This window comes from Acidilobus sp., from assembly GCF_049973875.1.
Taxonomy (GTDB): domain Archaea; phylum Thermoproteota; class Thermoprotei_A; order Sulfolobales; family Acidilobaceae; genus Acidilobus.
The window spans coordinates 1-56,149 of record NZ_JBMFJI010000009.1 but is presented as its reverse complement, the minus strand read 5'-3'; the positions used below and the strand labels follow the sequence as shown (position 1 = coordinate 56,149).

Annotated in this window: 59 protein-coding genes, 1 tRNA gene and 2 pseudogenes (1 of these 62 cut by a window edge); 27 read left to right on the top strand and 35 right to left on the bottom strand. The window is 60.8% G+C overall.

Annotated features, from left to right (window positions below):
* The 4 genes from ACP5H1_RS04905 to ACP5H1_RS04890 all read right to left on the bottom strand — a co-directional run.
* A protein-coding gene (locus ACP5H1_RS04905; protein ID WP_427972419.1) for an amidohydrolase crosses the window boundary here: on the bottom strand, positions 1–244 show its 5' portion. It extends 1,250 nt beyond the left edge of the window; 244 of the gene's 1,494 nt are visible here — the first part of the coding sequence; it begins with the start codon at positions 242–244; its stop codon lies beyond the left edge, outside the window.
* 4 nt (positions 245–248) lie between these two features.
* Entirely contained in the window at positions 249–1,373 is a 1,125-nt protein-coding gene (gcvT, locus tag ACP5H1_RS04900; protein WP_427972417.1) for a glycine cleavage system aminomethyltransferase GcvT, read from the bottom strand.
* A 51-nt stretch (positions 1,374–1,424) separates the two neighbouring features.
* Positions 1,425–2,378: an aldo/keto reductase gene (locus ACP5H1_RS04895; RefSeq protein WP_427972414.1), complete on the bottom strand. Its 954-nt coding sequence runs from the start codon at positions 2,376–2,378 to the stop codon at positions 1,425–1,427.
* Positions 2,379–2,442: 64 nt separating this feature from the next.
* On the bottom strand, positions 2,443–3,285 hold the full coding sequence (locus ACP5H1_RS04890) for a fumarylacetoacetate hydrolase family protein (protein ID WP_427972412.1): 843 nt from the start codon (positions 3,283–3,285) through the stop codon (positions 2,443–2,445).
* 138 nt (positions 3,286–3,423) lie between these two features.
* On the opposite strand from ACP5H1_RS04890, the gene ACP5H1_RS04885 reads away from it, so the two are divergent.
* From ACP5H1_RS04885 to pgsA, 8 genes are all read left to right on the top strand, one after another.
* On the top strand, positions 3,424–3,702 hold the full coding sequence (locus ACP5H1_RS04885) for a U6 snRNA-associated Sm-like protein LSm6 (protein ID WP_013266485.1): 279 nt from the start codon (positions 3,424–3,426) through the stop codon (positions 3,700–3,702).
* Between the two features lie 44 nt (positions 3,703–3,746).
* The gene (locus ACP5H1_RS04880) at positions 3,747–4,916 is read left to right on the top strand and encodes an inositol-3-phosphate synthase (protein ID WP_427972408.1); all 1,170 of its coding nucleotides are present in this window, start codon (positions 3,747–3,749) and stop codon (positions 4,914–4,916) included.
* Between the two features lie 103 nt (positions 4,917–5,019).
* A complete protein-coding gene (locus ACP5H1_RS04875) occupies positions 5,020–5,856 on the top strand; it encodes a sulfite exporter TauE/SafE family protein (RefSeq protein ID WP_427972406.1) in 837 nt (278 codons plus the stop codon).
* 38 nt (positions 5,857–5,894) lie between these two features.
* Positions 5,895–6,656: an SDR family NAD(P)-dependent oxidoreductase gene (locus tag ACP5H1_RS04870; protein WP_427972403.1), complete on the top strand. Its 762-nt coding sequence runs from the start codon at positions 5,895–5,897 to the stop codon at positions 6,654–6,656.
* An 82-nt stretch (positions 6,657–6,738) separates the two neighbouring features.
* Entirely contained in the window at positions 6,739–7,581 is an 843-nt protein-coding gene (locus ACP5H1_RS04865) for a lysylphosphatidylglycerol synthase domain-containing protein (RefSeq protein ID WP_427972401.1), read from the top strand.
* Entirely contained in the window at positions 7,569–8,864 is a 1,296-nt protein-coding gene (locus ACP5H1_RS04860; RefSeq protein ID WP_427972398.1) for a glycosyltransferase family 4 protein, read from the top strand. The genes ACP5H1_RS04865 and ACP5H1_RS04860 overlap by 13 nt, the downstream gene beginning before the upstream one ends.
* A complete protein-coding gene (locus tag ACP5H1_RS04855; RefSeq protein ID WP_427972395.1) occupies positions 8,806–9,549 on the top strand; it encodes a polysaccharide deacetylase family protein in 744 nt (247 codons plus the stop codon). The genes ACP5H1_RS04860 and ACP5H1_RS04855 overlap by 59 nt, the downstream gene beginning before the upstream one ends.
* A 6-nt stretch (positions 9,550–9,555) precedes the next feature.
* Positions 9,556–10,152 (top strand): archaetidylinositol phosphate synthase, encoded by a 597-nt coding sequence (gene pgsA / locus ACP5H1_RS04850; RefSeq protein WP_427972392.1) that lies wholly within the window; start codon positions 9,556–9,558, stop codon positions 10,150–10,152.
* On the opposite strand, the gene ACP5H1_RS04845 is transcribed toward pgsA, so the two are convergent.
* On the bottom strand, positions 10,124–10,873 hold the full coding sequence (locus ACP5H1_RS04845; protein ID WP_427972389.1) for a DUF72 domain-containing protein: 750 nt from the start codon (positions 10,871–10,873) through the stop codon (positions 10,124–10,126). The two genes, pgsA and ACP5H1_RS04845, sit on opposite strands and share 29 nt — an antisense overlap.
* Positions 10,874–11,037: 164 nt before the next feature.
* Here ACP5H1_RS04845 and ACP5H1_RS04840 point away from each other — a divergent pair, with 164 nt between their 5' ends.
* Positions 11,038–12,717 (top strand): MFS transporter, encoded by a 1,680-nt coding sequence (locus ACP5H1_RS04840; RefSeq protein ID WP_427972386.1) that lies wholly within the window; start codon positions 11,038–11,040, stop codon positions 12,715–12,717.
* Here ACP5H1_RS04840 and ACP5H1_RS04835 read toward each other — a convergent pair.
* Together ACP5H1_RS04835 and ACP5H1_RS04830 are read right to left on the bottom strand one after the other, a co-directional pair.
* Positions 12,696–13,376, bottom strand: a complete 681-nt coding sequence (locus ACP5H1_RS04835) for a dolichol kinase (protein ID WP_427972383.1) — start codon at positions 13,374–13,376, stop codon at positions 12,696–12,698. The genes ACP5H1_RS04840 and ACP5H1_RS04835 overlap by 22 nt on opposite strands.
* A gap of 46 nt (positions 13,377–13,422) precedes the next feature.
* Positions 13,423–14,592, bottom strand: coding sequence for a hypothetical protein (locus ACP5H1_RS04830; RefSeq protein ID WP_427972380.1), 1,170 nt, complete (start codon positions 14,590–14,592; stop codon positions 13,423–13,425).
* Between the two features lie 136 nt (positions 14,593–14,728).
* On the opposite strand from ACP5H1_RS04830, the gene ACP5H1_RS04825 reads away from it, so the two are divergent.
* The 5 genes from ACP5H1_RS04825 to ACP5H1_RS04805 all read left to right on the top strand — a co-directional run bounded on the left by ACP5H1_RS04825 (position 14,729) and on the right by ACP5H1_RS04805 (position 21,495).
* Complete coding sequence (locus ACP5H1_RS04825; RefSeq protein ID WP_427972377.1) at positions 14,729–15,409, top strand: MBL fold metallo-hydrolase; 681 nt, start codon at positions 14,729–14,731, stop codon at positions 15,407–15,409.
* A 171-nt stretch (positions 15,410–15,580) separates the two neighbouring features.
* Positions 15,581–15,865, top strand: coding sequence for an H/ACA ribonucleoprotein complex subunit GAR1 (locus tag ACP5H1_RS04820; RefSeq protein ID WP_427972374.1), 285 nt, complete (start codon positions 15,581–15,583; stop codon positions 15,863–15,865).
* 6 nt (positions 15,866–15,871) lie between these two features.
* Entirely contained in the window at positions 15,872–16,798 is a 927-nt protein-coding gene (locus tag ACP5H1_RS04815; protein ID WP_427972371.1) for a TFIIB-type zinc ribbon-containing protein, read from the top strand.
* A 68-nt stretch (positions 16,799–16,866) separates the two neighbouring features.
* Positions 16,867–20,901: a DEAD/DEAH box helicase gene (locus ACP5H1_RS04810; RefSeq protein WP_427972368.1), complete on the top strand. Its 4,035-nt coding sequence runs from the start codon at positions 16,867–16,869 to the stop codon at positions 20,899–20,901.
* A 39-nt stretch (positions 20,902–20,940) separates the two neighbouring features.
* A complete protein-coding gene (locus ACP5H1_RS04805; protein ID WP_427972365.1) occupies positions 20,941–21,495 on the top strand; it encodes a DUF998 domain-containing protein in 555 nt (184 codons plus the stop codon).
* Between the two features lie 2 nt (positions 21,496–21,497).
* Here ACP5H1_RS04805 and ACP5H1_RS04800 read toward each other — a convergent pair whose 3' ends face one another.
* The 4 genes from ACP5H1_RS04800 to ACP5H1_RS04785 are packed head-to-tail and all read right to left on the bottom strand — an operon-like array spanning position 21,498 to position 24,785.
* Positions 21,498–21,923 (bottom strand): CBS domain-containing protein, encoded by a 426-nt coding sequence (locus ACP5H1_RS04800; protein WP_427972363.1) that lies wholly within the window; start codon positions 21,921–21,923, stop codon positions 21,498–21,500.
* A 57-nt stretch (positions 21,924–21,980) separates the two neighbouring features.
* The gene (locus tag ACP5H1_RS04795; protein ID WP_427972360.1) at positions 21,981–22,799 is read right to left on the bottom strand and encodes a lipoate--protein ligase family protein; all 819 of its coding nucleotides are present in this window, start codon (positions 22,797–22,799) and stop codon (positions 21,981–21,983) included.
* A complete protein-coding gene (locus ACP5H1_RS04790; RefSeq protein ID WP_427972357.1) occupies positions 22,789–23,067 on the bottom strand; it encodes a lipoate protein ligase C-terminal domain-containing protein in 279 nt (92 codons plus the stop codon). The genes ACP5H1_RS04795 and ACP5H1_RS04790 overlap by 11 nt, the downstream gene beginning before the upstream one ends.
* Before the next feature lie 47 nt (positions 23,068–23,114).
* Positions 23,115–24,785: an acyl CoA:acetate/3-ketoacid CoA transferase gene (locus ACP5H1_RS04785; RefSeq protein WP_427972354.1), complete on the bottom strand. Its 1,671-nt coding sequence runs from the start codon at positions 24,783–24,785 to the stop codon at positions 23,115–23,117.
* A 90-nt stretch (positions 24,786–24,875) separates the two neighbouring features.
* Here ACP5H1_RS04785 and ACP5H1_RS04780 point away from each other — a divergent pair, with 90 nt between their 5' ends.
* Positions 24,876–25,586 (top strand): phosphoglycolate phosphatase, encoded by a 711-nt coding sequence (locus ACP5H1_RS04780; RefSeq protein ID WP_427972351.1) that lies wholly within the window; start codon positions 24,876–24,878, stop codon positions 25,584–25,586.
* Between the two features lie 101 nt (positions 25,587–25,687).
* On the opposite strand, the gene ACP5H1_RS04775 is transcribed toward ACP5H1_RS04780, so the two are convergent.
* Positions 25,688–26,977 (bottom strand): MBL fold metallo-hydrolase, encoded by a 1,290-nt coding sequence (locus ACP5H1_RS04775; RefSeq protein WP_427972348.1) that lies wholly within the window; start codon positions 26,975–26,977, stop codon positions 25,688–25,690.
* 75 nt (positions 26,978–27,052) lie between these two features.
* Here ACP5H1_RS04775 and ACP5H1_RS04770 point away from each other — a divergent pair, with 75 nt between their 5' ends.
* Positions 27,053–27,421: a nascent polypeptide-associated complex protein gene (locus tag ACP5H1_RS04770; RefSeq protein ID WP_427972345.1), complete on the top strand. Its 369-nt coding sequence runs from the start codon at positions 27,053–27,055 to the stop codon at positions 27,419–27,421.
* On the opposite strand, the gene ACP5H1_RS04765 is transcribed toward ACP5H1_RS04770, so the two are convergent.
* Positions 27,408–28,145, bottom strand: a complete 738-nt coding sequence (locus ACP5H1_RS04765; protein ID WP_427972342.1) for a helix-turn-helix domain-containing protein — start codon at positions 28,143–28,145, stop codon at positions 27,408–27,410. The two genes, ACP5H1_RS04770 and ACP5H1_RS04765, sit on opposite strands and share 14 nt — an antisense overlap.
* 193 nt (positions 28,146–28,338) lie before the next feature.
* Here ACP5H1_RS04765 and ACP5H1_RS04760 point away from each other — a divergent pair, with 193 nt between their 5' ends.
* Together ACP5H1_RS04760 and ACP5H1_RS04755 are read left to right on the top strand one after the other, a co-directional pair.
* Positions 28,339–29,205: a sulfite exporter TauE/SafE family protein gene (locus ACP5H1_RS04760; RefSeq protein WP_427972339.1), complete on the top strand. Its 867-nt coding sequence runs from the start codon at positions 28,339–28,341 to the stop codon at positions 29,203–29,205.
* 13 nt (positions 29,206–29,218) lie between these two features.
* Positions 29,219–29,617 (top strand): DUF1634 domain-containing protein, encoded by a 399-nt coding sequence (locus ACP5H1_RS04755; protein ID WP_427972336.1) that lies wholly within the window; start codon positions 29,219–29,221, stop codon positions 29,615–29,617.
* A gap of 4 nt (positions 29,618–29,621) precedes the next feature.
* On the opposite strand, the gene ACP5H1_RS04750 is transcribed toward ACP5H1_RS04755, so the two are convergent.
* From ACP5H1_RS04750 to ACP5H1_RS04735, 4 genes are all read right to left on the bottom strand, one after another.
* Positions 29,622–31,541 carry an AMP-binding protein gene (locus ACP5H1_RS04750; protein WP_427972333.1) on the bottom strand — a complete coding sequence of 640 codons (1,920 nt, stop codon included), beginning with the start codon at positions 31,539–31,541 and terminating at the stop codon, positions 29,622–29,624.
* 112 nt (positions 31,542–31,653) lie between these two features.
* Complete coding sequence (locus ACP5H1_RS04745) at positions 31,654–32,448, bottom strand: aldo/keto reductase (protein ID WP_427972330.1); 795 nt, start codon at positions 32,446–32,448, stop codon at positions 31,654–31,656.
* Positions 32,449–32,772: 324 nt separating this feature from the next.
* Positions 32,773–34,011, bottom strand: coding sequence for a lyase family protein (locus ACP5H1_RS04740; protein WP_427972327.1), 1,239 nt, complete (start codon positions 34,009–34,011; stop codon positions 32,773–32,775).
* Entirely contained in the window at positions 34,008–34,154 is a 147-nt protein-coding gene (locus ACP5H1_RS04735; protein ID WP_427972324.1) for a hypothetical protein, read from the bottom strand. The genes ACP5H1_RS04740 and ACP5H1_RS04735 overlap by 4 nt, the downstream gene beginning before the upstream one ends.
* A 74-nt stretch (positions 34,155–34,228) precedes the next feature.
* On the opposite strand from ACP5H1_RS04735, the gene ACP5H1_RS04730 reads away from it, so the two are divergent.
* The 3 genes from ACP5H1_RS04730 to ACP5H1_RS04720 are packed head-to-tail and all read left to right on the top strand — an operon-like array spanning position 34,229 to position 35,965.
* Positions 34,229–35,086 carry an ABC transporter ATP-binding protein gene (locus ACP5H1_RS04730; RefSeq protein WP_427972448.1) on the top strand — a complete coding sequence of 286 codons (858 nt, stop codon included), beginning with the start codon at positions 34,229–34,231 and terminating at the stop codon, positions 35,084–35,086.
* Positions 35,064–35,810 (top strand): ABC transporter permease, encoded by a 747-nt coding sequence (locus tag ACP5H1_RS04725; RefSeq protein ID WP_427972321.1) that lies wholly within the window; start codon positions 35,064–35,066, stop codon positions 35,808–35,810. The genes ACP5H1_RS04730 and ACP5H1_RS04725 overlap by 23 nt, the downstream gene beginning before the upstream one ends.
* Complete coding sequence (locus ACP5H1_RS04720) at positions 35,807–35,965, top strand: hypothetical protein (protein ID WP_427972318.1); 159 nt, start codon at positions 35,807–35,809, stop codon at positions 35,963–35,965. The genes ACP5H1_RS04725 and ACP5H1_RS04720 overlap by 4 nt, the downstream gene beginning before the upstream one ends.
* Here the strand turns inward: ACP5H1_RS04720 and ACP5H1_RS04715 are convergent, their stop codons facing one another.
* Both ACP5H1_RS04715 and ACP5H1_RS04710 read right to left on the bottom strand, forming a co-directional pair.
* Entirely contained in the window at positions 35,966–37,384 is a 1,419-nt protein-coding gene (locus ACP5H1_RS04715) for a threonyl-tRNA synthetase editing domain-containing protein (protein ID WP_427972315.1), read from the bottom strand.
* 40 nt (positions 37,385–37,424) lie between these two features.
* On the bottom strand, positions 37,425–38,216 hold the full coding sequence (locus tag ACP5H1_RS04710) for a sugar phosphate isomerase/epimerase family protein (RefSeq protein ID WP_427972312.1): 792 nt from the start codon (positions 38,214–38,216) through the stop codon (positions 37,425–37,427).
* 191 nt (positions 38,217–38,407) lie between these two features.
* Between ACP5H1_RS04710 and ACP5H1_RS04705 the strand changes: the two genes are divergently transcribed.
* Positions 38,408–39,652 carry an FprA family A-type flavoprotein gene (locus ACP5H1_RS04705; protein ID WP_427972309.1) on the top strand — a complete coding sequence of 415 codons (1,245 nt, stop codon included), beginning with the start codon at positions 38,408–38,410 and terminating at the stop codon, positions 39,650–39,652.
* Here ACP5H1_RS04705 and ACP5H1_RS04700 read toward each other — a convergent pair.
* Positions 39,627–40,157: an inosine/xanthosine triphosphatase gene (locus ACP5H1_RS04700; protein ID WP_427972307.1), complete on the bottom strand. Its 531-nt coding sequence runs from the start codon at positions 40,155–40,157 to the stop codon at positions 39,627–39,629. The genes ACP5H1_RS04705 and ACP5H1_RS04700 overlap by 26 nt on opposite strands.
* 128 nt (positions 40,158–40,285) lie before the next feature.
* Here ACP5H1_RS04700 and ACP5H1_RS04695 point away from each other — a divergent pair.
* Positions 40,286–40,372 (top strand) — tRNA-Ser (locus tag ACP5H1_RS04695).
* Positions 40,373–40,448: 76 nt separating this feature from the next.
* Here ACP5H1_RS04695 and ACP5H1_RS04690 read toward each other — a convergent pair.
* The 7 genes and pseudogenes from ACP5H1_RS04690 to ACP5H1_RS04660 form a co-directional block, all read right to left on the bottom strand.
* A pseudogene (locus tag ACP5H1_RS04690) lies at positions 40,449–41,528 on the bottom strand (DUF1464 family protein); the annotation flags it as partial.
* A gap of 67 nt (positions 41,529–41,595) precedes the next feature.
* The gene (locus tag ACP5H1_RS04685; protein ID WP_427972445.1) at positions 41,596–42,543 is read right to left on the bottom strand and encodes a beta-ribofuranosylaminobenzene 5'-phosphate synthase family protein; all 948 of its coding nucleotides are present in this window, start codon (positions 42,541–42,543) and stop codon (positions 41,596–41,598) included.
* Between the two features lie 262 nt (positions 42,544–42,805).
* On the bottom strand, positions 42,806–43,126 hold the full coding sequence (locus tag ACP5H1_RS04680; protein ID WP_427972304.1) for a DUF4382 domain-containing protein: 321 nt from the start codon (positions 43,124–43,126) through the stop codon (positions 42,806–42,808).
* 13 nt (positions 43,127–43,139) lie between these two features.
* On the bottom strand, positions 43,140–43,376 hold the full coding sequence (locus ACP5H1_RS04675; RefSeq protein WP_427972301.1) for a hypothetical protein: 237 nt from the start codon (positions 43,374–43,376) through the stop codon (positions 43,140–43,142).
* Positions 43,377–43,466: 90 nt separating this feature from the next.
* On the bottom strand, positions 43,467–45,014 hold the full coding sequence (locus ACP5H1_RS04670; RefSeq protein WP_427972298.1) for a radical SAM protein: 1,548 nt from the start codon (positions 45,012–45,014) through the stop codon (positions 43,467–43,469).
* Entirely contained in the window at positions 45,001–46,440 is a 1,440-nt protein-coding gene (locus ACP5H1_RS04665) for a B12-binding domain-containing radical SAM protein (protein WP_427972295.1), read from the bottom strand. The genes ACP5H1_RS04670 and ACP5H1_RS04665 overlap by 14 nt, the downstream gene beginning before the upstream one ends.
* A gap of 107 nt (positions 46,441–46,547) precedes the next feature.
* The gene (locus tag ACP5H1_RS04660; protein WP_427972292.1) at positions 46,548–47,249 is read right to left on the bottom strand and encodes a cyclase family protein; all 702 of its coding nucleotides are present in this window, start codon (positions 47,247–47,249) and stop codon (positions 46,548–46,550) included.
* 103 nt (positions 47,250–47,352) lie between these two features.
* On the opposite strand from ACP5H1_RS04660, the gene ACP5H1_RS04655 reads away from it, so the two are divergent.
* Complete coding sequence (locus ACP5H1_RS04655) at positions 47,353–48,876, top strand: DUF2139 domain-containing protein (RefSeq protein WP_427972289.1); 1,524 nt, start codon at positions 47,353–47,355, stop codon at positions 48,874–48,876.
* Here the strand turns inward: ACP5H1_RS04655 and ACP5H1_RS04650 are convergent.
* Together ACP5H1_RS04650 and ACP5H1_RS04645 are read right to left on the bottom strand one after the other, a co-directional pair.
* Positions 48,870–49,550 carry a PHP domain-containing protein gene (locus ACP5H1_RS04650; protein WP_427972286.1) on the bottom strand — a complete coding sequence of 227 codons (681 nt, stop codon included), beginning with the start codon at positions 49,548–49,550 and terminating at the stop codon, positions 48,870–48,872. The two genes, ACP5H1_RS04655 and ACP5H1_RS04650, sit on opposite strands and share 7 nt — an antisense overlap.
* 121 nt (positions 49,551–49,671) lie before the next feature.
* Positions 49,672–50,160: an HIT domain-containing protein gene (locus ACP5H1_RS04645; protein ID WP_427972283.1), complete on the bottom strand. Its 489-nt coding sequence runs from the start codon at positions 50,158–50,160 to the stop codon at positions 49,672–49,674.
* A gap of 59 nt (positions 50,161–50,219) precedes the next feature.
* Here ACP5H1_RS04645 and ACP5H1_RS04640 point away from each other — a divergent pair, with 59 nt between their 5' ends.
* Together ACP5H1_RS04640 and ACP5H1_RS04635 are read left to right on the top strand one after the other, a co-directional pair.
* Positions 50,220–50,480 carry a DUF504 domain-containing protein gene (locus ACP5H1_RS04640; RefSeq protein ID WP_427972281.1) on the top strand — a complete coding sequence of 87 codons (261 nt, stop codon included), beginning with the start codon at positions 50,220–50,222 and terminating at the stop codon, positions 50,478–50,480.
* Positions 50,477–51,823 (top strand): hypothetical protein, encoded by a 1,347-nt coding sequence (locus tag ACP5H1_RS04635; protein ID WP_427972278.1) that lies wholly within the window; start codon positions 50,477–50,479, stop codon positions 51,821–51,823. The genes ACP5H1_RS04640 and ACP5H1_RS04635 overlap by 4 nt, the downstream gene beginning before the upstream one ends.
* Here the strand turns inward: ACP5H1_RS04635 and ACP5H1_RS04630 are convergent.
* On the bottom strand, positions 51,813–52,757 hold the full coding sequence (locus ACP5H1_RS04630; protein ID WP_427972275.1) for a winged helix-turn-helix transcriptional regulator: 945 nt from the start codon (positions 52,755–52,757) through the stop codon (positions 51,813–51,815). The two genes, ACP5H1_RS04635 and ACP5H1_RS04630, sit on opposite strands and share 11 nt — an antisense overlap.
* 114 nt (positions 52,758–52,871) lie before the next feature.
* Here ACP5H1_RS04630 and ACP5H1_RS04625 point away from each other — a divergent pair, with 114 nt between their 5' ends.
* Positions 52,872–53,993, top strand: a complete 1,122-nt coding sequence (locus tag ACP5H1_RS04625) for a tryptophan--tRNA ligase (RefSeq protein WP_427972273.1) — start codon at positions 52,872–52,874, stop codon at positions 53,991–53,993.
* Here the strand turns inward: ACP5H1_RS04625 and ACP5H1_RS04620 are convergent, their stop codons facing one another.
* The 5 genes and pseudogenes from ACP5H1_RS04620 to ACP5H1_RS04600 form a co-directional block, all read right to left on the bottom strand.
* The gene (locus ACP5H1_RS04620) at positions 53,994–54,431 is read right to left on the bottom strand and encodes a CopG family ribbon-helix-helix protein (RefSeq protein ID WP_427972270.1); all 438 of its coding nucleotides are present in this window, start codon (positions 54,429–54,431) and stop codon (positions 53,994–53,996) included.
* The gene (locus ACP5H1_RS04615) at positions 54,421–54,831 is read right to left on the bottom strand and encodes a metal-dependent transcriptional regulator (protein WP_427972267.1); all 411 of its coding nucleotides are present in this window, start codon (positions 54,829–54,831) and stop codon (positions 54,421–54,423) included. Before ACP5H1_RS04615 ends, ACP5H1_RS04620 begins: the two co-directional genes overlap by 11 nt.
* An 89-nt stretch (positions 54,832–54,920) precedes the next feature.
* On the bottom strand, positions 54,921–55,409 hold the full coding sequence (locus tag ACP5H1_RS04610) for an N-acetyltransferase family protein (protein ID WP_427972265.1): 489 nt from the start codon (positions 55,407–55,409) through the stop codon (positions 54,921–54,923).
* A gap of 2 nt (positions 55,410–55,411) precedes the next feature.
* Entirely contained in the window at positions 55,412–55,900 is a 489-nt protein-coding gene (locus ACP5H1_RS04605) for a GNAT family N-acetyltransferase (RefSeq protein WP_427972263.1), read from the bottom strand.
* Positions 55,897–56,149: pseudogene (locus ACP5H1_RS04600) on the bottom strand (malate dehydrogenase); the annotation flags it as partial. The pseudogene ACP5H1_RS04600 and the gene ACP5H1_RS04605, both read right to left, overlap by 4 nt.

Sequence of the window (56,149 nt, the reverse complement as noted above, 5' to 3'; positions counted from 1 at the left end):
TGAGGTCGACGCCGCTGTCCTGTATCGCCAGGCCGCTGAGGTGCATGTGGGCGTCTATGAAGCCCGGCAGCCCCACGCCCCTGTCTATGTCAACCTCCTCGCACTCAAGCTCCCTGCAGGCCCTCTCAACCCTGCCCCGGTCGCCCTCCAGCACGACCCTGCCGTTCACGGCCAGCAGGGAGTCGACTGCCCTGGGCGGCCTGAAGGAGACGTATATCTTACCGTAGAAGGCGGTGGCCCTCAAGGGGCTACCTCCTTATCAGAGGGAAGTCAACTACCTTGGCCTCCCCTGACCTGCCCCTCTCGTCCACTACAGTCACGGTCTCCCCGAAGACGGCGTACCTCACGTCAAGGTAGCCCTGCCCGACGCCCCTCTGCAGCACCGGGCTGAAGGTGCCGCTCGTCACCCAGCCGACCTCGACGTCGTCAACCATCACCTTGTAGCCGTTCCTCGGTATGAACCTGGCGGAGGACTTCTTCATCTCAAGCCCGACCCTTACCCACCTCAGCCCCTCCCTCCTGCACGCCCTGAGCGCCTCCTCGCCTATGAAGCCCCTCTTGCCCCAGTCTATGGCCCCCATGCCATACCTTAGGCCCAGGGCGCAGGGGAACTTGAGGGGGTCCTCGCCGTACTCGTTGCCCCCGAGCACGAAGCCCATCTCTATCCTGAGCGTGTCCCTCGCCGCGATGCCCACGGGCTTAGCCCCAAGCTCAAGGGCCCTCCTGTATATCCTCTCGGCGTCGCCGGGGGCTGCCCACACCTCGAAGCCGTCCTCGCCGGTCCAGCCGCTCCTGCTCACGAGGAAGGCCCTGGCGTCGCCCAGGCTGACGTTGAGGAGGAACTGAAGGGGCTTCAGGGAGCCCGCCTCCTTGAGGCCCATCCTCTCCATTACCTCGGGGCTCCTAGGGCCCTGTATGGCCAGCATGGCGTACGTAGAGGTCAGGTCCTCGAGGCTCACCTTAAGCCCCCTGGAGGACGCCGCCTGCTGCAGGTGCGACTTCATCCTCTCTGTGACGGCCGCGTTTGGCACGGCGAGCCACTCACTATCAGAGACCCTGTACCACATCTCGTCGTCAATCACCCTGGCCAGCTCCGTTAGGGCGAGGGTCGGGCCGCTCATGAAGCCCTCCTTAGTCGCTGAGACCTTCTTAGTGAAAACAATATCAAGGAGCTCCGCGGCGTCGGGGCCCGTGAGCCTCAGCCTCCCCATGTGGCTTATGTCAAATATGCCCACGTCCGTCCTGACGGCCATGTGCTCCTCCATGGTTGACGTGTAAACCATGGGGACGCTCCAGCCGGCGAACTCACCGAAGGAGGCCCCTAGGCCTTCATGAAGGGAGGAGAGCTGAACCGTCCTGAGGGCCAAGCTCACACCTGCGGGCCAAGGGCCTGGGAAGAATAAAAAGTGGCGAGGGCTTCCCACTCATGGTATGTCAACGTATGATATCCTGAGCCTCTTGCTCGCCTCGTCCAGGCGCCTCCAGTCCTCGTACGATAGTGCCCAGCCAGTGGCCCCGGCGTTCTCCTCGACCTGCTCAGGCGACTTGGCCCCGGGTATTGGGAGCACGGCGCTGCTGGCCCTGAGCAGGAAGTTGAGGGCCACCTGCGACACAGTCTTGTCGTACTTCTTTGCAACCTCCTTCAGCTCCTCAACGAGCTGGAGTATCTGCGAGTAGTTCTCAGGCCTGAACAGGGGGTTGTTCCTCCTGACGTCACTGAACTTGGTTACGTCGTCAAGCGTGTACTTGCCCAGTATGGCGGCCTGGGCCAGCGGGCTCCAGGCGAGCACTGTCATGCTGTTGGCCTCGGCGTACGGTATGTGCTGCTGCTCCGCCTGCCTCTCAACTATGTTGTACCTCAGCTCCAGCACCTCCACGTCGTGCCTGCTCAGGCAGTACCTGAACTCCTCTATCAGCGCCACGGGGTAGTTGCTCAGCCCTATGTACCTGACCTTGCCCATCTCAATTAGCCTCTCAAAGGCCCTGGCGTACTCGCACGTGGGTATGTTGTGCCACGCCGGCGGCCAGTGGGCCTCAAGGGCGTCTATGAAGCTCGTCTGGAGCCTCCTCAGGCTCCCGTCGACGGCCCTGAAGACGTCATCATAACTTAGGAAGTGGCCAGGTATCTTAGTTACTATGAAGACCTCGCTCCTCTGGACCCCGAGCTCCCTTATGGCGTCCCCTATGAACTTCTCGCTCATGCCGTTGCCGTACACCATGGCCGTGTCTATCAAGGTCATGCCTAGCTCCAGGGCCTTAGCTATGGCGGCCTTTGCCTTCTGGTAGTCTGTGACGCCCCAGGCGTCGCTGAACTGCCAGGCTCCAAGCCCTATCCTGGGCACCTTCTCCTTGGTTGACCCGAACTCCGTGTACTCCAAACAGGGCACCCCTCCTGACCGAAGAGCTGGGAGTTTTAAATTGAAGCCTTTACTTGAGGCAAGGCTATGAACTCCTTGGGCCCGAGGGCCTGGCCACGACGTTGACCAGGGGGTCGAGGCCCTTGACCACTATTTCAACCCTGTCGCCGTCCTTGAGGTACCTCCCCCTCGGGTGCCCGACGCCCGGCGGGGTCCCAGTGAATATCAGGTCCCCGGGGTAGAGCTTCATGTACTTCGAGAGCTCAACCACTATGTCGGCGAAGTCGTACGTCATCTCATCGGCGCAGCCGTGCTGGACCCTCTCACCATTTATATAGGTCTCCACGCACGATCCCTGCAGCTCGGAGTAGTCCTCGAGGACCTTGACGTAGGGCCCCGTCGGCGAGAACGTGTCCAGGCTCTTTGAGAGGCACCAGGGGAGCCTCTCGTCGTACTGGAGCTCCCTGGCCGTCACGTCGTTCCCAGCCATGTAGCCTAGTATGGCCTCCTGGGCCTCCCTCCTGTCCGCGTGCTTCACGGCCCTGCCGATAACTATCACGACCTCGCCCTCGTAGTCAGGCTTCTGTATGAACTCCGGCACCTCGATGCTGTGGAGGTGCCCGGTCAGGGCGCTTGGGGCCTTCATGAAGAACACGGGCCTCTCTGCGGACCCCATCTCCCTGGCGTGGGCCGCGTAGTTCTTGCCTATACCGATTATCTTTGAGGGCTGGGGCACCGGGGGCTCAAGCGGCCTGTCAAGCCCCTGGACGGGCTCCCCCCTCTCCAGCTTCCCCACGAGTTTACCCGGGTCCCTGAAGAACTCCGCCGGGTCCACCTGCGAGCCGTTGAGCAGGGCCAGGTAGACCTTGCCCCCCTCGACCAGGGCCAGCCGAGGTGCTCCCCCTACAAGCACGGAGGCAAGCCTCAAGGCAAGTCACGGGACACCAAGACCTCGGGAAGTTTAAAAGCGGTTGCAGGCCATGCAAGGCACTGCTCGAGGCGTAGGAGGGTTAATTTTATAAGATGAGGTGACAGGCTCTACGCGGAAAACCAGGGTGCTTGAGTCGTGGCCGCGAGCCAAGAGAAGAGGGTCGTCAACCCGCTGAGGTACCTGAGGGATGCAGTCGACAGCCAGATATACGTTAAGCTGAAGGACGGCACCGAGTACGTGGGCCAGCTCTTAGTCACCGACTCCACCATGAACCTAGTGCTTGACAACTCAGTAGAGGTCAAGGACGGGAAGCAGATAGTCGCCAGGCTGGGCAAGATACTGATAAGGGGAAGCATGGTACAGTACGTCAGCTTCAACCCAGAGCTGGCGGCCCCCGATGTGGTCTCCAAGTGAGACTTTCAGAAAATGAAAGGCGTAAATATCCCTAGGTGAACAGCTTGGAAGGGCGCGGACATGTGATAAGGACTGTGCTGATAGGCGCTGGCAGCGGCGCCTCGTACTTCCTTGCTGGCCTTGAGAAGCTGAAGGCCAGGGAGATAGAGCCCGTGGGCATACCCCTCGTGAACTACATGAAGGCCCACAGGCCGGAGGACATAGACGTCGTAGCAGTGTACGATGTTGACAACTCAAAGGTCGGCAGGGACATGTACTCAATAGCCTCTAAGCTCTCGCCGTTCAGCTCGGTGCCCAAGACGCTGAAGGACATCGTCGTGAGCAGGGGCCTCCACTGCGGCAGCCTCAGGGGGCTTGAGGTCGACGCCTCAGGCCTTGAGGACGCGCTGGGCAGCCCCCAGCAGGCCCTTGAGGAGTTCATCTCGGAGCTCGTGAAGCTTAAGCCTGACGTCATAGTTAACGTGATAACCACGGAGCCCATGAGGTTCGTCGAGAGCGAGGGCGAGTTCGTCAAGCTGGCCTCCACGTGCTCAGCGGGGGCCACTCTGGCATACATCTATGCCGCGAGCGAGTACTCGCTGAGGACAGGGAACCCAGTGGCCTTCATCAACCTGACGCCCCCGGCCGCCGCCAACAGCCCAGGCGTCGTGAGCCGCTTCGAGAGGGCTGGGGCCCTGGTCTTAGGTGACGACGCTGCCACGGGCGCGACGCCGCTGACCGCCGACCTGCTCGAGCACATGGCTGAGAGGGGCCGCAGGGTGCTGTCGGTGGCGCAGTTCAACATAGGCGGCAACACTGACTTCCTCAGCCTCACCGAGCCCGAGAGGAACCACTCCAAGGAGGTCACCAAGAGCAGCATGGTTGCCGACATACTCGGCTATGATGCGCCCCACTACATAAGGCCCACGGGCTACCTTGAGCCCCTGGGCGACAGGAAGTTCGTTGCCATGCACATAGAGTACGAGTCCTTCGGGGGATTCAGGGACGAGGTGATAGTCAACGCCAGGATAAACGACAAGTCTAACCTGGCCGGCCTCATGGCGTCGATCGTGCCGGTAGCCAAGTCGCTGCTGGAGAGGGGGATCCACGGGAGCTACGCCACGGTTAACAGGTTCTACATGAAGATGCCAGGGCCCCGGGGCACCAAGAACATAAGCAAGATAGTCGCCTACCAGGACCTGCTCAAGGAGCTCAAGAAGCTTGACATCATCTGAACGACAGCCCGGATATATTTAATTAAAAGATAAACACTTATAAAGCTTCTGTCTTACAGGTTAGCTATAATGAAAACAAGTAAATAGCTGTGGGCGCGAGAGTATGATACACGTAACGCTGCTGCAGTACATACTCTCAGTGATCTCAGGCGTAGTGGTGGGGTTCTCGCTGGGCCTCATAGGTGGGGGAGGCTCCATACTCGCCGTCCCACTGCTACTCTACTTCGTCGGCCTCAGCAGCATACCTAACGCGGCACACATAGCCCTTGGGACGACGGACCTTGCAGTTGGCATGAACGCGTACATAAACTCCTACATGCACCTCAAGAAGAGGAACGTCTCCCCTAAGGTCGGAGGCATATTCGCGGGCGTTGGAGTGGTTGGCGCCCTCCTGGGCACCTACCTGGGGCACATAACGCCAGGTGGGAGGCTGCTGCTGTACTTCGCCATAGCAATGATAGTCCTCGGCATCTACATAGGGTTCTTCAGGAACGCCGCCAAGGCCGGAACTCACGAGGAGGTAAGCAGAGTCGTTGAGGCCTACTCCAGGTGCCCCAAGCTGACCGCCAGGGTGGCCAGCCTCGTGGCCATCTTCGGGTTCGTGGTTGGCCTGATAAGCGGCTACTTCGGCATAGGAGGGGGGTTCCTGATAGTGCCCGCCCTCATGTTCTCCTCAGGCCTCTGCATCACCAGGGCCATAGGCACCTCGCTGCTCAGCGTCGGAACCTTCGGCATGGCCGGCGGCCTTGAGTACGCGGTTTACGGCGACACCCTGTTCATAATCTCGCTGCTCTACGTGCTTGGCGGCATAGGAGGGGGCTTCCTGGGCACGTCGCTAGCTGTTAAGGCGCCTAAGAGGACGCTCCAGAGGGCATACGGGGTAATAATAGTGCTGGTGGGCATCTACATGATATTCAAGGTCCTGCACCTGTCGCTCTGACCGCGATTTATTTTCCAGGCACGCACTGAGCCAGCGGGGTGATCTCCTTGGAGGAGAGGTATGTCGTCGTCACTGGCGGCGACAGGGGGATAGGCAGGGCCACGGTGCTCAGGTTCGCCAGGGCGGGCTTCAACGTAGTGTTCACCTACAGGAGCAGGCAGGACGCGGCGGAGCGCACGGCCTCAGAAGCCAAGGCGCAGGGGGCCCGCAGCGTCCTCTACTACAGCGTCGACGTCTCCAGCTGGGAGTCCGTGTCGAAGTTCGCCCAGGAGCTCTCCGGCAGGGTACCCTACGTTAACGTCCTGGTAAACAACGCTGGCATAATTGACTACAACGACTTCGAGAGGCTGACCCCGGAGAGGTGGAGGGAGGTGCTGGACGTGGACCTCACGGGGCCCTTCCTGGTCACCAAGGCCCTCCTTGACCTGCTGAGAAGGGCCAGCTGGGCCTCGGTGGTTAACCTGGCAAGCATAGCGGGCCAGACGGGGAACGTGCTGGCCAGCGCGGCCTACTGCACGGCCAAGGGCGGCGTAATTGAGCTCACCAAGAGGCTCGCGGTGGAGCTGGCAAAGTACGGCATAAGGGTCAACGCCGTGGCGCCGAGCTTCGTGGAGACCGACATGGTGGCCGACATACTCAACGACCCAAGGAGGAGGCGGGAAGTGGAGCAGATGCACCCGCTGGGAAGGATAATAAAACCTGAGGAGGTGGCCGAGGTCATCTACTTCCTGGCGGACCCGGCCCTCTCGCTCAACGTAACCGGCCAGGTCATTGGAATCAACGGCGGCAGGTACACTTGAGGACTAAAAGGCCTCAGGTCCCCCTGAGGCCAGCTTAGACTTTAATCCTGGGTCCTCACGCGATGCACTTGAGGACAGCGACTTGCTGGACCTCTCGCTGACGACGCTGCTCGGCGACCTTAAGGAGGTGGGCTACGCCGTCCTAGTTGGGTCACTGATAAACGTTGTCCTCACGCTGCTCTGGGCCCTAAGGTGGAGGGCCGGGCTAAAGTACCTGGGCGTCAGGGCCAGCTACCTTCAGTCGCTCATCGCAATAGTGGCCAGCTTTCCCCTGGGCAACCTGCTCCCGGCTGGCAAGGTGGTCCAGGAGGCGTTCAGAATAGCATACCTTGACGTCAAGGAGGGCAAGAGGACGTCAGTTATGGCGGCGGCCGCCGTTGAGTGGGTTGCCGAGGGCCTAATAATTTCGTTTCTGCTGTTGGCTGTAATCATAAGGCACTACGCGCTCGGCGCCGTGGCCCTCACCCTTGTAGCAGTGGCGGCGGGCCAGCCCCAGGGCATGACAGTTAAGTCGGCCGCCAGGGACCTGATCAAGGCCCTCAGGCTCCTGTCCAGGGACCGAAGGCTTATGTCGATCTACTTGGCCGTGAGCTCTGTCATAATAGCCATAGACGTCATTAAGGTGTGGCTCGTGGCCCTCATGAGCGGCCTCTACCTGGCCCTGTTTGACCTCATGCTGCTTTACGTTATCCTCAGGGTCACCTCCGCGGCGCCGACCCCGGCGGCCCTGGGCTTCCTTGACTTAGGGGTCATAGGCGCGCTGAAGTACATGGGGTACCCCGTGGGGCTAGCTGTCCTGTTCCTGGTGTCCCTCAGGCTCGTGGACACAGTGATTCCCAGCATAGCGGGCATGATCGCGCTTGCCGTGACCGGGAGCTACCGCATGCTCAGGCAGGCCAGGGGCGCAGGGAGTTGGAGACGCTGAGGGTTGTGATGGTCAGCGACTGGTTCCCTCCAAGGGTTGGAGGGGTCGAGACCAGCATAAGCGAGCTGTCCAAGGCCCTGGGCAGGCTGGGCCACGAGGTGATTGTTGTAACTCATGAGAACAGCTCCTACAGGGGCCCGCCGGGCCTCGTCAAGGGTGACGGCTACCTGGTCTACTGGATCAGGACCCGCCTCCTGGCCAAGGACGACGCCACCTATGACCCGCTCGCCATAGCGAAGGCCTCCCTCTTCGTCAAGAGGAACGCTGTTGACGTAGTTCACGCCCACGGCGTGACCTCCTTGCTGGGACTCATGACTGCAATGATAGCCAGCGGGGGAACTGGCGTGCCGTCTGTGCTCACCAACCACTCGCTCCTCAGCGGCTCCCTGAGGGGCCTGGGCAGGCTGTCCCTCAGGTACGCGCTCAAGTGGCCCACCCTACTGGTAGGCGTTTCAAGGGCCGCGGCCGAGGACATCTCAAGGATCAGCGGGAGGCCGGCGGACGTAATACATAACTGCATAAACGTCGACTCCTGGAGGAAGATGGCTACCTGGTCCCACCTCGACGGGGACCCGGCCATAGTTATAACCTCCAGGCTGTCGCCGAGGAAGAACCCCCTTGAGATAGCCAAGGTGGCGTCGCTGGTGGCCAGGGAGCTCCCCAGGGCTAGGTTTTACATGGTCGGCGACGGCATGCTAATGAGGGACCTCGTGGAGTCGCTCAGGAGCTTCGGAGTTGAGGACAGGGTGAAGGTCCTGGGGCTCATGCCCAGGGAGAGGGTGGCGCAGGTTCTCTCCGGGGCTGACGCCTTCGTCCTGACCAGCTACAGGGAGTCCTTCGGCATAGCCGTCCTTGAGGCCATGGCGCTCGGGGTGCCGCCGCTTGTCTACAGGAGCCCGGGCGTCCTTGACCTGGTTGAGGACGGCAGGAGCGGCGTCATAGCTGATGGACCTGAGGCCATGGCGGATGCCATAGTAAGGGTTGCCAGCGACGAGGGCCTCAGGAGGGACCTTGCAAGGGGCGCCGAGGACAGGGCAAGGCTCTTCGACTGCAGTATAATAGCCAGGAGGTACGTTGAGGAGTACCGGAGGGCCGAGGAGGTTAAGTGCAGCGACGACAGGAGGTTCCTGGTCTACAGGGTCTACAGGGCCCTCAGGGGGGACCCAGTCAAGGAGGGCGAGTGGTGCAGGGGAAGGAAGTGGGAGTACCATGAGAGGTCAGCCAATGGTATTGTTCCTGTCGTCAGACGTGGAGCAGGACGCCCCGCCGTACATGAACAGTGAGAGGGGCATCGTCGAGGGCCTGCCCAGGCTGCTGGAGCTGCTGGACGAGCTTAAGGTGAGGGCCACGTTCTTCGTAGTTGGCAGGGTGGCAGAGAGGCACCCAAGGGCTGTCTACAACATAGTTGAAAGGGGTCACGAGCTCGGAAGCCACGGCTACGCGCACATAAGGCTTGACAGGGTCCCCCTCAGGGAGGCCGAGGACGACGTAAGGAGGTCGCTGAGGGTCCTCAGGGACTTCGGCGAGGTCAGGTCGTTCAGGGCCCCCAACCTTAAGCTGCCCCGGCAGCTCCTGCCCGTCCTCAGGGAGGAGGGGATCAGCGTTGACGCCAGCCTGGCCTCCTACAAGCCGCCCTTCCCGCGGGGTATCACTGTTGAGGACGGCGTGGTCAGGGTCCCGGCCACGGTGACGAGCAGCGTGCTGCGCGTGCCGTGGGCCCTCCAGAGGCCCCTGCTGGCCCTGATGCCCAGGGTTACCACGCTCTTCGTGCACCCCTGGGAGGTCTCAGGCTTGGTGCACTGGAGGCCCGACATATGGATTGGCACTGGCCCAAGGCTCCTCGGGCTCCTGAGGAACGCTGTGAGCTACATGGTTAGGAGGGGCTACAGACCCATGACTATGAGTGAGGCGCCCTCGCTCCTTGACAATATTAACTTCAGGGGGCTGGCTCAGCCGGGCGGCAGGTGAGAGGACTTGCTCGGCAAGCTGAGGAAGCTCATTAACTCGCTGGCCCCGACGACCGTGGGCAAGGCGCTTTACAAGGCCGGCGTGACGCCTGACGAGCTCACCTACATGGGCCTCGCCCTCTCGGCCCTGGCGCCCCTCGCGGTTTACCTGGGCAAGCTCATAGCGCTGCCATTCCTAATACTGTTGGCGGGCCTCATGGACGTCCTTGACGGGGCCGTGGCCAGGGCCTCCGGGAGGACCACCGCGTTCGGCTCCTACCTTGACTCTATGACCGACAGGGTCAGCGACGCCTTCCTGTTCCTGGCCATGGCCCTGGCCGGGGTGAACCAGTACATAACCCTGATAGCGCTGGCCTTCTCGCTCATGGTAAGCTACGCCAGGGCCAAGGGGGAGCTGCTCAACGTTAAGATGGAGGGGGTCGGCCTGGCCGAGAGGAGCGAGAGGCTTATAATACTCTTCGTCATGTCGCTGCTGCTCCTCCTCAGGCAGCTGCTCGTTGACGACATAATAATGGCGGTGGTTGCCGTGCTGGCCGCCGCCACCGTGATCCAGAGGTCCGTTCACGTCAAGAGGTCTATAGGCCAGACGCGCACGACGACCTGAAGCGCGAGGCGTCGCCCTTCATGAAGACGTTGTTAAACATGACATAAACATCCCTGGCCTCCCTGAGCCCCCTGACCTTGTTGCAGAGCACCTCAAGATCATTATCTGTGTACCTGTACCTGTAGTTGACCTCCCTGCCCCCTATGCCGTGGAGCCTGAAGTAGACGACTGGCCTCTCGACGGCAGGGCTGGCCCTGAATGGGTCGACCACGTGTATGATCCCGTCAAGGTCCCCTATGACCTTAGCTATGAGGTCCGGCCTTGAGTGCCACGTGCCCCTGGGCTCCCACCCTATCGTGAAGTCCCTCGTGGCCACGGCCCTGAAGAACTCGGCCGCCTGCCTCGCGTTGTCCTCCGACGCCCCGAAGCCTGGAGGGGTCTGGACCACCACTACTGATGCCCCAAGGGCCCTCGCGGCCCTGGCGACCACGTCCCACGCCTCAAGGTTCTCCTTCGTTGTCCTGAGGTTGCCGTAGCGGTCCGCCAGCTCCTCAGGTAACCTGTGCCTGGCCCTCCTCCACGTGGGCCCCCCAGGGGGGTGGGTGACGGCCTGCCACGCCTTCATTGTGAACCTGAAGCCCTCGGGCGCCTCGCCCCTCAGGGACCTCAGCCTGCCCTCGTCAGGCATGTCATAAAATGTGTTCTGAAGCTCTACTACGTTGAAGCTGGCGTAATACCTCTGCCTCCCCAGGCACCAGCCGCAGCAGCCCACCAGCAGCATGGGCGCCCCTGGAGAGCTTACCTGTGCCTGAAGTTTAAGCCGTCCAGGCCCTTCAGCTTAGCTGTTAGCTTTCCCGTTAATAGGTAACGCTTTTAAGTTTAGAGTTAAGCACTTTTAAATAGCTCAGTAACCGATACTCAGGTAACTGATATAGGGGTGAGGCCATGGAGTACAAGTGGACCGTGCTCACCAACACCACGCTTGGGATACTCATGGCAATGATAAACTCCTCCGTGCTTATAATATCGCTTCCTGCCATATTCAGAGGCATACAGCTCAACCCGCTGGCCCCAAGCTCCTTCGACTACCTGCTCTGGCTGCTCATGGGCTACGGCGTCGTCTCCTCCTCGCTGGTGGTCTCCTTCGGCAGGCTCTCCGACATGTACGGCAGGGTCAAGCTGTACAGGCTCGGCTTCGTGATATTCACCGTGGGCTCGGTGCTCCTCTCAATAACTCCGGGCAGGGGGACGACAGCGGCGGCCGAGCTAGTGGCCTTCAGGATGGTGCAGGCCGTCGGCGCCGCCCTGCTTATGGCAAACAGCGCCGCCCTCATAACTGACGCGTTCCCCATAACTGAGAGGGGCAGGGCGCTCGGCATAAACCAGGTCGCGGGCATGGTCGGCAACCTGGTGGGCCTGATCCTCGGGGGCGTCCTGGCGACGATCAACTGGAGGCTCGTGTTCATAATAAGCGTCCCCTTCGGCGTGGCGGGGACTGCGTGGTCATACCTCAAGCTCAGGGAGCTCTCGAGGCCCAGGAGGGAGGAGAAGGTTGACATAGTTGGTAACCTGACTTTCATTGGAGGCCTGGTGCTCCTGCTGGCGGGCATAACCTACGCCCTGGAGCCCTACCACGGGGAGGCCATGGGCTGGAACAGCCCCAGGGTCATAGCGCTGATGAGCGCCGGGGCAGCGGTGCTTGCAGTGTTCCCGCTCGTGGAGATGAGGGTCCAGTACCCCATGTTCAGGCTCGAGCTGTTCAGGTCAAGGCAGTTCTCGGCCGGGATATTCGCGGCGCTCCTGGCGGGCCTTGCACTCGGCGGCCTCATGATAACGCTCACCATAATGCTTCAGGGCATCTGGCTCCCGCTCCACGGCTACAGCTACAGCTCGACGCCGTTCTGGGCGGGCATATACATGATGCCCATGCTCTTCGGCTTCGTGGCCCTTGGGCCCCTGAGCGGGGCCCTCTCCGACAAGTACGGGGCCAGGGAGCTGGCCACCGGGGGCATGCTGATAGCGTTTGCAGCTATGATGGCCATGATGACTCTCAGCTACAACTTCTCCTACCTGCCCTTCGCCCTGATGATATTTGCTGTGGGCGTCGGCAACGGCATGTTCGTGGCCCCGAACACTGCCTCAATAATGAACGCCGTGCCCCCGGAGCACCGGGGCGTGGCCTCAGGCATGAGGTCGGTCATGACGAGCATGGCGAACACCGTGAGCATAGCCCTCTACTTCTCCCTGCTGCTGAGCGCCTTTGAGGCCAGGCTCCCTTCAGCCATATATTCATCGCTTGTGAGCGCCGGGTTCCCACAGGCCCTGGCCCTTGAGGTCTCCAGGATGCCCCCGACCGCGGCCCTCTTCGCGGCCTTCCTAGGCTATAACCCCATGCAGGTGGTCCTTCAGGACCTGCCGCAGGGCGTGGCGAGCAGCATAGAGGCCAGCGACCCCTCGGGCATTAAGGAGGTTATGAGCAACACCTGGTTCCCCCGCGTCATAGCTCCCCCGTTTATGTACGCGCTCAGGTTCACCCTGCTGATATCAGGCGTCATAGTGGTGGTGGCTGCTGTGGCCTCCGCCCTCAGGGGCAGGACCGCCCCTCAGAGCCTGGGAGGGAAGTGAGCCAGGCCCGCCGGGAGCAGGTACCTCATGGCCAGGAGCAGAAGGAACGAGACTAGGGGCACGGTGATGTTGTCGTCGACGCCGTTTATCCTCTCCACGAAGGAGGCTACCACGCCGGCCGCCACCCCCTCAAGGCCTAGGAAGTAGCCCCCTATGAGGGACGACACGACGATCATAGCTATAGTCCCCGACCACGCCTTGCCCCTGACCCTCCTGAGGCCCCTCACGACCCCCGTGATGCCGTCACCCACTGACATGAACAGCGCGGAGACGGCCCCAATCACCATGCTTGGGTCGAAGAACCAGGGGGCCAGTATGACAAGACCCCACATTATGGTGAAGTGGGCCTCGTAGGCGTTGTCCGGCTCCTGGAACCACGTCATTAGGCCCCTCCTCCTCCTGTAAAGTATGTAACCCGTCAGAGCCATGGCTGAGGCAAACGCCATCCACGGCTGGGTGTAGACGAAGGGCACCAGCGCGGCCACCAGGCCGCCGCCCAGGATGTGTATTGTCTTCCTAGCCATGTACCTCGATATGCGGTCCCCAAGCCCGTGAGAGGTGGACAGCCTGTAGACGGCCTTTGAGATGTAGAGGACTACTGCGCCAACCCACGCCGCCAGGGCTAACGTTATGACCAGCTGAAGCGTTATGGATAACATGCTCTCGCTGGCCTCTGTGCGACGCGCGGAATTAAAGCGCTTGCAGCTAAATTAGGGCCGCAGCCACGGCCGCGGCCGTAATAATTGCTGGGGTGGCAGTGAAGGCCAGCGGGCCAAGGTATAGCGCCAGCCCCCCTGCCAGGGAGCCCACCAGGGAGCCCAGCTCCCTTAACATCATGTAGCCGTGCACCCTGTAGCCCCCCGTTATCCCTATGTATATCCTGTAGAGCGACAGGTCCAGCACGCTGAAGAGGGCCACCAGAACCGCTATGTAGGCCACCATGCCGGCCAGGGAGTCTATGAACCTTATGGCCACTACGGCCCACGCCCCCCTTATTGCTATGCCCGCCGCCGCCAGCGACCTGGAGCTCGTGCCCTGGACCAGGGCTAACGCCGCGGCCGCCGAGAGGCCCGCGGCCGCGAAAGCCACCATGTAGTCCCTGAGGCCCAGGCTGACGTACCTGAGCATGAGCGGCAGGGCCGTCAGGTAGTAATCGCCTACAAACGTCGTCAGCATAGCCGACACCGCCACCCCCGTCGACGACCCTGAGCCCTTCTCAACCGACCTGGAGATGTTGTAGAGAAGCCCGTACTTGCCATAGACGAATGACCCAACCGCGGTGGCGTAGAGGCCGAAGCCCTCAAGCCTTAGCATGAGCCCGTGGAGCTTCCTCTCGAAGGGGGGCCAGCCCGAGGGGAGAAATAGCATGAAGGCCAGCCCAACCGCGAGGGAGGCAACGCCCACCCCTACGGCCAGCCCCATGAGGGGTATGAAGGGGACCACGAAGGACAGGGCAAGCAGTCCGAGGCCCTTTATGCCGAAGAGGCCCAGCCTCTGGCCGGATGCCTTTGCCTCCCACTCCATGTCGGGCGACAGCTCAAACATGCCCGCCGAGAAGCCGAGGTTGGCGGCCGCTGTGGCAACGGCGTGGAACATGTAGGCTATCGCCATAAGCTCAACGCCCCTCGCCAGGCCGAAGAGCGGGGAGGCTACGGCTATGGTTACGAGCGACACTGCCGTCAGCTTACGGTAGTCCCCCCTGTCGGCCAGCCTGCCGAGGAACTCGCTGGACGTTATGAACACGGCGCTCCAGGCGGCCCCAATTATGCCGTAGTCTATGTCTGACACGTCCGTCCTGAACCCTATGTAGTTGAACATCATGAAGTCAACTATTGAGAGCGCCGCTATGTAGGTGACCCCCAGCCAGTACCACACATGTACTCCCGGCGGGAGCATACGGGCATTGGAGTTAAGAGGGTCAGACCCCCTTTGGCCATGGACTCCCGGGGGGCTGAAGGCCTCGGATATACTAATTAAAACTTTATATCTTTTTCCGATCTACTTACATCGCGTGAGGGCCGTGGTCCTTCAGGTGACGAGCAAGGTTTACAGGGTGCCCGTGGAGGAGACCAACGGCAACATATACTTTTACGTCCAGGGGGACGGCCTCATCATAATAGACGCTGGCATCCCGGGCAAGGACGGCCTGGTGCTGGAATCCATAAGGTCCCTGGGCTTCAGCCCCTCCCAGGTCAAGGCCATAGTTCTGACTCACTACCACCTGGACCACTCCGGCAGCGCGAACGCCATCCGCTCGGCCACAGGAGCCAAGATATACGTGCACAGGGACGACGCCCCAATACTTGAGGGGCTGGTGCCCCCTCAGCTCCCCAAGGAGGCCCCAAGGGAGGCCGTCGAGGCCTACCGCTGGTTCAAGCCGGTCAGGCCAGACGCTATCCTAAACGACGGTGATGAGGTCCACGGGCTCAGGGTGATCCACGCCCCAGGGCACACGCCCGGCTCCATAGCCCTCTACGACGGGGAGCACCTCTTCGCCGGCGACAACCTGAACTTCCGCGATGGCAAAGTACAGGGCCCGCCGCCCCTGTTCACCGCTGACATGCAGAGGGCCAGGGAGTCGGTGAGGAGGCTGCTGTCGCTGGACTTCAGGGTCCTGCTCCCGGGGCACGGCGAGCCCGTGGTAGGGGACGCGTCCGCAAGGGCCAGGCGGGACCTAAGGGGGCTCCTGTGAGGCCCTTTTAAGCTTTATCTTGGTTTACTATCCTTTCAGCTTTAGGTGAGTACTTGGCCTCCCGCTTCAGGCAGCACTTTTCCCACAGCTTGGGGGCAAGGACCGCGATCGCCTGCCAGGTTTTCTTATAGGGCGCGCGACATCTAACCTTGGCACCCGCTGGGAGGAGTTATGGAGGGAGGCGCCCGGGAAGTCCTAAGGATCGGCAAGGTCTCAGGCGTAGTCAGCGGCCTAGCCGTAGTCAGGACCGACATGGATGTCAGGAAGTTCAGGCAGGGGTCGCCGGTGATTAACTCTGACCGCAGGCTCGTGGGGTCGGCCGCCGACGTAATAGGAAACGTCAACTCCCCATACCTGCTGGTCAAGCTGAGCCCGGGCGCCTCAGTTAAGGAGGGGGACGAGCTCTTCCTCGTATTCTCACCCCCCAGGAGGAGGGGCCATCACAGGAGAAGGTGATTAGGCGTGGTTGCCCCAGTCACGTGTCCCAGGTGCGGCTCCAAGCTCGTTGATGATAATGGGGTCCTCGTCTGCCCCAACTGCGGCTACATATACGACGACAACGAGCTCAGTGACGGCCCTGAGTGGAGGTCCCTCGGCAACGGCAACGTGAAGGGCGTCGAGAGGGCCTCGTACTCCAACGACTCCCTGATGCATGACCTAGGCATAGGCAACCTGAGGATGAGCCCGGCCAGGTCAAGGTCGCCGCTGATGAGGGTCAGGAACCTGAGGCTGAGGATAGGCAGCTCCCACCCGCTGCTCAAGGGTGAGGCGCCGCTGGTCAACATGTTCTCCATAGCAAAGAGGGCGGCGAGCGCCTTTGAGCTGAGCGACAGCGCCAAGGACGCCCTAGGGCAGGTGCTCCACGCCTACGCTGAGAGGGCCAAGAAGCCCATAGGCAGGGACGTGAACAAGGTCGTGGCCGCCGCCCTGGAGAAGGTGGTCGAGGTCTACAACTTAAGCATATCCAAGGGCGAGATAGAGAGCTTCTTTGAGATAGATGAAAACGACCTGTGGGACGGCCTTAAGAAGCTCAACGACGTCGGCGCCCTTGACATGCTTAAGGTCGCCGCGGCCTCCGAGGGCCAGGGCAGGGTGCTGGAGAGGTCCTTCACCTACATTAACAGGATAGCGTCAAGCCTGTCGCTGCCCCAGTACGTCGTGCAGGACTCGCTTAACTTCATAAGGAAGTCCCTGAGCGTGCCAGGCAAGACGCCCTACGGTAAGAAGCCCGAGGCCCTGGCGGCCGCCGCCGTCTACCTGGTTGCAAGGCTTAACGGCTATGAGATCAGCCAGAGCGACGTGGCCAAGGTAGTCGGCATAAAGGAGTCCACCGTGAGGAAGCTCTACAGGTTCCTGATGGACAACATGGTAGTAGTTGTTGACGTCTGAGCCTTTTTAGCCTTTGAGCTCTCCTTCCCTTAAGCGGGCCCAGTCCTAGAGGAGCCAGGAGAGCTGGAGTGCAAGAGGCCGTCCTAGCGGCAGGCGCAGCGGCCGCTGCGGGCGCAGCGACCTACGTCGCTTACAGGAAGAGGCTGCTGTCAAGGCTCCTCACCTCCCTGAGGCTGAAGGTGAACCCCGACAGCATAGTCGAAGTAGCCTCCTCTGCCGAGTCCCTCGGCATAAGCAGGCAGCAGGTCTCCACAGCAGTGAGGTCCCTGAGGTCGTGCCCTAAGGGCTCAGAGAGGCTGGCGGAGTCGCTCGTCTCCCTTGGACTTTACGAGGACGTCATATACCTGGCCTCAAGGGGCTGCTCGGTGCCCTCCGTCACCCTCCGCAGGGCGAGGACCTACTCCCTTGGGCTGGCGCTCTCCAAGTGGGAGGCCGAGGCGTCAAGGCTCCTGCAGGAGCAGCCGAGGCTCTCCGGCAACTCAAAGGTCATGGTTGCAGTGTGCGAGGGCGACTACAGGGAGGTCATGGTAGATGGCGTCGTAACTGAGGTGCCGCCGCCCGGAAGCTCGTGGAGGTCCCCGCCGCCGGAGGAGGTGATGAGCTCCATAGCTGAGCTCTCAGGGGCAAAGCTCATCATAAGCTGGGGCAGCTGCGGCCTCAGGGGCGCTGTAGACGCCAGGAGGCTCGTGAGGCTGGCCTACCCTGACGTGAGGCCCTCGCTGGCGTCAATAGCCTACAGCCTTGGGGTTAACCCCATGCTTCCCCCGTCAGCCGTAGCCCTTGCAGCCGTCGAGAGCTCGGTTGACATACTGAACAGGGTTGGGGTCGAGTGGGATAAGATGCCCGAGGACGTGAGGGGCGCCTCAGAAATAGTCAAGTACAGGGACCTGGTGAGCTCCGTCGTGGGACAGCGCGGCGTCAAGGAACAGCGCTCCATAGTTGTCACCGACAGGCCCAGGGCCTACATGCCGCTGTGGAGGCCGTTCTCAGTGAACCCCTCACGGGCCCCCCAGGACGACTACGTGGCAGCTATAGTCATCAAGGCGCTGGCCTCAAGGGGAGGCGACCCCCTGAGGGCCATCCGACTCTCAAGCCTTGACGGCGACGAGGGCAGGTCAATAGCTAAAGCCATAATGGCCTCCCTGGTGCAGACGGCCGCAGGCCCAAGGCCTGGCAGCCAGGTTGAGCCGTGGGACCTGGCGTGCCTTGACGACATAGAAGTCCTACTTGACTGCGCTCGCACCTACGGCGACTGCCTCCCCTCATCGAGGCCTCCGCCTGACGAGGAGGAGCTCATCAGGAAGCTCAGGGTGAGGTGCCCCGGAGCCAAGAACATAAGGCTCACCGCCAACTCTTATGTCCCCCAGAGGCTGGCGGAGTCCCTCGGCATAGCGGCCCCCAACAAGGGCAAGGTGAAGGCCTACGGCGAGCCTATCGTGGGCGGCCTCAGGGGGGCCTCCGAGGCGGTGTCGTCAGCCGTCGCCATGGCCTCAGGGGCCTCCAGGCCTCTGATAATAGTCCCAACGAGGGCCCTCGCCAGGGCGGCCGCCAGCGCCCACGGGGGCACGTTCATAACGGCTGAAACCATGGACTCCTGGTTCTCCAAGGGAGGCCTGGGCTTCATATCATGGGATGACTACCTGGTCATGCCCGAGGCCGGGGGCGTGGCCGACCGCTCCATTATAGTGTTCCCCGAGAGGCTGATCCGCGCGGAGCCTGAGGACACGGCGTATGGCATCCACGACAAACTTGTGGACTATGTCATAGAGCTTGTTGCCAAGAACGGGGGCCTGGCGGTCAGCAGGGCCCTCTATGCTGAGGCCGAGAGGAGGGACGACATAGAGCTGGTGGCACCCTCGAGGCCTGAAATTGATGTGGAGCTAAGTGACGCTGATATTATGGAGGAGGCGGAGAACGCCTTCAAGAGGCTCTGGGGCGCCGACCTGAGCCTGAGGCCCTACCAGGGCCTCGCCGTGAGGGTGCTGGCCCAGATGGCCTCCTCGGGCAGGGCCTCAGCGCTCATGGTCATACTTCCCACGGGGGCCGGGAAGAGCGCCATCTTCCAGGTGACGGCGAAGGCCCTCGAGGACCTGGGGCTAGGGTCAACAGCCATAGTGATAAGCCCCCTGAGGGCGCTCATGCATGACCAGGTGAAGAACGCCAGGTCGAGGGGGCTCAGGGCCGCCTACATAGACTCAAGCGTGCCTCCATCAAGGAAGAGGGAGATAATAGCGGCGGCCAGGGAGGGCCTCCTTGACCTGGTCTACGTGACGCCCGAGGGCTTCAGCTCGGGGCCGGCCTCGGAGCTGGTCTCGACCTCGGGCGAGGCGAGCCTCGTGGTGCTTGACGAGGCCCACGCCCTCTCAAGGTGGGGGCTCAGCTTCAGGCCAAGCTACCTGTACGTCGCCAGGCAGCTCAAGGACAGGGCCTCAGCTGGGTGGCCCCCGATAGTCGCCCTCACCGCGTCAGCGCCCTCTGACGTGGTCAGGGACGTCCTGGGCGAGCTCGGCTACAGTGACTACGAGGAGCGCCGGATATCCCTGGGCCCTGAGACCGCTGAGGTAAGCTACTCGGGCAAGCCGGTGGTCCTGAGGGCCCCGTCCCTGAGGCCTGAGATCTCCATTGATGTTGTGCCAGCCAGGGACGGCCCCGACAGGCTTGAGGACATAGCCCTTCACGCGGAGGAGCTGACGAGGTGGGCCGACTCGCTCGGGGAACCGTGGGTTGGAATAGTGTTCGTGCCGTTCGTTCAGAGCGACTCAAGGCCCTGGCTCAACGCCGAGGAGGTTGCCAAGTTCCTGGGCAGGAGGCTAGGTGAGGACATAGCCGTGTACCACGGCCAGCTGAGCGACTCCGAGAGGAGGCGGGTCGAGGAGGAGGTGGTGAGCTCCTCCCGCACGGGCAGGGGGCCAAGGATAGTGGTGGCCACCAAGGCCTTCGGCATGGGTGTCGACATACCTAACATAAGGTGGACCCTTCACGCCGCGCCGAGCGGCAGCGTGGAGGACCTGTACCAGGAGATAGGCAGGGCCGGGAGGGATGGGAAGCCCGCGAGGGCAGTCATACTTTACAACCCGACTGACATGACCGTGCAGTCAGCCATGGCCAAGGGGGAGGCCATAAGGCCCCTCGGCGTGCACAGGACCCTGCAGCTGATAGCCGAGGCCATGCAGTGCGTCAAGTACAGGGACGGCGTCATCCCGATCCCCATCAAGGGCAGGGAGGGCGAATGGGGGCTCGTCAAGTACCTTGACGTGCTGAGGGTGGCGGGCCTGGTAGACTACGAGGTCGTCAGGGGACCGCTGCTGGCCTACGACCTGCCGAGGGAGAAGGTCGAGGAGGAGGCTGGGTGGTGCATACCGATGAGCGACGGCACGTGCATATCAAGGGCCGTGAGGGGGCTGGAGGGCCGCAGGGTCTACTTTAACATATGTGACAACGACGCCTCAATAGGGCTGAAGTCGCAGGAGAACTGTAAGTCGATAAGCTATGACGGCCTCGTGGCCCTGGTCTCCGTGGCCTCGGGCTGGAGGAGGCCAAGGAGGTACCTTGACCCTGAGCTCTACGCCATATCGCTCTGGCTCTCCCTGAGGGAGGGCAGGAAGGTCAAGGAGCTCTCGGACCTGCTGGAGGCGGCGGTGGCGGCCAGGGCAAGGGGAGGGCAGCAGCTGGCCGACTCCCAGGTCAAGAGGGCCATAGAGGAGCTCCTAGCCAAGGGGCTCAGGCCCCCTCTGGGGGGCGTCAGGCTGGGCAAGGTGGTGAGGTGCGACAGCGTGGACGAGTGCGTCGACCGCGCCATAAAGGACGTTATAGAGGTTGAGGAGCTCGTGGGGGAGGGCTCGGTGGTGATAGGCGCCTCCCCCACGGCTGCCCCCCTGGTCTCCGCCAGGTACCTCAAGCTCACGGGCAGGTCGCCCTCCGTTTCGTCAAGCTATTACAGGAGGCTGGCCTCCCTGGCCAGGAGGGGGGAACTTGAGAAGGCCATGAACATGGGCTACGTCGTTGTGGTGGCCAAGGACAGCGAAAAGGTCAACGAGGTCATCAAGCTTGTCCACGGCTACCCCTACGCCAGCTTCTACCTCTACGCCAGGTCAAAGGCTTAGATTTTAGCCTCCGGGCCTCTTAACCCACAGGGGTTTTACTTGCGAGCCCTCAGGTACCTTGGCCTCACGGCGGCAGTGGCGGCATGGGCAATTATCATTGCGTGCGTGTCCATTAACCCCTGGTTCGTGTTCACCAGGAATGCCTTCAGCGACCTGGGAGGTCCCAGGGCCACGGACCCGTGGCTCTACAACTATGGTCTTATAGCGGTCGGCGCCCTCATAATCGCCTTCGCCTCATACGCTGTTAACGTCAGCAGCGAGAAGCTAGAGGCCGTGGGCGCCTCCTTCATGATGGTGGCCGGCCTGTTCCTTGCCCTGATAGGCGTGTTTCACGAGGGCACATACCCCCACGTCTTTGTCTCGCAGTGGTTCTTCGCGCAGATGGACATGACGTCCATAGTGTGGGGCGCGGGCTCCATAGTCTCGGGCAGGACAAAAAGAGGGGCCGCGGAGGCGGCCATTGGGGTCATCGGGCCCGCCGGGGCCATAGCCTTCAGGTGGCCCTCGGCGGCCACCCTCGAGGCCTACGGAATAGTGCTCATAGACCTCTTCGTGATACTTATGACGTTTGACCTGCGCGACCTTGAAGGCTGAGGTCACTCCGAGACGAAGCCCGTCGACGCCAGGTACCTCTCAGTTATGTCAACTATGTCTCTGGCCGTTATTATGCCCACGAGCCTTCCCTCCCGGTCAACCACGGGCAGGTGCCTTATCTTGCGGGTCGACAGCAGCTCCACCGCCTTAGTTACGGGCTCGTCGTCCCTTATGGTCACCGGGTCCTTGGTCATTAAGTCGCCGAGCTTTGAGTCATAGCTGACCCTGTCCGCTACCACCCTGCTCAGGTCCCTCTCAGTGAAGATACCTATCACCTTCCCCTCCGGGGACACAACTACGACGCTGCCAGTGCCTTTTGTGTACATGAGCCTCGCGGCCTCCGCAAGCGTGGCGTCGGCGGTCGCGGACACCACGTTCTTCCTTGCGACGTCGCCTACCTTCGAGGTCCAGACGCTCAAGGAGCTCACCTTAATAGTGTCCGTACAGTGGGGATTTTAAGCGCTCAGCTTAGCGCATATGATACACTACCTTCTACATACCCTCATGAGCTCCTCCTCAGCTTTCCTGAACTGCCTGTGGGGCGCCCTGTCCATGTTCCACGAGCTGTCCGAGTACTTGTAACTGTAGAGCACCTCAGCCATCTCCAGCTCCTCAGACGTGGGCAGGTCGTACTTAACGCCGTCGTAGCCCAGCACCTTTGCGAAAGAGCTGGCTAGGGCGGAGGCGACCTCGTTAACCGTGGTCCCAGGCCTCAGGGCAGCCAAGTTCGTTACCCTGTACTTGACGCTTGAGACCCCCTTGTCTATGAGCTTCTTGAGGGGTACCTTGAGGACCGAGGCCAGGACGCCCAGGTCAGCGCTCACGAGCATAGCGCCGTGGAAGAATATGGAGCCCCAGGATATCGTTGCCGCCGTGCCGCTCACCTTCCTGTTGTCAACAATTATGTCGTTGACGTTCTGCACCGAGGCCTCAAGGCCCAGGGACCTGAGCGCCTCCACGGGGGCCCTTATGAGCTCCGTGAATATGAAGTCAACTGGGTTGCTTACCTTCCTCTCGCCCAGGGAGAGCGATATCGCGTAGTTTATGTTGCCAAGGTCATGGTATGCTGCCCCTCCGCCGGTGAACCTCCTCACTACCCTGACTCCCTGCCTCTCGGCCTCTGCAAGGTTGACCTCCTCCTCGGCCCTCTGGAAGTAGCCTATTACAACTGCCCTGCGGTTCCTCCACAGCCTCAGCGTGTCAGGGGAGATGCCACAGCCCCTCGCCCTGGGCAGGGCCTCCTCGAACGCCAAGTTCATGTAGGGGTCGTCAGGGGTCTCGTAGAGCAGGACCCTAAGCTGCATTTCCCTCACCTGAGCACATTATGGCGTCCACGAAGTCCTCCTCGGAGCAGCCTACCAGGCTTGAGCCCTGAAGCACCCTCCTGACGACGCCAGAGACCTCGCCCCTGTCAAACCTAATGTTAACGAGGCTCTCCTCAAGCTCGAAGACCTTGTCCTCCGGGATAACCATGAAGTCGCCCGTTATGCTGACCCTAGCTATGACTCCTCCGACGACCTCGGAGGAGACCCTTATGAGCCCCTTCCTGGCCTTAACCTCGCACGTGCCCACTAAAGACCCCGCGCCCTCGGGCGTGGAGAAAAAGAAAAGTGTTAGCCTCAGACCCTTATGGCCTTCACAAGCTCCTCCTTCAGGCCCATCTTCTTGGGCGTGAAGATCCTTGGGTCCATGAGCTCTGGCTCCCTCTTTATTATAGGCTTGAACTCCATCTTGGCGAGCACGTCCTTCTCCAGGTCGACGCCTGGGGCCACCTCTATGAGCTCCAGCCCCTCGGGCGTCAGCCTGAACACGGCCCTCTCGGTTATGTAAAGCACGTTCTTACCGTTCTCTATCATCACCCTTGAGGAGCACCCGACCTTGTCCACCTTGTTAACAAACTTCAGTATGTTTCCGTCGGAGATTATCCTCAGCTTTCCGTCAGCCACCTCATACTTCGCCCCCTTGCCAGCCGTGAAGAGGCCCGCGTAGTAAATGTCGGGCGCACCTGACGCTATAGCCGGGAACCCTCCTGGCCCAGGTATCTTTGACTCGGTGAAGAACGAGTTTACGTTGCCGTACCTGTCTATCTGCATGAAGCCCAGCGAGGCCGCGTCTATGACCCCTCCCTCGTACATTGTGAACTGGTCCGGCACAGAGAGCACAGCGAAGGCCCCTATGGAGACCCCGAAGTCAGGACCGTAGAGTGGCCTTCCTCCCCACGTGCCTGACTCCACCGTGAGCACCACCAGGTCCTGCATGTCCTCCTCCATCGCCACCTCGCCCACCATCGCCGGTATGCCCACGCCAAGGTTGACCACCACGGGCCTCCCGTACCTCTCTACGAGCCTGGCGAGCTCAAGGGCCACCCTCCGGGCCACGACCTTCCTCTCGTCCAGGCCGCTCTCCATCTGTGATGTCATAACGTCAGTCGGAGGGATCACCCTTCCAGCTACTATAGGGTCGTAGTCAAAGCTGTGGGACTGCCTGTGGTACTCCCTGGGCGCTACTACAACGTGGTCCACCAGCGGGCCAGGGACTATCACGCTCTTGGGGTTAATGGAGCCGAACCTGGCCACCCTGAGCACCTGGGCTATAACTGTGCCCTTCTCCGGCATGGCCTTAGTCGCCTGAGCTATGTTAAGCACGGTGCCGTAAGCCACCTCGTCCTCAAGGGACAGGTTTCCTATCTCGTCGGCCGTGCTCCCCCTTATGAGGGCGAACTTGGGCTTCGGGGCGGTGTAGAGCAGGTACTCCTTGCCGTCTATGTTGAGCAGCTGCACCTTGACGGTCCTCCTCTCCTTGGCGGTCTCATTAAGGGCTGTGCCATCATACCTTGGGTCAGCGGTGGTGTTGAGCCCGACCCTGGTCAGGACGCCGGGCCTGCCGCTCCCGACCTCCCTGAACCAGTAGGCCAGGATCCCGATGCTCCAGGCGTAGGCCTCGAACCACTCCTCCTTTATCATCTTCTGGAGGGTCTCGCTCCAGCCGTAGAAGGCCACCAGCATGCCCCTTATGAAGTCCCTGTCCCCTCTCTTGTGCATCATCTGGGCTAAGCTGTCAAGCCCCCTGCCGGGCGTCCCAGGGAACGTGTCGCTTATTATGAAGAGGTTCCTGGGGTGGCCGGTCTTCAAGTACAGCTTGTAGAGCCTCTCTATGAGGTAGTCGGGCGACGTTATCTCGTTGAAGCCTGAGATGGCAACGACGTCGCCGTCCTTTATCTGCGACAGGACGAAGTCCGGATCTGTAACTATTTTCTTCTTTGCTATCAGGCTCACAACGCTGTCGCTCATGTTAAGTTACCTCCGAATCTGTGCTTCAATTACTTTAGAAGTATGTAGGGGCTTTAATATTTACTGCGAGAGCTGAAGCTGGGAGCGCGGTTGCCGCTGAGGGCCGTCGGGTCAGACGTTGACGGCACGCTCACCGTGAGGAGGGGCGACCTGAGGGTAAGCGTGTACGCTATCAGGGGAATAAGGCTGCTGGAGTCCCGCGGGGTCAAGGTTATCCTGGTCTCGGGCAACAGCCTCCCCGTGACCGCCGGCCTCAGCGTCTACCTTGGCTCCAGCGGCCCCGTCGTGGCCGAGAACGGCTGCGTCATAATGTACAGGGGGCAGGTACAGCACGTGTGCTCCGGCAGGCCCCCCGAGGGGCTGCTCAGGAAGCTCCAGGACCTCGGCCTCAGGCCCAGCTGGCAGAACGAGTTCAGGTACCACGACATGGCCTTCTTCATGCCCAGGGGGATAGACGAGGACTCTAAGGCCGAGCTGCTCAGGGCCGTGTCAGAGATGGCCGAGGCCCACGGCCTCAGGGTTCTCTGGAGCGGCTACGCCGTCCACATAAACCCGGGCAACGGCAAGGGCGAGGGGCTCCTGAGGGCCCTTGAGCTCATAGGAGTCAGCGCCTCCGAGGCGGCAGCCATAGGGGACGGCGAGAACGACCTTGACATGCTCTCGGTGGTGCCCATAAGCGGCTGCCCGGGCGACGCTGCCCCCGCGGTTAAGGTTAAGGTTAAGTTCGTGGCCAGGGGCAGGGGAGGCGCAGGCTTCCTGGAGTTCGCCAGGTGGCTTCTCGCTAAAGGAGAACGCAACTAAGCGTCAGGCGAGGTTCCCTCTCTTCACAGCCTCAACGGCTCAGCACTCGGCAAATTCCTCATTCACTTGAACCGTGGAGGTCCAGGCAAATAAGGCTGCCACTAGTCGACGGGTATCTCGTCGCCGTTCTGGGGCACTAGGACCTCAACATCGCCCAGCTCGTCCTTTATCTTTGATGCCAGCTTCACCTGGCCCTGGGGCTCCCCGTGGACCAGGATGACCTTCCTGACCCCGGCCAGGGACTTCAACGTCTGTAAGACGCCCCTCCAGTCGGTGTGGCTCGAGAAGTCGAATATCTGAAGCCTCGCCTTAACGGGCAGCTTCCTCTCGCCGTCAAAGAATACCCCCTCCTCAAGGGCCTGCCTTCCGGGGGTGCCCGGCGCCTGGTAGCTCACCAGGAACACGGCATCCTTCTCGTTCTGAACCATCCTTGTGTAGTAGTACAGGCTTGGGCCACCCTTCAACATGCCCGCGCTCGATATTATGACCCCAGGCTTCTTGAGGGCCTTCTTCCTGTCCCCCCAGCCCTTGACGACGTTCTGATCCTCAAGGGCCTTGGCGAGGAGCCTCGGGTCCTTGATGAAGCTGCTGTGCGCCAGGTAAAGGTCGGTGACGGACCTTATCATGCCGTCTATCCAGACGGGCCAGCCGAAGCCCTTCTCCTCGAGGAGGCACATTATCTCCTGCCCCCTGGCGACGCTGAACGCAGGGACGAGCACGGTGCCGCCCCTCTTGACCACGTCCTCCACGGACTCGTAGAACTCTTTCTCAGTGTTACTCCTCTCGGGGTGCGTCACGGTGGAGTAGGTGGACTCTATTATCACGGCGTCGGCCTTCACCCCGGTCAGCTTGTGGGGGTTCATGAGCTTCGTCTCTATGGTGTTCATGTCGCTGGTGTACAGCACCTTCCTGCCGTTCACGTCAACCAGCACTGAGGCGGAGCCCGGTATGTGGCCGCTCGACATGAGTGTCAGGGTGAAGTCACCGAGCTCAACCGACCTCTCGTAGTCCACGCTCTCGGCCACGCCAAGCATGTCATCAACTGTGCTGTTGTCGAATATCAGGTTGGGCCCGTTTAGCTTTATCATGTCGTAGAGCAGCAGCCTCGTCACGTCAAGGGTGAGCGGGGTTGCCAGGAGCCTCGGCTTAACGGATATGAAGAGCGCCGGGGCCGCCCCCACGTGGTCCAAGTGGCTGTGGGTCAGCACCAGGGCCTCAACGTCCTTGGGCCTCACGTGAAGCGGGTATATGGGCTGCTCGTTCTCATCAAAGTTGACGCCGTAGTCCAGGAGGACCAGGCGGCCCCTGTGCTCTACACCTATGGCCGCCCTCCCGACCTCCCTTCCGCTGCCCAGGATCCTTACCTTGGGCGTTTCGTCACTGCTATCCATCTTTCATCTGACCTGTTCCAATACAGCTTCCGCTGCCCTTTGTGTGACAGAAGGCTATATTAAGCGATACTTACCATGAAGTTGCGGGAGAGGCCGTTGATGGGGGTCAACCCAAGGGAGCTCAAGAGGATGCTCAAGAGGATGGGCATCGAGGCCGAGGAGCTGGAGGCCACGAGGGTCACCATAGAGGCCAAGGACAAGCAGTTGGTCGTTGAGGAGCCCCAGGTAATAATAGTTAGGGGGAGGAACCAGCCCACGATGATATATGTCGTGGGGGAGCCAAAGGATGTCAAGCCCCAGCAGCCAGCGCAGCCCCAGGTGAGCGAGGAGGACGTGAAGCTCGTGGCGGAGCAGGCCGGGGTCGACCTTGAGACCGCCAGGAACGCGCTCATAGCGGCCAACGGCGACATAGCTGAGGCCATACTCAAGCTCAAGGGATCGTGAAGCCCCTGCCGCCCGTGCGCCTCCTAAGCCTCTGGACAAGCTCGTCGACGCTGTTGAGGGTGCTGAGGACAAGGGGTATCCTGTCCAGCCTCGCCAGCTCTATTGACAGGTAGTCAACGTGCTCCCTGGGGCCATGGATAACTATTATGCTGGGCTTCACCAGGGACACCCTGACCGCCACCATGGGGCTCCTGCCTGCCGTGACCTTAGTGAACACTATGACCCTCTCTGGCACGGAGCCCAGCATGGCGTAGAACTGTATGCTGGTGAGCTCAGTTATAGCCTTAATGCTGTCTATCACCGTGTAGCCGTAGGCCACTATGCCCTTGGGGTAGTCAGGGTAGAGCAGTATGCCGTCAACCGTTATTATTATGTCCTCAAGGGTCATGGGCTCGCTGAACTCCTGCATGTCTATTATGCCAGTGGTGGGTATGCCCAGCGCCTTGACCAGGTTCTCGGACCTCTTCGTGCCCTTCTCGGCGTCAACCTTGAGTAGTGCAGTGACGAACCTCCTTATGAATCCCGCCCCTGGGCTCCTCCTGCCCTTCTCGTAGTCACTGAGCACGCTGGAGGAGACCCCCATGTACTTGGCGACCTCCTGCTGGCTCAGCTTGAAGTACTCCCTCCACTTCCTCAGGGCGGCGCCGGGGGAGTCGCTGAGCACTATGTCTCCAGCTATCCTGACGGCAACTGCCTTGTAGGCGAACTCCTCGAGCTCCTCCAAGGGGGCCCCCGCAGGAGGTACAATGGGCTATCTATTAAGTGGATTTAGATCAACAAACTAACTAGTACTCGTTTGAAAATATAATCACTGGTTTAGAAACATAGCTATCAGTTCATAATTATATTGAAACATTACAGCTGAGGTGAAAGTCTTTTTAATTACCCTACCTAACCCTTGCCTTAGGGCAGGGGGGATGCTTCACGTACCGATAGACGTCTTCTTCGCCCTGGTAGTGATAGTAAGTATAATATCAGGCTTCCTCGGCGCCCTGGTGGGCCTTGGCGGCGGGACCTTCCTGGTCCCCATTTACACGCTGTTCCTTGGAATTCCGATAGCCTACGCCACAGGCGCAAGTCTAATATCAACGATAGCCACCTCCAGCGGCTCGGCGAGCGCTTACATTAAGGACAGGATAACTAACGTGAGGATAGGCATGGGGCTGGAGATAGCGACCACCACGGGCTCCATAGTGGGCTCCCTGACCGCGGCCTTCGTCTACGCCCACCACCTCGAGTACATAATTTACATGGTGTTCGGCGTGGTCCTCCTGAGCCAGATATACTTCCAGATGGAGAGGTCCAAGTTCGAGCTCCCAAAGCCCATGAAGCCCGACTGGACCACGAGGGTCTTCCAGCTGCACGGAGAGTACTACGATGAGGCCCTGAAGCAGGAGGTTAAGTACTACGGGGTCCGCTGGTGGCTGGGGGAGACGATAATGTTCTTCGCCGGCTTCATATCAGGCCTCCTCGGGATAGGCGGCGGGGCCCTCAAGGTGCTCGGCATGGACTGGGCCATGAACCTGCCCATGAAGGTCAGCACCACGACCAGCAACTTCATGATTGGCGTCACGGCGGCCACGGGAAGCGCCATATACTGGGCCTTCGGCCTTATACAGCCCATACTTGCTGGCTTCACGGCACTCGGCGTCCTGCTGGGCTCAATGACGGCCTCCAAGATACTGCCCAAGATAACCAACAGGTCCATAAGGTACATATTCACGGCGATACTGGCGTTCCTGGGAGTTGAGATGGTGCTAAAGGGCGTCGGCATAATACACTGAGGGGGTGAGGACGATGCCCAGAAACATAAGCTTCGAGGACATAATAGGGTGGACCCTCAGGGTGGGAGTCCTAATATCTGCGGTCTTCATAATATTCGGCATAGGCCTTATATACGTCCACAGGGGGGCGGGCATCTACACGTTCAAGGACCTGGTCGCTGCCAACTCCCCGGTTAACACGTCAATACTGCCCGTCAGCTACATAAACTCCAGGACAGTCGCAGGCCTTAACGGGCTCGCCTACGTACTCATAGGCCTCATAATCCTCATGGCGACGCCCGTGATAAGGGTTGCCATAGGCATAGCGCAGTTTGCACACGAGAGGAACTGGCTCTACACGTTCATCACGGCGGTTGTGTTCATGAACCTGATGTTAGCAATATTTGTCATACCTGCCCTTGTAGTGAAGTAGCCTTTTACGGCTGCTGCAGCAGCTTCCTGAACTCCTCCCTCACCTGCTCTATCATCCTCCTGGTGTCCTCGAATGCTGCAGGGTCGTCAAGAGTTGAGGTGTCGCCCAGCGGCTCCTGGTTGAGCGCTGCCCTCAGCAGCCTCCTCATTATCTTCCCGCTCTTTGTCTTTGGCAGCTTCCTCACGAAGACCACCCTGTCAACTATGTAGCCGGCGTTCCTGGCGTAGGCCTTTATGTCCTCGGCCAGCTGGTCGCTGGGCTGGTAGCCGGGCCTGAGCACCACGAAAGCCAGCAGAGCCGAGCCCTTGCCTCCGGGCAGCGGCATGCTGGCCGCGGCCACCTCAGCCACAGCGGGGTGGGTGCCTATGGTGCTCTCGACCTCCATGGTGCCTATCCTCTGGCCCGTGGTGGCTATGACGTCGTCCGCCCTGCCAAGCACGTAGAGGTAGCCGTCCTCATCCATGTAGCCGTAGTCGCCGGTGTAGAAGTAGCCTGGGAACCTGGACCAGTAGGTCTTAATGTACCTCTCATAGTTGGGGTCGTTCCACATCTTGCCCAGGGCCGGCGTGTAGGGGCTCAGCACTATGTAGCCCTTGTTGCCGGGCGGGAGCGGCTTGCCCTCGTCGTCAACTATGAGGACCCTGGTGGGCGAGAATGCTATTCCAGCGGAGCCCGGCCTGAAGGGGAGCTCGGCTATGCCGTAGGGCGTCGCGGCTATGGGGCTCAGGTGCTCCGTCATCCAGTACGCGTCGCCTATGTACGTGTTGGGCAGGTTCTCCCTGAACCACTGCCAGGCGCCCACGTTGAGCGGCTCCCCGGTGTTGAGTATTATCCTCAGGGTGGACGTGTCGCCTCCCGTCACCGACTCCGAGCCCAGGCCCTTCAGGGTGTAGAGCGTAGTCGTTGAGGACCACACGTGGGTGACCCCAAACCTCTCAACCACCTTAGCGAAGAGGTCGGGCTTCTGGCCCACGAAGCCCTCAAAGAGCACGGCCGTTACGCCCATGACGGGGGCCGTGTACAGGTTGGCCATGGGCCACACCGGCCACCCCAGCTCAGATATGGTCCACCAGACGTCGCTGGGCCCCAGGTTGAACAGCGCCTTGAACGTCCAGTTAAGCGCCACCACGTAGCCTCCCTGCGTCTGGGTTATCCCCTTGGGCCTGCCCGTGGTGCCGCTGGTGTAGTATATGGTTCCCACGTCGCTCGCGTCCACGGGCTCCGGCGGCACGTAGACCTTCCCCTTGGGAGCTATGTCCTCATAGACCACGTCACGGCTGCCGTTGACGTTGAAGTCGCTGAAGCCCCTGCTGACCACCAGGACCTTCTCAACGGGAGTCTTGAAGTTGTTGAGCACCCTGTCGGCTATGTCCTTTATCCTTATCTCCTGGCCGGCCCTGAAGCCCTTGGACACGACCACCAGGACCTTTGACCCAGCGTCCTGGAGCCTGAAGGCCATGACGTCGTCACTGAGTCCAACATAGTGTATTGCCAATATCGCTCCAAGCCTGTGGACGGCCAGGCCAAAATAGACGGCCTCAGGTATGCTCGGCATTATCATCGAGACCACGTCACCGCGCTTGACGCCAAGCTGCTTCAGGACGTAGGCGGCCCTGTTGACCTGGTAGTGCAGCTCCCTGAACGTTATTGCCCTGTAGTCCAGGGACTCGTTGGTCCAGTAGAAGGCCACCTTGTCGGCCTTGTCCCTGAGGTGCCTGTCCACGGCGTTGTATGAGACGTTCATGAGGCCTCCCACAAACCACCTCTCAGTAGGCGGGCTCCCCTCGAGGACCTTCGCTGGCCTCTGGAACCAGTCTATCAGGTCCACCTGCTGCGACCAGAAGGCAGCCGGGTCCTTTGAGGCCAAGGAGGAGAGGGCCTGGAGCTTCCTTACAGAGTATATCTCCTCCGTCGCCTTAGACAAGGCCAAAATCACCCCTTATTCCACACTTTTCCTACTTCTTTACGAAAATGTATACAGGAACTTATAACCTAACTGCAATCGCCTATATATGCGGCAAGGCCCCGTTGATGGCCTAGAGGGACCTTATGTAGTTATAGTCCTCGTCGCTCAGGCTCCAGCCCACGGCGCCCAGGAGCTCGTCTATGTGCTCCTTCCTCGAGGCCTTGGGTATGGGCAGGGAGCTCCTCATGAGGTAGTTGAGGGCCACCTGCACGGGCGTCTTCCCGTACTTGGCCCCGACCCTCGCAAGCCTCGAGTCGGAGCTCGCAGAGCCCCTGCCGAGCGGCGAGTAGGCAACTATGGTGACCCCGGCCTGCCTCGCGAACGGTATGAGGTCCCTCTCGGCCCACTTGTTGTAAACGCTGTACTCAACCTCGTCAACTACCACCTCGTGCCTCCTGGCTAAGCTCATGGCCTCCTCCAGCAGCTGCCTGTCGAAGTTGCTCACCCCCATGCACCTTATGACCCCCCTGTCAACCAGGTCCTCAAGGGCCCTGATGGACTCCTGCAGCGGCACGTCCCTGCTGGGCCAGTGCAGCAGGTAGATGTCTATTGACTTCACCCCCAGCCTCCTCCTGCTGGCCTCTGCGGACCTCACCAGGTCGTCGTAGTGGAAGTGGTTAGGCCAGACCTTGCTTATAATTATCACGTCATCCGCAACGTCCGCGAGGGCCCTCCCCACCAGCTCCTCGGTGTGGCCGCCCCCGTACATCTCGGCCGTGTCGAAGACCCTTATGCCGCGCTCGTAGGCGTACCTTATGGCGTTAACGTAGACTTCATCCCTGCTGTAGTCAGGGCTCCAGAACCCGCCTCCCATGCCCCAGGTGCCCAGGCCGAGGAGCGAGGCCTCCTTGTCGCATAGCCTCAAGCTTGACCCCACCTAACGGCCGCAGCATAAAGAAATAAGCCTGAGCCAGTATAGCGTGCAGGGCTGTGAGGACCCAGCTATCCCTGAAATGTGATGATAATGGCCTTTGCTGAGCCCTGAGAGCTTCTTGACAGGCCAGCCTAGGGGCTCCGTGGCCCCCTTAACTACGGCGACAATAATGGAAGGCCAGGTGCTGCGGCCTGCTCCACGGCGTTGAAGTGGCGACTTAAAGCCCTAGGCCTAGGCGACCAATGAAAGCTTGCCCGGGGCCTTCGCATCCTCTTGTTCACATGCTGCTGCGGGCTGCCCGTGCCGCGAGTTGGGCTAGTGCAGCCTCACGGGGCCTGTGAGCTTCTCCACGTCTGAGAGCAACTCAACTACCTTCCTAGCCTTCTCCTCATCCTTGACCGCCGACCTCACTGCGTCCTCAAGCGCGGCGCCCCTGCTTATGGCCTCCGAGATGGCCGCCGCGACGTCATAGCCCACGAGCGGCGAGAGGAACGTCACGAGGGCCTGGCTTGAGGCCGCCAGCTGGAGCATCCTCTCCCTGTGCGGTATTACCTGTGAGACGGTCCCTGCTAGCTTCCTGGCCATCTCAGCCAGCAGCTCGACCTCCTTAAGCACGTTGTACGCCACCACCGGGATGCCCATGTTAAGCTCGAGCTCCCCCAGCGAGGCGCCCCAGGCTATCGCCTGGTCGTAGCCAAGCGCCTGGGCTGCCCCCTGGTTGACGGCCTCAAGGGTCACGGGGTTCTTCTTGCCTGGCATCATGCTGCTCCCAGGCACGTCAACTGGGACCTCGACCTCGTTCAGGCCAGTGTTGGGCCCGGAGTTCAGGAGCCTCAGGTCGTTGGAGATCCTCAGCATGTCAAGGGCCAGGGACCTGAGGGCCCCGCTCAGCGCTACTACGTCTGAGAGCGACCTCATGAGAGCCGACTTCGACGACGAGGGCCTGAGGCTCACCCCGCTCAGGGAGCTCAGCTCCCTCACGGCTACCTCTGCGAACCTGGGGTCCGCGTTAGCTCCAGTGCCCACCGCGGTCCCGCCGAGGGGCACCTCATACAGCAGGCCGAGCACGGAGGTCACGGCGGAGAGGCCCCTCTCAATCATGTGCGCATAGGCCTCCATCTGTTGCCCTAGCGTTATGGGGAGGGCGTCCCTCAGGTGCGTCCTCCCTGGCCTCACTAAGTCGCCGAACCTGGAGCCGGCCTCCCTCAGAGCTGAGACTAGCTTCCTGACGGCCGGCAGTAGGTCCTCATTGACGGCAGCTATCGCGGCTAGGCGGAGGGCCGTTGGCATGACGTCGTTGCTGGACTGGGACATGTTGACGTCGTCGTTTGGGTGCACCCTGCAGCCGCAGAGCCCCGAGGCCAGGTCGGCCACTATGTCGTTTATGTTCATGTTTATGCCTGTTCCCGAGCCAGTCTGAAACACGTCAACAGTTACCTTGTCGTCGCGTGATCCCTTGGCCACCTCCAGGGCTGAGAACTCTATGGCTGACGCCTTTACTGCGTCCAGCAGGCCCAGCTCCCTGTTGGCCCTGGCGGCGGCAGCCTTGATCATAGCGACAGCCCATATGAGCCTCCTGGGGGCCTGGTGCCGGTCTCAAGGTAGTAGGGCCTCGCCCTCTCCGCGTACGAGCTCATATCTACCCCCAGGCGTTCCCTGCGACTGAAGGCTATTACGGCTGAGGCCTTACCGCGCAAGTCCTGGGTAGCAGTTAATAGGGCTCAATGCGACTCGCTATCACTAGGACTCCAGCAAGGTGGGGCCTTTGGACGTGATCGAGACCGAGAACCTGCGAAAGGTCTACCCCAACGGGGTTGAGGCGCTCAAGGGCGTCAGCCTTAGGCTTAACGCCAGGGTGCCGTGTATAATAGGTAGAAACGGGGCCGGCAAGACGACGCTCGTCAGGATACTCTCAACCCAGCTCAGGCCCACTGGCGGAAGGGCCCGGGTCCTGGGCCTGGACGTGGTCGCCGACAGGGAGGCGCTGAGGAGGAGGATATGCAGCATACCTCAGGAAGCAAGGCCCATGGGCGTGGCCTCGCCCTACGAGCACGTGGTAATGTACCTCGTGGCCAGGGGCTGGTCGATATCGGAGGCCAAGCAGGAGGCCCGAAGGGTACTCAAGGACGTTGGCCTTGGGGACTTCATGAACATAGCCACGGACGAGCTGAGCGGCGGCATGAAGAGGAAGGTGTTCCTGGCCATGGCCCTGGCTGCCCAGGCGGAGCTCACGTTCCTGGACGAGCCCACTGCCGGCCTCGACCCCCTCTCGAGGCTTGAGACCTGGGGGGCCATGAGGCAGCTCAAGTCCTACATACTCCTCACCACCCACGACATGGAGGAGGCCCAGGCGCTGTGCGAGTACCTGGTCCTCCTGGACTCGGGCAGGGTGATAGCCCAGGGAACCCTTGAGGAGCTCATGAGGCCCCTCCAGGGCAAGGTCAGGGTCGAGGGCTACGGTGACATAAGCATAGGGGGCATGAGGATATCATACATGACGCCGGAGGAGGCCAGGGGGCTCATAAGCGACGGCCTCAAGGTCACGATAAGGCCGGTTAACCTTGACGACGTCTTCATAATAAACGGCATCAGGCCCCTGAGCGAGGATGAGGGGGATGGCGAGGCTTAAGTTAAGTCCAAGGTTCGTGCTGACGTTCGCCTGGTTCTACGGCTGGTCGTCAGTTAAGCGGGGGCCGGGCTGGGTGCTCTCATACATGACCTGGCCCCTGGCCCTGCTCTTCATGATATACATGCTCAGCAGGGGGAGGCTTATTGACTACGCCATACTCGGCGGTGTCATCTCAACTGTGACCAGCAACGCCCTGAGCGCGCTGGGCGACACGGCGTTCATGAAGCTCGAGATAAAGCTTCAGGACCTCCTGGTTGCCGCCGACGTGAGCCCGATAGAGTACCTGGTGGGCGTAGGCCTCGGGAACCTCCTCTACTCATTCCCGGGCCTTGCTGTGTTCCTGGCCCTGCTAATAGTGTTCAGGGTCCTGACGACCCCCCTGGAGTGGGCCGTGCTGCTCATAGCCCTCCTGTTCCTAGCCGTCGGGGGCGCTGGGCTCGCCTTCCTGGGCGGGAGCAGGCTGAGGCACGTGAGGAACTCGTGGGGCCTGGCCTCCTTCCTCTCCATATTCCTAACCATGATACCGCCTATATACTACCCATACACGGCGCTGCCCAGGCCAGCCCTCTACGCCCTCATGCTGTCCCCCGCGACGCCCGCGGCCGTCTTTCTGCAGCAGCTAATGGCTGGCGACCCGCCCTCCTTCGCCCTGCTGGGCATATTTATAGTGGAGAACGTCGCATACGCCATGTTAGGGCTGTGGCTGGGAAGGTGGGAGGATTGACCAAGTGGAGGGTCAGGTGCACAGAGTGCGGCCTCGAGAGGGACCTTGAGACAGGCATGGACCTGAGCACGCTGAAGAGCAACAGGATATACATGTACTGCCCTAAGTGCAGGAGGAACACGTTTCACGAAATACTAGGAAGGAGCGAGGATTAGTTACTCAGGCGGCTGGAAGCTCCTGCCGGGGCCTGACGCCAGGAGCTGGGAGACCTCCTCAACTAGGGCCTCGGCCTGCACGACCTCCTGCTGGCCCTGGAGCCACCTCCTCCTTATGTTGACTGTGTTGCTCTCCACCTCCTTGTCCCCCACGACAGCTATTATTGGGACCCACGCCTTGCCTGCGGCCCTGACCCTGGCCCCAAGGCCCTTGGTGGGCGGGTCAAGGTAGGCCCTGGCGCCCACGTCAATGAGGTCCTGGAGGAGCCTCCTGGCGTAATCCACGTGCTGGTCCTTGACTGGTATCACTGCCACCTGGAGGGGCGACAGCCAGAACGGCAGGTATGGCGTCCTGCCGGAGTCGGCCAGCTTGAGGCCGAAGTCTACAAGTGACGACATTATCAGCCTCAGCGGGCCGACGCACGTCACCTGCCTGTCTCTCACCGCGCCGTGAAGGCCCAGGGCGGCCAGCCCCCCTCCCCTCGTCCTGTACGCGAGGAGCCTGAGGGAGTACTGGATGTCGTAAGGTATCGAGAAGCCCTTGGAGGTCCCCACGTCAATCCACGTCGTGTCCCTTGATATTCCCTCCTCAAGCTCGTCAAGCATCTTAACCATGGCCTCATCGCCTACGTCAGCGGGCGCAACTATCATGTCAGCCCCCGGCAGCGGCGACCTGACCCTCACGCCCGACTCGGCGTACCTGCCAACGTCAAGGCAAGACTTGACCACTGCCGCGATGCCGCCTATTCCGTAGACCTGCTCGGGCCCGCCGCCCCTCGTCTCAACGCTTGTGAGCCCCAGCCTCTCTGCAAACCATGATGAGAGGGCCTCCATGGCCACCTCGCCGAGCGACGTCAGTCCGCCGCTGGTCAGGCCCAGCTTTGACTGCGAGCCCAGGGACTCATTGTCCCATGGGTTGCCCACCTCGACCTCCTTGGGCAGGAGGCCCCTCTCTATGGCCTCCCTTATCCCAAGCTGGGAGCCGTCGCCCGGCAGGTACCAGGGCCCCTTGGGCGCAGTTATTGTCCTCGAGAGCTCGCAGGCTGGGTGGCCTGGGCACGTTATTGTGAACCCCTTGTACCACCCGAAGGGGGCCCTGGCCGTCTGAAAGCCCATTGACTTGAGCTCGTCCTCCACCTTCCTTAGGATTTCAGCCGCCACGTCCGGAGGGGCCAGGCTTGGCGACAGGTGGGCGAAGGGGTAGACCACCGCGCACTTGACGCCGGACCTCCTGGCGTGCTCCGCTATCTCCATGGCTGCCTGTCCCGCCAGGTCCGGCGTGTCGCCCTCCTCCACGCTTATGAAGCCCACCACGCAGTCCTTGCCCTCAAACTTTGAGGGCGGGTCGGGCGGGTTGTCTATGGCCTCCTCAACTGCCCAGAACTTGACCTCCGAGACGTGTATCATAAGTAACCTCAAGGCCAGCCCCAGCTCCCAGGGGGCTTAGACCTTAAAAGCGTCAGCTGAAGACGTTCCTGTTGAACATCTTCAGGAACCTGACGTAGTTGTCGCACTTCGCCTCGGGGCCGCCGCACGAGACCTCGTAGGTTATCTGGCCGTCGAAGTGGAGCAGGGCCCCGGCCACCCTGTACCAGTCCACCGTCCCAGTCATGGGCAGGGCGTGCTCGTCCGCGTAGCCGTCGTTATCATGTGCGTGCACCTCTGCTATCAGGTTGGCCTGGGACGCCTTGCTTATCTCGTCAGGCGGGTTCCTAGTGTTGACGTTAAGGTGACCCACATCTATGCACAGCTTGAGGCCGTCGACGGAGCTCGCCATCTTGATCAGCTCGTCAACGTTGGAGCCGACCAGGTCGCCCTCCAGCCTGTTCTCAACTGCCAGCGCGAGGCCCAGCTCCCTGGCCTCCTTGACGAGCCTGCTCAGCACGCTTATGTTAGCCGCCATGGCCGACTCGGAGCGTTTGAGGGGGAGGGTGTGAATGACCGCTATGGTGGCCCCCATGTCCCTGGCTGCCCTCATCCAGCGTATCATGCGGGTAACCGCCCCCTCCTTGCCCTGGGCAAGCATGTCAAGGGTTGGCTTGTCGTAGGGCAGGTGCACGCTTGAGACCGTGAGGCCCTGGCGCTTGAGGGCGGCCTGCGTCTCCTCAAGCAGAGCGTCCTCCTGGCCCTTCCTGTTGATGAAGTTATCATAGCTAAGCTCATAGTAGTCAACGCCCATGTTGTGCAGCTTTACTACCGCCTCCGCTGGAGGCAGCGTCCTGTAAAGCATAGTAGCGTAGGCGACCCTCATGTGCGCCACCGCACAGTGGTAGCCAACCCCAAGTTTTTAAGCACTGGAAGGCGCTGCACTCTGGGCACAATTCTAATAAAAGAGATTGGTTACTGCACAAAAGTATACATGTTTCCAGACAAAATTTTCTTCTAATTAAGAGATAAAAACGTATAAATGCTGCTTTTAATTAACTTAAGTTAGAATAAAAGGTGATAGAGGTGAGCTACGCGGACCTAAGCTCTGCCGTTAAGGTAGTTGATGGGGTTTACTGGGTTGGAGTCAACGACACCAGGAAGGTGAGGTTCGAGAACATGTGGCCCATACCCGAGGGAATCTCCTACAACGCCTACGTCATAGCGACGGGCAGCGGCTACGTGCTGGTTGACGGCGTCGAGGAGGAGTACACGGACCTCTACCTGGCCAAGCTGAGCAAGGTAGTTGAAGATATGGACAAGGTCAAGTACATAGTGGTGAACCACCTTGAGCCGGACCACCAGGGGTCCCTGGAGGAGACCCTGAGGAGGGCAAGGAACGCCAAGGTGCTGATATCTGCGGTGGGCGCCAGGATGATAAGGGACTTCTACGACGTGCCCAAGGACCGGGTGGTGCCCGTTAAGGATGGCGACAGACTTGAGGTCGACGGAAAGATACTGAGGTTCATCTACACGCCCTGGCTCCACTGGCCTGAGACCATGGTGACCCTTGATGAGACGGACTCGGTGCTCCTCACGTGCGACGTCTTCGGCTCCTACGTGGCCCTGAGGGGAGGGCTCTTCGATGACCAGCTTGAGATGGAGCACTACATAGAGGAGGCCAAGAGGTACTACGTTAACATAGTGGGAAGGTACACCAAGAACACAATAGACGCCCTCAACAAGCTCTCCGCAATCCTTGACAAGGTGAAGGTGATAGCGCCCGCCCACGGGCCGCTGTACAGGGGCGACCCGAAGCTCCCCGTGAAGCTCTACTACGACTGGGCCCTTCCAAGGCTTGAACCCGAGGTTTCAATACTTTACATAAGCATGTACGGCCACACCGTGGACGCCGTCAAGAGGCTCAGCGACATAGTCAAGTCCCACGGCCTCAGGGTGAGGCTCATAGATGCCGCCGAGGAGCACATGTCATACGCGCTGAGCTACAGCAACAACTCTGCCGCCGTGCTCACGGTGTTTCCAACTTATGACGCCTCGATACCGATGCCCCTAAACAACATACTCTACACATACCAGGTCAAGATGTTCGGCAGGGGCAGGGCCGCCGGGGTGGTCACAAGCTACGGCTGGGGCCCCGTGGCGAAGCTGGCGGCTGACGTGCTGAGTAAGGCGGGCTTCAGGGTCGTGGAGCCCCTGGTCACGCTGAGGACAAGGCCCAGGAAGGAGGAGCTCGAGGCCCTGGACAAGCTGGGCGAGAGAATAGCCGAGGAGGTCCTCAAGGCGCTTGAGGGAGGCCATTAAGCCCAGCTAACGCCATCAGGGAGGCCCACCTGACCAGGTCCTTCCTCACGACGACCCCCTTCGTCATGAGCCCTATTATGCCCTCCCTTGAGCCTATGTCCCTTATGCCGTACCTGGCCTCAACAGCCCTGTCAAGCTCTGAGCTCATGGAGTCCCTGGCCAGGTCCTCAGGCACCTCAAAGGCGGGGGAGGTGCCGCAGGCTACCTTGCCGTCCTTCATCACGCAGGCGACAGTTATGACATACCATGCGCTGTCAACCTTGAACATGCCGGACTCGACGCCCACTCCAACGCGGGCCCTGGTAGCCTCAAGGGCCCTTGATGCCCTAAGCATGGCCAGCCTCCTCGTCTGCTCAAGGCCCACAGGCTGGGGAGGCAGGCCGCTGACGCTTACGGGAATTACAGTGGCGCACCCGTAGAAGGCCTCAAAGGCCTCCCTGACGCCGTCAACCTTGACAGGGTTCTGGCTCCCCAGGGCAACCTCCAGGCAGGGCCCCTCAGCCAAATGCCTTCACCTCATCGGTACCCTTAGTGCCGGAGGTAATACATCACTGAGGCCCCTCCCCTGCGTGCAGGAGCTGGGTCTGGCGGAGTTAAAGGTTATAAGCACCTTGCCTTTCCTCCTTAACCGGTGCCGCGGTCGCCTAGCTGGCCAGGGCGCCGGCCTGCTAAGCCGGTGGGGGAAACCCCGCGCGGGTTCAAATCCCGCCCGCGGCGCCACACGCTTCTGCGATGGCTATTCTGGCGTGCCCCCTTGCCTGCTCCATAGTGTTGTTGGCCTCCTTCTGGCATCGCTTTAGCCCTTAGGGTCAGCGCCCAAGAGCCTTGAGTAAGCCCTCCTTAGCTCCTCCCTGTCAAACATGGTCACGTGGTCAAATATTGAGCCTGAGCTCTCCCTCAGCCTCATGACCTCCACCAGCTTCCTGTACCTGCCGCCTGCAAGGCCGTTTGCTATGACCGCCGCGCCCTCCGCCGCCTCCTTAGCCACCCTGCCGCTCGTCCTGAGCTTGACAACCCTGAGCCTCGTCCAGAGGCCCGGGAGGCTTCCGGTTATCGTCCTGCCCAGGTCATCAATGAATCCCTCGACCCTTGAGAACCTGCCGCTGACGTAGACAGCCTGCGGGCTTGTCGACACCAGGAGCGACATGACGTCCTTGGCTGCTGACTCCACGAGCGCCCTGTAGCCGTCGCCCCCCGAGGAAACGAAGTCCTCGACTGGTCTCGTGAAGGGGTCCCCCTGGCCCAGGTAGGCCGCTCCCCCAGCGAAGAGCATCTCCTTCGTGATCCTGGACACGTTAGAGATGGCATAAGCCACCTCGCCGTCAATGCAGCCTGAGCCCAGGTAGCCAGGGAAGCCCGCCGTGCCTGCCACAGCGTCGACCAGCTGGCCTGAGCTGACGGCCATGGCTGATGTGTATGCAAAGCCGACCTCAACTACTATTAGGTTAACGTCATTATAGCTCAAGTTGAACGCCTCGGCGTGCCTGGCTATGGCCAGCGCGGCGCTGTAGACCTTGTCGGACGTCCCCATGTCAACCCTGTTCAGCTTCCTGTAGGCAGGCACCGTGGGCAGCTGGACCACGCCCGGGGTGAAGTAGGTGATGTCCCTGAGCTCCGGGTCCTCCTTTATCATCTTCAGGAGCCTCCTCAGTCCAAGTATCCTGTGGCCCTTGGCGGCGTCCTCAGCAGATATGAAGGTAGCGAGCGCTATCTCCTCGTCACTGGCCTCCCTGGCCAGCTTCAGGGGTATGCCGTAGCCGCTCGAGGCTACGACGACGTCAACGCCCTTCTCCCTCACTATCTCCTTAAGCCTCCTGAGCACGGCCCCCGGATCCCTGACCATGTAGTCCCTAGGTATTGACTCGTCAGCTATGACCTCGTTTGTTTCATCGTCGAAGCCGAAGACGTCGTAGCTCTTTGTGCCCGAGTCCGTCCCTAGGGCCCTAACCGTAGTCCACCACCTCGATACCCCTGTTCCTGCCCCTGGTTATGAGCACCTCACCCCCTCCGTTGGCGTTAAGGAGCTCCTCAAGCTCTGAGGCGGCCCTCTCTGCCTCCCGCTCGTCGTCAGTTAAGCCGTAGAACGTTGGTCCCCAGGATGACTGAGCGGCGCCATAGGCGTGCTTCAACATGATCTCAATGCCCCTCTCCACGAGGGGGCAGCAGTACGTGCCCCCCTGGTAACTTGACCATGCCAGCCCCAGCGACCTGTTGAATTCCGTAAGCGACTCGCCAAACTCCTTGATGTCGCCCTCAACGAAGCTCGGGAGCATCTTCATTAGGACCAGCCTCGAGAGCCTGGAGGCAAGGCCGCAGTCCTCCCTGACCTCTGAGAGCGCCCTGTCCTCTGAGCTGGCCCTGAAGCTCTGTATCCGCGGGAGGGGACCATAGGGGAGGGCCACTATGAAGAGCCAGCGGGCGGGTATGTCGCCCCTGAAGATCAGGGGAGGCACCTCCCTCTCAGCCATGTCCTTCCTGAAGCCCCCCTCAACTATGAAGCCCCCCACCTTGGCCGCGTAGAGGCCCAGGGCGGTCACGAGCCCCCTCCTGACGGCAAGCGCCGCATCCTCTGGCCTCAGGTCGAGGCCGTAGAGCCTTGACACCCCCTCCGCCACGGCGAAGTAAAGGCCAGTGACGTAGCCCAGGCCTGAGTAAGGTGGGTAGCCCCTCTCGACTGTCACCCTGGCCCCCCTCAGGTTAAACCTTTCCCTGAGCGCCCTGAGGACCTGGAGCGCGTGCTGGTCGTTTGACTCAAGGAGGTCAGACTTCTCGACCCTGACGACGAGGCCTGGCCCCTCCAGGGTAAAGCCCACGGTGCCGTAGAGCCTGCCCATGTCACCGCACAGGTCAAGGTTGCCGGCGTGCAGGTGGCTCGGCGAGAACACCCTCACGTACCTCAAGGGGACCCCCGGCACTGTTGACCATCAGGGTAAAAGTAAGTTACGAGCCTGCTGGACGAGAGATGGCCGCCAAACGTGCCCGCTGGCCGTGAAGTGATGAGGTGAAGGCGGTAACCGCGGCCCCATGACCTGCCTGCAGCTGAGCTCATCAGGTGGACAAGCGCTGGCCCGCGATTGACCACGAGTTAACTCAAAAAAGGGACCAAAGCGAAAGCGCAGGGACGAGCAAACAGGATAAAAATAGGAGGCACGGCTAGGCGGCGGTAGTGTTAGACGTGGTGTTCGGCGGCGCGTAGTGGGCGTAGGCGACGGCCACAGGGCTCACTATGTAGCCTCCGGCCGCCTGCGTCACGTGTGGGCCCATTGATATGACCAGGTACGCCCTCCTGCCGGCTGTCACGTTGAGGCCCCCGTTAACTATCGGTATCTTGAGCACGCTGCTCGGGAGCTTCGCGGAGACGTTTACGGAGCCGAGCTGCACCGTGACCGAGCTCACGTAGAGCCTAACCTCGTTGTAGACGCCGGGCGGCAGGCTGGCCTGGGCCACCGCCTGGGGCACGCTGGAGAGCAACACGGTTATTGTCCTGTTAGTTATAGTGAGCCACTTGCTTAGTTATAGTGAGCCACTTGCCCGTGCTGGCCGAGTGGACCATGATTGACGTCACAGTGAGGTATATTCCTGTAGTAGTGACGTTGCCTCCCCTGCCGGGGTCGCTTATGTAAACGTAGACGGAGCCCTGGGACCTTGAGACGGCCAGGTACGCGCCTCCCGCGGCCACGGCTATTACCACTATCACTATGGCCGCTAGTGCCGAGGCCCTCACCCTGCATCACCGAGCCTCTGTGTAGGGCCCAGGCTGAAAAGGGCTGGGCCGGGAAAGGGCGCGGGAGGCCTAGGGAAGGCCAGCGCGGCCTTAGGCCTGCCCTGGGGCCTCCCTGGAGTTGTTGACGACTCTCACCCTTGGCGCCTTCGACGCCAGCTGCTGCCACTCCTTGAGGTTATAGATGCACCCTGGGTCAGGGGCCAGGGGGTCGCCGTAGTAGGCGTAGGCCCTGGCCCTGCAGCCGCCGCATATGTTCCTGTAGGGGCAGACCCTGCAGTACCCCTTCAGCTTGTCCCTGTCCCTGAGGTCGTTGAAGAGCGGGGTCTTGGTCCAGATGTCCCAGAAGCTCTGCTTCCTGAGGTTCCCTACCACCGCCGGGAGGAAGACGCAGGGGGAGACGTCCCCGTTGGGCTGTATGGCAGCGTATATCCTTCCGGCGCCGCAGCCGCCGACGAACTCAGCGACAGCCCTGACTATCGGGTCATCGCTGACGGCGAAGTGCGTCGGGGCCACCTCCTGGCCCCCGCTGGCCTGCAGGGCGACGCGGCCGTACTGGGGCGCAGTGCTCACTATCTGAAGCCCTGGCCTCCTCTTCATCTCCTGGTATATGCTCCTGAGGAACTTCTCCCTCTCCACGGGGTCGAGGTCCAGCCAGATGTTCTCAAGGCCTCTTCCGGTGGGCACGAAGTTGAAGAATATAACCCTCCTCACCCCTATGTCCTCGGCCAGGTCCAGGAGCTCCTTCACTTCACCTATGTTCATCTTAGTTATGGTCACGGCCATGCCGTGATCCATGCCCAGCTTCACGGCGTTCTCAAGGGCCTTCACCGCCCTCTCCCAGGAGCCCGGCACTCCCCTGAACTTGTCGTGCTTCTCTGGGGTGGCGCTGTCTATCGAGACCTCAACGTACTTCAGTCCCTCCTCCTTGGCCTTCTCAAGCTCGTTTATGTTAGCGAAGACCCATCCATTGGTGGCCACCGCCGCGTGTATGCCCCTCGACGCTATGGCCTTAAGCACTGTGTGGAAGTGCGGGTGTATCGTGGGCTCCCCTCCGCTGAGGGCTATTGAGGCCACGCCGGCCCTGTCCAGCTCGTCAACCACCCTGAGCTTCTCCTCGAGCGTCAGCTCGTCAGGGGTCGGGGCCCCCGCCCTCTGGTAGCAGTGCATGCACCGGAGGTTGCACATGTTTGTGAAGTTCCACACTATTAGGAACGGCGCAGGCATCTTCTGGGGCACGGTGACGCCGTAGAGGCCCAGCCCCTTCATAACGAGGGCGACGCCCCTCCTTATGGCGGGGTCGCTTATCGCCCTCCTCGCGTCCTCGACGTCGCCGTGAAGCATCCTGATGCCAAACTCTATGGTCTTGTCTATTATTGGTATGAGGAACCTGGCGTAGAGAGGGCACTCTACTATCTGCTCCCCAACGAACCTGCTGAGGGCGTGGTAGATGAGGGGCGCCTCCTTCACGGTGCCGTCGCTGTACTTAACCCTCACAGTCCTTGATGCCAGCCTGAGCGACGCCCGGGTCACAGGGTTGTTGAACACCAGCCTGATGCCGGCCAGCAGGTGGCCTATGTTGCCCCTCCTGCCGTCATCATGGTCCGGCTCAACTGGGGAGAAACCCTCACTCACCTTCACCACCCCACCTCAGGGGCTCAAATATGCGACCAACCGCGTCGCCGAACGCCGAGAGGGCCTCCCTCGCCAGCACAGACATGAGGTCGCCCAGGCGGCCGGCCCTGATCTCCTGCGATATGAAGCCCAGCCTCAGGTAGAACTTCCTGTAAGCGTAAATCAGCGCCCTGCCCAGCTGCTCTGCAGTGAAGTGGAAGCCCCTAATGACCGGCCTCACAGTTGTATAGTGCTCCCAGTTGGTGTCCACTATCAGGTTGTGCTTCACCGCGAAGTCCCAGAGAGGGGTGCCCGGGTACGGGGTCAACGCCGTGAACTGGGCGTAGTCGGGGCCCAGCTCCACGGCTAGCTGGGCCGTCCTCTTCATGTCGTCAACGGTCTCCCAGGGGAAGCCAAGTATGAAGGAGCCCGTTGCGAACCCCTTGAGCTCCCTCTTCCACTCAAAGACCCTCCTGGCCTGCTCTATGGTTATCTTCTTGCCTATCCTGTTCAGGGTCTCCTGGCTGGCCGACTCAACGCCGAAGTACAGCGCGTTGCAGCCGTTGTCATAGAGCAGCTTCATTATGTCCTTGTTCACGTGGTCCACCCTGCTGCCGCACGAGAACTTTACGTCAAGCCCCCTTGACCTCAGCTCAGCTATGAACTCCCTCACGAACTTCCGGTTAGCGGTGAACTCGTCGTCCGTGAAAACTATCTCCTTGGCCCTGTACCTGTTCACCAGGTACTCTATCTCGTCAACAACGTTCTTGGCGGACCTGTACCTGTACCTCCTCCCCCAGTAGTAGCTCGTTATGCAGTACATGCACCCGTAAGGGCACCCCCTGCTGGCCATGACGTGGGCTATCCTGATGGGCTTGTTAAAGAGCGTGTACTTATCCATGTCAAGCAGGTCCCTGTCGGGCCAGGGAAGCTTGTCAAGGTCCTCTATGAACGGCCTGTCGGGCGTCACTATGGTCTTGCCTCCCTCCCTGAAGGCTATGCCCTTCACCGACCTCAGGGCCTCGTAGTCCCTCCCCTTGGACTCAAGGGTGCTCGTGAGCTCAAGCATCGTGAACTCCCCCTCCCCCATCACGACAAAGTCAAACCCTGCGTCCAGCGCCTCGTCATACATGTAGGTAGGATGGGTTCCCCCTGCAACTAGTATGACGTCAGGCATCTCCTGCCTGAGCGCCTTGGCGGCCATGTAACCCTTGGGAGCAAGGGGGGTCAGCATCGAGATCCCCACTATGTCTGGGTCAAAGGCCTTGACCTCGGCCATCCATGACTTCATGTCAAGCTTTCTCGTGGGGCTGTCAACTATCTTCACCTTGTGGCCGGCCTGCTCAAGGACGGAGGCTATGTATGCAAGGCCGAGGGGAGGAGCCCTCATCCCAGTGACCTTGTAGATCTCCAGGTTGTGGACGTCTGGGGGTAGGGCCAAGAGTACCCTCACCGTTTATCTCCCTATTACTGTACGTAGATCTAATAGCTATACGCTAAGCTGTAGATGGCCTAGGGCTGGCTCCTATGATAGGCTGTAGATCAGGGCCCGAACGCTCGCTAGCATAAAGCAAGGACCCTCGCCATGGCCCCCTCGGCCCCGCGAACCTTGAGTGGCGCTATTACAAGCAGCGGGTCCCTGCAGCTCGCAAGCTCGCCCAGGTTACATGCGCCCTCTACTATAATCACTCCTGAGGACAGCAGCCTCACGTGAACGTAAGCCGCTTCCTCCTCGCTCACGAGCGGAGGCCACGGGTAGCCCTTAGCCCCAGCCCAGCCGGAGACGCTCATAGCCTCGGTCATGACCGCTCCAACCCCCACGCCTGCGAGGTAGTCGGCAGCGTCCCTGCTAAGGTATGGCCAGGCGTGGAGGTAGTCCTCGGACCCCCTTAGCCTCGAGAAGCCCGTGTAGAGCGCGGCTGCCCTCCCCGCGTGCACCTTGCCCTCGAGGTCCCTTGACGTTATGGCCTCCTTAGGCCTCTTGTAGCTGAGGTCAACAAAGTCAGCGGGCAGCACTAGCCTCTCGGGCGGTATCCTGTCCACGCTGAGGCCCCCAGGTATGAAGTGCAGCGGGGCGTCTACGTGGGTTCCGGAGTGGGAGCCCGCCTCAAGGCGCGACAGGGTGACCTCGCCCTCCCTGGAGCCCGTGAGCACGAACTCGTGCCTGAAGGGCGGGTCCCCTGGATATGTCGGCATTCCGTTATAGGCCTCGCATGTTAGGTCTATCACCCTCCCGGAGAAGCCGCGACTCAACGCGCTCACCAGGGCTGTGTCACGGCGGAACTATAAAGGCGCTGAGTAGTAGGCCGCGTTGCGCCTGAGACCCGTTTTTACCCTGGGCGCACAGGCTCCCTGGGGCAGCGCCGTGGGTACAAATGAAATACTCGGAATGCTGCACGACCACCCGCCCAGCTACGCCCCTGAGTGGGGCAGCGGGGGCATATTTGGGCTGAAGTACTACAGGGGGGTGCTCTACTACACCCTGGCGTTTGACGCCGTAGCCAACTTCGTCACCGACAGCGGCGTGGAGAGGTACAGGTTCGAGCAGGTAGGCCCCCTGCCCACCTCGGGGGGAGACACCTATAACGCCGTTGATGCCGTGGACGACAGCATATACTTCGGCGGCTGGGTCCACGCCCCCGCGGTTTACGAGGGCTCTGAGGCGTCGCTGAGGGGCACCATATCCTTCGTCAACAAGTACAGCCACGTCCACTTCTATGACGTCGAGGACAGGAGGATCTCCCTGCTGTGGAAGGAGGGGGCCGCCAGGAAGGACGAGTGGGCCGGCGAGGTCTCCGAGATCATATACAACCCAGTCCAGGACGAGCTGCTCATAGCCAGGGGGGACGGAACTATAAACCTGGGAGTCTATAGCATCGACCGCAGGACAGGCGAGCCAAGGAAGCTCTCAGAGAGGCCCGCCCTCAAGGGGACGCTGGTCTATGAGTACGCCTGCTTTGACATACTTGAGCGGCAGATAAAGGACATACACGGGGTGCTGTTCACCAAGGCGGTCACAGGAATACAGTGCGTCAACCTCACCAACGAGAAGGTAACGTACACTAGCCTTGGCGACATAAGCAGGCGGTCAGTTGACGGCGCACCCGTAAGCTGGCCCCAGACGGGCCCAGCGGCCTCGGCCTACGGCAGGTTCTTCCTCTTCGTCAAGGGAGGGGCCTTCGTGGGCAACCCCATTGACGAGGGGACGGAGCCGGTCAGGTTCGTGAGGCTGTTCGACTTCGGCGACTCGGGCTACTTCTCAAGGAGGACCGTCGCCAAGCCGATAGGGGGAGGCGTCATGGTTGCGTTCAACGCCTACTCCGAGTCCCTCGTGAGGCCCACCAACCAGTTCGAGGAGATGGTCGCAAGGGCTACAAACACGATAGTGGGCCCCAGCGTGCTCCTCTACATAACCCCGCCCGTGGCAAGGATAGTGGGCGCCTACGGCGCCAGGATAACAAGCTTTGAGTCCGTGGGGGACAGGCTCGTCATAGGGGCCAACACGATGTCCAACACCTCCAGGTACAACGCCCTGCCCCTGGACATAGGCTACAGGGGGTTCATAATAGAGCCCATATCAGAGATCCTGGAGAGGGGGCCGCCCGTCAGGTTCTCAGTGCTGGGGCTGCTGGTGAAGGACAAGGTCTTCGGCGGCATACCCCTAGCCGGCTACAGCAGGCCAAGGCTTGTGATAAGGGCTGGGAGGAGCAACAGGCTTCACGTATATGAGTACGACTTCTCGCTGCCCGCCCAGGACGCCTATGAGGAGACCTATGACATAACTGGAGGCAAGAACGTCTTTGACCTCAGCGGCTTCGGCAACTCGATACTTTCGTTCAGGCTCGAGGACCCCGACCCCAGGGCAAGGATAGTCATAGACCTTCAGTAGGCCCTTCCAAGCCTCCTGCCCACGCTCCACTCAACGGCCTCCCTCAGGGCCTTGAAGCCCATCCTGCCCTTCGTGGGCCTGCACATGCCCTTCCTTACGGCCTCTATTATCTGCTCGGCCGTGCAGCCCTCCGCGAAGACTACGGTGGGCGCCTCCCCGAGCTCAGATATCACGTGGGCGTCGCTGCCGCTCGTCATGGGGAGGCCCTTCGACCTGGCAAACCTCTCCGCGAGCCAGTTAAGGGGGGGCAGCCCCCTGGCGTTCCACACCTCCACGGCGTCGAACTCCTCATAATGAGAGAACAGGTACCTGCCGACCCCCTTCCTGCCGGGCTGGAACGGGTGGGCGGCTATCATTATGCACCCCCTCTCGAGGCTCCACTTTCTCAGCTCAGGCGGCTCTATCCCCTTGGGCGGGTCCTCGTCAGGCAGCGAGGGGCAGAGGACCAGGACGTCGCCCCTCGAAGTCCTCACCTCGTTGGCAGGTATAACCGTTATGTCGAGGTCCAGCTCCCTGGCCGAGGCCTGGGCTAGGGCCGAGCCCCTAAATGTGTTGTGGTCCGAGAGCGCTATGGCGCTCAGCCCCAGCTGGGCGGCCCTTATTACGACCTCCTCAGGCGTCGGCTTGCCGTCGCTGACCCTGCTGTGGGAGTGAAGCTCAGCCCTGCAGGCCAAAAAGGCCCACCAGCGCTGAAGGGCTCCATCTGAATTAATAATCGTTAGGTTCTGACGTGTAAGTGTGATGAGCTCGGCATTGCTGAGCGCCCGCGATGAGGAGGGTCTTGAGTGCTGACCTTCACCTGCTGGGCCCCTGCCCTCCCCTAACGTACTCCTCTATGTAGCTAGCGACTCCGCTCATCATGTTGAGGACCTCGGCGGCCTCAGCCTCCGTCAGCCTGTGCCTCTGGGCCACCCTTGTTATGTTAACTCCCTCGTCGCTGAATATGGGCGGAGGGCACTCAGCCCACCTGGGTATTATGTGCACGTGGAAGTGGAACACCACCTGCCCTGCCTGACCGCCGCTGTTAGTGACTATGTTAACGCCAGGCGCCTTGAGCTCCCTCTTGAGGTACTTCGCTATGGCCGCCGCCACGAGGAACGCCCTTGACACCACGTCCGGCCTCACGTCCTCGACTGCAGCGAAGTGCTCCTTTGAGATTACCAGCATGTGGCCCCTACATATGGGGGACCTGTCCAGTATGACCATAACTTTGTCGTCTCTATAGACAACGTACGCCTTGGACTCGCCCCTGACCATCTTGCAGAACGCGTCGTCCTCAGGCACAGGCCTACACCCACCTGAGCCTTATTAACGCGGAATAAACTCCTTTGACACGGGTAGCTTTGAGCAAGAGGAGAAGCGTGATAAGGCAGGTTATAAACAGGGCCCTGATGAGCGGCAGGCCTCAGGATTACATCATAATCTACGTTGACAGGGACCCCCAGGCCGGCCAGAGGCTTGTGGAGCTCAACGCCTCGAGGATAGCCGCCGTGAGCGAGTGGGCCCTCACGCTTGACGACGGCGACACAGTTATACCGCTGCACAGGGTAGTTGAGGTGAGGGGGCCTAACGGGGAGACCTGGAGGAGAGGGCTGAAGTCTTGAGCTACATAAAGGGTCCCTCGTACACCATAAGGGTTGTTGAGGGCCTCGCGACGCCCAAGGTAAACGGCAGGGAGGTGACCGTCGGGGCAGAGCTGCTTAAGCTTGACGCTAGCCTGGGGGTCATGGGGGAGTCCCTGGCCTCCCTGCTTCTCCCGGCAGTCAACTACAGCAGCGACCTTGCCAGCATAGTTAAGTCCTATAGGACGAGGGTAGTGGTGGAGGAGGCCTCGGAGGCCATAACTAGGCTTGGGCCCCTGGCCGGCCTGGCCAAGGTGCCTCCCTACTTCTTCCCAATAGCCAGGATGTCGAAGCTCTCGTGGCTGTACTCGTGCATATTCAACGAGTCCACCCACAACGTTGACCTGTTGGAAGAGATCTACAGCGACTACGCTAAGCTCGTGGGCGACCTGACGCCTGAGGGCTACGTCAAGCTCAGCGAGTCCAAGGTAAAGGGCTCCGTGGCCTCACTGATATCTGGCATTGTAAAGAGCGTGGCAGCGGGCATAAGCGTGGCCGGCGCCTACATGTCCTTCTTCATGAAGTCCTCCGAGTGCCCTCCCAACGTCCTCCTCGAGGACCCTTATAGGACCGTGGTGATCCCCGAGGGCGTCCTGTTCAGCTCGTGTAGGTGGGCCCCTCACCCGGTTGAGCTGGAGTTGGAGAGGGCCACGTGCAGGAGGTCGTCGCTGCTCTACTCCTCGCTCCTCTGCGAGGACGGCAACTCAAGGGTCGTCATTAAGGACTACGGCTATGGCACCTTTAAGTGGCTCTTCGCCGGGGTTATGTCAATAACGGCGTACCCCTTCATCCAGACGCCCTCCGGCAGGGCCTCAAACGAGTACCGCAGGCTGCTGGAGCTCAGGCAGTACGTCAGGACGCCCAGGGTTCTGGCCCTATGCATAAACCCCATGGAGGCCTCCATGGTGAGGGATTATGTGGACGGCAGCGACGTGCTGAGGAGCAGGGAAACGGCCCACTGGCAGGAGGCCGGCAAGGTTCTTGCCACCGTCCATAGGTCTGGATACGCGCTCGGCGACCCAAACCCGAGCAACGTGGTGATTGGCAGGGACGGGGCGTGGCTCATAGACGTTGAGCAGGCGGGCAAGTTCACGCCCCAGAGGGGGGCCTGGGACCTGGCGGTGTTCTTCTACTACTCAAGGTTCTTCGGCGCCCCCCTGGACCTGGTTAAGGAGTCCCTCAGGAGCTACGCCAGCAGCCTTGAGCCGTCCCTGTGGAAGAAGGTGAGGGGCCAGCTCTTCAGCGCAAGGCTGGCGCCGTTCCTGGCCAGTTTGCCGTTGCTCTTCTTTGAGCTGAGGTCAGCAGTCGAGTCCATTAAGCCCTGACGGCCTCGTTAACGGCCGAGCTCGGGAGGGCAACGGACCTCATGTAAGGCAGCAGCCTCCTGAGCACCTCCCTGTCGGGCCTCTCAAGGAAGCTGTAGCTCTTGATGGACTCGCTGACGAGCTCATACGGCATCCCGACCAGGTTGGCGTAGGCCTGTAGGTCGGCCTCCCTCACCTCGGAGACCGCCCCCTCCATAGTCTTGGCTATCCTGTCGTACTCGCCCTCAAGCGAGCTGTTGGCCCCCAGGAGGCAGCAGGTCTCTAGGTCGCAGTGCTCCACCTTAAGTCCCCTCCTCTCAGCAATAGATAGGTAGGGCTCCCAGATGACGGCCTCCCTCACCTGGCCCCTGAGCACCATGTTAAGTATGCTGTCGCCGCCGTTAGCGTAAACCCTCGGGGGCTCAAGCCTGTTGACCTCGGCGCAGAGCTCCATGGAGGACATCCTTGACGTCGCGTGGCCGAGCTCCCCCCTGCCCGTGACTATCCCTGCCCCTCCTTGGCTCCCCCCGCCGACTATATGAACGGAGCCGGCCGTGAGCCTGTTGAGGGTTATCAGAGTTATGGCGGGGGCCATAGCTAGCTGTATCCTGCCCGCCGCCAAGTCCATGGCCTCCTGGAGCGCGTCATCGTAAACTTTTACTGTGACCGAGCCGTACCTGTCCGAGAGCCTCTTAACGAGCCTCATTATGTACGGGTACTCGCTCGCCCTCACTATGCCTATTACAGCGGGCGCCTCGGCCCTCGAGCCCCCGGGGCTTATTATTATCACCCCTCCCTCGTCCCTGACCCTTATCAGCCCGAGGGACTCGAGCTTCCTGACCCTCTTGAGCACCATGCTCTTGCTCCAGCCCAGCGTCCTTGAGAGCTCCGAGAGCGTCAGCGGCCCATAGTCGGCTATCGCCTTCATGACGTCAGTGTCCACCTGGTCCAGCAAGGCACTCCCTAAAGCGCACAGCTGTTCTCCAACTCTTAAATAACTTAATAACCTCCTAATATAACGCGGCTTAGGCTTAATACTTCAGCTGAGGCGTGGGAGGAAGGAGAGCTCATGAGCAGCGAGGAGAGGATAGACCCCTGGGGAAGGCCTGACATAAAGGACTACAGGAGGCTGTACGAGGTCTTCGGCATAAGGCCCTTCTCCGAGATACTTGAGAAGCTTAAGTCCATGGGGGTGGAGCCCAGCGCCTTCATGAGGAGGGGGATAATATTCGGACACAGGGACATGGACGTCGTGCTCAACGCCTGGGCCTCGGGCGAGCCGGTGGCCGTGGTGACGGGCTTCATGCCGAGCGGGCAGTTCCACTTCGGCCACATGCTCACCGGCCTTCAGCTCGCGTTCTACCAGAGGCTCGGCTTCAAGGTGTTCGTCTGCATGGCTGACGCCGAGGCCTACGCCGTGAGGAGGGTGAGCAGGGAGGAGGCCATTAAGAGCGCCCTGGAGGAGTTCATACCTAACCTCCTCGCCCTGGGCCTTGACCCGCAGAGGACCGAGTTCTACTTCCAGACAGGCAGGGAGGGGCCCTACCATGAGCTTATCCAGCTCTTCAGCGCTAAGGTGACGTTTAACGAGATGGAGGCCATATACGGCGACCTGAGCCCAGCCAAGGTGATGAGCGCCCTCACCCAGGCGGCGGACATCCTTCACCCCATGCTGAAGGAGTACGGCGGCTACAAGTACGTCGTAGTTCCGGTGGGCGCTGACCAGGACCCCCACATAAGGCTCACCAGGGACATAGCCGCCAGGATGAGGGGCGAGATAGAGCTCACGCCGCCAGCGGCGACCTACCACAAGCTGATAAGGGGCCTCGACGGGGGCAAGATGAGCAAGAGCAGGCCTGAGGCCACGATTTTCCTGACCGAGCCCATAGAGGAGGCCGTGAGGAAGTTCAAGGCGTCCCTCACAGGGGGACGCAACACGGCCGAGGAGCAGAGGAGGCTTGGCGGGGAGCCCGACAAGTGCCCTGTCTTTGACCAGTACCTCTACTACCTTGTCCCTGACGACTCGGAGCTTTCCTCAATAGAGGCCAGGTGCAGGGGAGGGACCCTGCTCTGCGGCCAGTGCAAGGCCATGGGCGCCGAGAAGCTGGCCAAGTTCCTTGAGGCCCACCAGCGCTCCCTCGAGGCCTACAGGGACAAGGCGCAGTCCCTCGTTGAACTTCCAAAGTATTAATTAGGATTTACCTTTTCCCGCCTGTTGGGCTGCGCTCTCCGGCATTGAGAAGTAGGACTCCAGGGAGAGGCTCGGGAGGAACCTGACCCCGCACCCCGCTGCTAACAGCTTGCCGTGGAGCTCTGATATCCTTTGGGAGGGCCCTGAGAGCATCAGCACCTCAAAGCACCTGCCGTTCCTGTGCGCGTGTATGTAGGTCTCAGCTATGTCCGAGTACTGCTCTATTATGTCTTCGCTTCCCCTGCTCTCAGGGCACAGCGCTACCATGACCCCATCGCAGTCGTGTGGAACTAAGTAATGTATGTAGTCGCTCAGCATGTTCCTGAGCGCCTGCTCCACAAGCTCGCTCCTGCTCACGTTAACCTTCGCTGCCAAGAGGTCCAGCTCCCTGCTCAGGTCATCAGGAAGGCTTACCCCAAACCTCACCTTATTGCCCATGGCCGCCACCTGAGCACCTCTTCACAAAGTCGCTGAGCTTCTCGACGGCCTCGTCGCTCATAGCGTGCTCAAGCATGCACGCCAGCCTCTCGGACTCCGCCTCGCTTACGCCCATGACAATCAGGGCGGACCTTATCTGCATCTCCTTCCTCACTATGGGCTCCGCCACCGAGGCCCCGCTCTCCGTCAGCTTCACACCCCTGTACGGTATGTAGTCAATGTAGCCGAGGGCCGCGAGCTTCCTGAAGGCCTCCGTGACGCTGGCAGGGGTCATCCCTAGGTCTGCCGCGACGTCCGTGGTGCGAACCCACGAGTTGAGGCCTCCGCGCTTGTAAATGGCTGTCAGGTACTCCTGCAGGCTGGGTGATATGGGCCTGCTGCCGGTGTACGTCACGAGCACCCTTAGCTTTAGCTTGCCAGAAGGGTAAAAAGAGTTAGTAGGTAACCCTTGAGGGACGCAGGCCACCAGGTAGGCGTCAGTAATACAGTTCAGATGCTGCAAGGCTTGTAGAGCTCCTTGTTGAGTTCCGTGAACCCGAGCCTCGTGTAGAAGCTGTCGGCTATTGAGTTGCCAGCCGGATAAATGGCCGTCACTATCCCCGCCCCCCTCTTCCGCGCCTCCTCGAACGTTTTGTCTATCAGCATCTTGCCAAGCCTCTTCCTCCTGTACTGGGGCCTGATGTAAAAGTCCGTTATCTGGGCCTTAAGCCTTGGCTCGTAGAAGAGCCTGTCCTCTATAACAAACCTTATGATCCCCGCTATCACCTTGTTCGACGTGTCCTCAGCCACGAGCACCACGGTGTTCTCATCCTTAAGCGACCTTACAAGGTACTCCTTGACCACGTCATATATGTTGGAGACTACCTTGAAGTGCGGGTCCAGCTCCTCGTTGAGCCCCTTTAGCCTTACCACGAGCTCGGTGACCTGATCTATGTCGGCCTCCGTCATGTTCCTTATCACTATGTTCTCTATCGACATGCTCACACCTCCTTCACGTACCTGACCAGGTACGGCCTGAACCCCATCTTAGCGTAGAGGTCCTCGGCTATTTTATTTCCAGCTGGGAACTCGACAGTCACTAGCGACGCCCCCTGCTTCCTGGCCTCGTCCCTGGCCCTGTTCACCAGGAGGGTCGCCACGCCCTGCCTCCTCTGCTCCGGCTTGATGTAGAGCTCCTTGATCACCAGCTGCCTCCCATTTATCAGCAGGTCGTTCTCCTCAACGTAGGCCACGAGGTACCCTATGACCTCGAGGCCCTGGACGGCCACCAGGACAAGAGACTCCTGGTCCTCAACAAGCTTACTGGCACGGTCATTGGCCAGCTCCCTGAGGTTATTTACTGCCGCCCAGCTGGGGTCGAACTCAGCGTTGAACGAGTAGAACCTGTAGATGAGCTCCGAGAGCTGCTTTACGTCCTCCTTGATCGCCCTCCTTATGTTTATGCCCGTCTCCGCGTACAAGCGGCTCACCCCTGATAGTCAACGGGAGGCTTAGGTATAATGCCGTTGCCCCAAAGCAGCTGGATCTTCTGCCTCACGGCCCCTATTATCTCAGTGGCCCTCTCCAGCTCCTCCCTGTAGGTCGTGGTCCTCCTGGCCACACCCTCCTCAACTGCCTTAACTGCCACCGCCGCCGCCACCCTCGGGTACACCTCCCACTCCTCCATGGTTGGAAGTATCCTGTCCTCCCCTATGCCCCTCTCCTCGGCGAACTTCGCC

Bases quoted from the DNA above. Each gene is read 5' to 3' on its own strand.
- ACP5H1_RS04625 (WP_427972273.1), top strand. From the start codon at position 52,872: ATGAGCAGCGAGGAGAGGATAGACCCCTGGGGAAGGCCTGACATAAAG.
- ACP5H1_RS04875 (WP_427972406.1), top strand. From the start codon at position 5,020: ATGATACACGTAACGCTGCTGCAGTACATACTCTCAGTGATCTCAGGC.
- ACP5H1_RS04755 (WP_427972336.1), top strand. From the start codon at position 29,219: ATGCCCAGAAACATAAGCTTCGAGGACATAATAGGGTGGACCCTCAGG.
- ACP5H1_RS04845 (WP_427972389.1), bottom strand. From the start codon at position 10,873: ATGCTGCTGGTGGGCTGCTGCGGCTGGTGCCTGGGGAGGCAGAGGTAT.
- ACP5H1_RS04725 (WP_427972321.1), top strand. From the start codon at position 35,064: ATGAGGGGGATGGCGAGGCTTAAGTTAAGTCCAAGGTTCGTGCTGACG.
- ACP5H1_RS04820 (WP_427972374.1), top strand. From the start codon at position 15,581: ATGGAGGGAGGCGCCCGGGAAGTCCTAAGGATCGGCAAGGTCTCAGGC.
- ACP5H1_RS04785 (WP_427972354.1), bottom strand. From the start codon at position 24,785: ATGAGCGACAGCGTTGTGAGCCTGATAGCAAAGAAGAAAATAGTTACA.
- ACP5H1_RS04770 (WP_427972345.1), top strand. From the start codon at position 27,053: ATGAAGTTGCGGGAGAGGCCGTTGATGGGGGTCAACCCAAGGGAGCTC.
- ACP5H1_RS04760 (WP_427972339.1), top strand. From the start codon at position 28,339: ATGCTTCACGTACCGATAGACGTCTTCTTCGCCCTGGTAGTGATAGTA.
- ACP5H1_RS04855 (WP_427972395.1), top strand. From the start codon at position 8,806: ATGGTATTGTTCCTGTCGTCAGACGTGGAGCAGGACGCCCCGCCGTAC.
- ACP5H1_RS04710 (WP_427972312.1), bottom strand. From the start codon at position 38,216: ATGAGGGTCGCCTACGCTACTATGCTTTACAGGACGCTGCCTCCAGCG.
- ACP5H1_RS04835 (WP_427972383.1), bottom strand. From the start codon at position 13,376: ATGTTATCCATAACGCTTCAGCTGGTCATAACGTTAGCCCTGGCGGCG.
- ACP5H1_RS04740 (WP_427972327.1), bottom strand. From the start codon at position 34,011: ATGATCAAGGCTGCCGCCGCCAGGGCCAACAGGGAGCTGGGCCTGCTG.
- ACP5H1_RS04610 (WP_427972265.1), bottom strand. From the start codon at position 55,409: ATGTCGATAGAGAACATAGTGATAAGGAACATGACGGAGGCCGACATA.
- ACP5H1_RS04840 (WP_427972386.1), top strand. From the start codon at position 11,038: ATGGAGTACAAGTGGACCGTGCTCACCAACACCACGCTTGGGATACTC.
- ACP5H1_RS04620 (WP_427972270.1), bottom strand. From the start codon at position 54,431: ATGGGCAATAAGGTGAGGTTTGGGGTAAGCCTTCCTGATGACCTGAGC.
- ACP5H1_RS04775 (WP_427972348.1), bottom strand. From the start codon at position 26,977: ATGGATAGCAGTGACGAAACGCCCAAGGTAAGGATCCTGGGCAGCGGA.
- ACP5H1_RS04795 (WP_427972360.1), bottom strand. From the start codon at position 22,799: ATGCAGCTTAGGGTCCTGCTCTACGAGACCCCTGACGACCCCTACATG.